The sequence below is a fragment of the Nostoc sp. genome, assembly GCF_036917275.1.
Lineage (GTDB): Bacteria > Cyanobacteriota > Cyanobacteriia > Cyanobacteriales > Nostocaceae > Nostoc.
This window is the reverse complement of the sequence record NZ_JBALDF010000070.1, coordinates 230,686-288,356: the sequence shown is the minus strand read 5'-3', so window position 1 is coordinate 288,356 and position 57,671 is coordinate 230,686. Positions and strand designations below refer to the sequence as shown.

The following is a 57,671-nucleotide window of genomic DNA, read 5'->3' as shown; positions in this document are numbered from 1 at the left end:
AAATTCGCTCTTGTCATGACGATTCCGATTGGATAGGATTCCAAACTCTGATTCAAAGCATCTACCCGGATCACCCTTACGGACGTTCGATACTGGGTACTGAGCAAGAACTGATGCAGCAGTCACCAGAAGCAATGCGCTGTTTTCACCGCGCCCACTATCAGCCGGAAAACATGACAGTGGTAATTGCCGGGGGTATAGCCCAGCAACCAGCTTGGGAAATGGTAAATCGTTCATTTGCTGATTTTGCCGAACGCTCTAATTGTCCGCAGTTTGAGAAAGTGGCAAAGCCAGTGATTACAGGAATTCACCGTCAAGAACTGTGTTTACCACGCATAGAGCAAGGACGATTGTTAATGGCGTGGCTGGTACCTGGAGTAGAGGAAATCCGCACTAGTTATGGTTTAGATTTGTTGTCGGTGTTATTGGCAGAAGGGCGGACTTCGCGTTTAGTACGCGATTTGCGAGAAGATTTACAATTAGTACAAGGAATTTGCAGTAGTTTTTCTCTACAACGGGAATCAAGTTTATTTACAATTACTGCCTGGTTAGAACCAGAAAATCTGGAGGAAGTTGAGTCTTTAATTTGCGCTCATTTAGATGATTTGCAGATTAGAGGAATTAGTGAACAGGAACTTGCCCGCACCCGCAGGCTGCTGTGTAATGAGTATGCGTTTTCTACCGAAACGCCAAATCAGCTTACGGGGCTTTATGGGTATTACAATACCATTGCCCAAGCTGAATTAGCTGTGACATATCCCCAGCAGATTCAGTCTTTTGATGCCCAAGAATTGCAAAAATTAGCCAAACAATATCTCTCGCCGCAGAATTATGCGGTTACTGTACTTAAACCCTGTTAGTTAATATTTATTCATTAGTCATTTGCGAATGAGTAATAAATATTAACTATTGACAAATGATAAAGGACAAAGGACAAATGACAACCTTGCTGCAAAAATCGCCTATTCATCGCACCACATTGAACAATGGCATTGTCGTGCTGGTGGCAGAAAACCCTGCTGCGGACATCATTGCGGCGCGAATCTTTGTGCGGGCCGGTAGTTGTCACGAAAATCGGGAGCAAGCAGGGTTGGCACATTTACTGTCAGCAGTGATGACAAAGGGATGCGATGGACTTTCTAGTTTGGAAATTGCCGAAATTGTCGAGTCTGTAGGGGCGAGTCTGAGTGCAGATGCCAGCACTGATTATTTTTTGCTATCTTTCAAAACGGTAACATCCGATTTTGGGGAAATTTTAACATTGGCAGGGCGGATTTTGCGATCGCCTACTTTTCCCGAAACTCAAGTGGAACTAGAACGGCGTTTAGCACTCCAGGATATTCGTTCGCAAAAAGAGCAACCGTTCAATGTCGCCTTTGAACAAATGCGGCAGGTAATGTACCAAAATCATCCCTATGCTATGTCAGTGCTGGGAGATGAAACCACCATGAGCCACTTAACTCGTGCGGATTTAGTGGAGTATCACCAGACTTATTTCCGTCCAGATAATCTAGTAATTAGTATTGCTGGTAGAGTCACACCCACAGATGCAGTGGCATTGGTAGAAGAAGTCTTTGGTGATTGGCAAGCGCCAGCCCAAGCACCGCCAATACTGAATTTACCTGAGATTAAGGTGGAACCACAGGTAAAGCTGAAGCCAGTACAAACACAACAATCAATCGTGATGCTTGGTTATTTGGGAACATCAGTGAGTTCTGTTGACTACGCCCCACTGAAGTTGCTGTGTACCTACCTGGGAAATGGGCTTTCTAGTCGCTTGTTTGTCGAATTGCGGGAAAAACGCGGTTTAGCTTACGAAGTATCCGCCTTTTACTCCACAAGGCTATTTCCAGCATCGTTCGTGGTTTACATGGGTACAGCACCGGAAAATACCAGTATTGCCTTAGAGGGACTGCGGACAGAAGTAGATTTATTGTCTACCGAGGAAGTATCTGAAAGCGCACTCCAGGCTGCTAAAAACAAGATTCTGGGACAGTACGCCTTGGGTAAACAAACGAACGGGCAAATTGCTCAAATATACGGCTGGTATGAAACTTTGGGCTTAGGAATTGATTTTGACACAAAGTTCCAAGAATTGATTGCGGCTGTGAGTGCCAAGGATGCGATCGCCGCAGCTTCTAAATATTTAAAATCACCTTACTTGTCTTTAGTTGGTCAAGAAGAAGCAATTAATCGAGCGATGTCTACGACGGGCGGAGCCTACGCATAGGCTTATTCTAATTCCCTACTTTTTGAGAAGGGTTAGAAAGGAGCCAGTCTGAAGCAAAGCATATTTGATGTGCCGCAGCTACGCCCGTCAAAGACATCGTAAATGCAGCTGTTTTTTAGACCAAGCGGCTGTACTATTAGCATGAGAATATTCTGGGAGTAAATTCCATGCAAAGCAGCCTGACAGCAAGTATTTTGAGTTACTTAAAATTACTAGACCCAACTGTAAATTGCTGTAGAATGGAAAAACGGCAAAAGGGTTGGTGGCCAAAGAGGTCTAAATCTTTATCAGCCATTGAAATACTCTTGTTCTCCACTACGCCTCTGCTTATTGCCTCAACGGCTGTAGTATCAATAGCCGCACCACAAAAAATTGCCCAAGTAAATCCTGGAGATAGCATCAACCGCCCTACCCTTAAAGTTGGTAGCCAAGGCGAACGTGTGTCTGAACTTCAGGCAGCTCTAAAACTTTTGGGTTTTTATTCTGGTGCAGTAGATGGTACATATAGTGAGAATACCGCCAGTGCTGTTTCCCGGTTTAAACAAGCAGCTGGCTTGAATCCAGATGGTGTTGTTGACGCCAGCACTTGGCAACGACTTTTCCCTAAGGAATCGGTAGCATCAACCGTCCCTTCATCCCAGCCAAGATTTAACTCAGCGACAAATTTTCCTGTTCCAACCCAGGCTAGCAACCTTACCAACGTTGCAAATCCTAGCCCCAATCCCCCAAGACCAGCTGTAACACAAGTTGCAACTAGCCCTACAAGACCTACTACCCCAAAAAAAGCTGCAACACAACCTGTGACCAACCCTGAGCCAAGACCTGCTACCCCAAAAAAAGCTACAACTTCAAGGACACAGAAAACGCCGAATCGCACGACATCAACTACTCCAACTCAGTCAAACACAACTACTAACCGAACCCCTGGTATTCAATATACCTCAGAAGGATTGCCAATTTTGCGTATAGGGTTACGTGGTTCTGAAGTTGTTAAGTTACAACAACAACTGAAAAAGCTTGGTTTCTTGAAAGGCGATGCCGATGGAGACTTTGGCGTGACAACTGAAGTAGCTGTGAAAGCAGCACAAAAGCGCTATGGATTAGAAGCTGACGGTGTAGTTGGTGGCTCTACGTGGGAGGTTCTTTTGCGGCGATCGCCTTAACAACGTTAGGCTGAGATTAAAGTTGCCACCCACTAGAGGACAATTTTGCAAGTTCCCTTAATGAATTTGGAACTTGCTAGTGCTACATACCCTCTTTTAGGTACAGAGGTTTCTCTCAGTCGAGAAACCTCTGTAGGAATTTTGCCACTCATATTATTTTTGATGAATTTAATTCGTGGTACATCCTGCAATACGATAAAGATATCTTGATTGAAAGTATCTCTCTATGCGATCGCTGAAAAATTACATTGCTTTTGAGCGGATAAGAGAAGTACAGCATAGGAGCTAGATACAACTACGCTTGATGGTGTTATAGATTACAACTGGCAATAGTCAAATTAATTAAACTTACTGCTAATTCCTCTAAAAAAACTTATGCAACACTTTTTATTAACTTGGCTCGGTAGTGCGGTGGCGTTATTTCTTACTGCTAATATCGTTCCGGGATTCTTTATCAAGAATTTTGTGACTGCCTTGATTGCTGCCCTTGTGATTGGTCTGGTTAATGCATTTATTAGGCCAATTTTGCAGATTTTGACGTTTCCGATTACCTTACTCACCTTTGGTTTATTTACATTAGTGATCAACGCCTTAACCCTTTGGCTGGCAAGTGCCCTAACTCCTGGTTATGGTTTTGAGATTCAGGGCTTTTTACCTGCTTTGTTAGGTTCAATTGTGCTAGCAATTGTTTCTAGCATAATTAACTATTTATTGAGAGTTGTTGACTAGAAAAATTAGTAAATTGTAATACTCATATTTAAAGCTTGGGCAACAGCTAGGGTTACTGCTCCTGGTTGCCCTTGTAGCTGGAAAATTCGTTTAGGAACTAAGAACCTCACCCGCAATTCCTCTATGCTTGTAAAGGAAAAAACAGTCAACGATGTGAGTTGAGTAGCTGCAAGAATAGCAGCTGCCTCTGCTACGCTAGGTGTACCTACTTTGTGGTCGGTAATTGTGGTAGGGTTGGGGACACAGACAGAGCGAAGGATTTGGGCAGAAAAGGTTTTTAGGGGCAAATTGCGTAGGCGACAAAGTTGTAGTAAACCAACTTCTGAAGCTTTAGTGTCAATAGTAGCAATTCCTGCGATCGCACTTTGAAAAAGTTGGTTTTCTTGAAAGACTTGCTCAATTGCCCGATCAATCAATTGCCATGAGGTTCCCCGTTTACAACCGATTCCTACCCAGAAAATCTGTTGCACTTGGTCTATTTTCTCATTCTGTTCGTCAGGATTTGACATGCTTGGATTTACTCTAACAGCCAACCCAACAAATCTCCTACTGTCAGCCTCAACTCACTTGCAAAATCTGGCACAGGGAGTAAAGCTTCTAGTTCATCCAACATAATTGGCTGTTGATTGCGGATGTACACAAACACCGTTTGTTCTTCTGGATTAATCAGCCAACCCATTTGTGTTTCATAATTCAGGCAATGTAAAATATTTTTTGTAACTTTCGTTTGTCTTTGGTCAGGCGATAGAATCTCAATAGTCCAATCGGGAGCTGCTGAAAATAAATTTGCTACCCTGCCATTTTCTTTGCGAGGTATTCTATCCCAAGTAAATAGCGCTACATCCGGGGCAATTGATCTGCCACCAAATGTACACCGCAGTTCTGGATATGCTCGTGCAACTTTTTGGGGTTTCAAGACAGCATTAATAAAAATAATCAGTTCACCTTGAATAGTGCTATGTTCTCCCTGTGCCATAGGTTTTTGAATAATTTGACCATCAATGTATTCACTAGCGGGCTTCGTTTCTGGTAAAATTAGAAACTCTGCCAAAGTTATATTTTTTGATGGTGTCCGTACCATTTGCGATCGCCTCCAAGTCCAGCAATTCTAATTAACCAACCGCAAGTACACAAAGAAAAAATCAGCTTTAACTTAACTCTTACTCTGCGTACCTTTGCGTTACCTTAGCGTACCTTTGCGTTAAAAAAATTACATCCTCTCCAATACCTGAATTCCCAACAATAATAATCCCAACTTCAGAGTTCTAGCAGTCAAATCACATAAAACCAAGCGAGATGTTCGCTGCGGTTCCTGTGCATCCAACACCTGAACTCCCTGATTGCGGTCATAAAACTGATTAAACTTCTTACTCAGTTCGTACAAATACTCACATAAACGATTGGGTAGCAAGTCTTGCTCTACACTACTAATAACTTCATCCAGTTGAAGTAAATATTTTGCTAGCGCTAATTCTGTTTCATGCTGCAACAGAACAGCATTGTTTCCCAACTCCTCAAAGTTAATATCACCCTTGCGGCTAATCCCCTGAATCCGCGCATAAACATACAGCATATAGGGCGCCGTATTGCCTTTGAGATCCAGCATTTTGTCGTAGCTGAAAATGTAGTTACTGGTGCGGTTTTGGCTTAAGTCTGCATACTTAACTGCACTGATCCCAACTACTCTAGCAACTTCATTAATAAATTCTTCAGTTTCTTGGCGTTCTTCTTCTTGTAATCTAGTTTTTAAGTCAGCATGGGAACGCGAAACAGCTTCATCTAATAAATCCCGTAACCGCACAGTATCCCCAGAACGAGTTTTGAATTTCTTCCCATCTTCTCCTAACACCAGCCCAAAGGGCACATGCACTAATTCCACATCATCGGGAATCCAGCCAGCTTTGCGCGCAACTTGGAAAAATTGGGCAAAGTGATTTCCTTGTCCAGCATCTGTTACATAAATTATCCGCTTTGCTTCATCCTGCTGAATCCGGTAGCGGAGGGATGCTAAATCTGTTGTGGCGTAGTTATAACCGCCATCTGATTTCTGCACAATTAAGGGCAAAGGTTCACCTTCTCTATTTGTAAATCCTTCCAGAAAAACGCATTTTGCTCCTTGATTTTCTACGAGTAACCCAGATTTTTCTAAATCTTCCACAACGCCATATAGTAAGGAGTTGTAGAAAGATTCACCCCGTTCAATTATCTCGACATTTAGCAAGTCATAAACTATTTGAAACTCCAGCCGCGACTGTTCGCACAGCAATTTCCAAGCATGGAGTGTATCTTCTGCACCTGCTTGTAATCTTACAACTTCTTGCCGTGCTGTTTCTTGAAAAGCTGCATCTGTATCAAACCGCAGTTTGGCTTTGCGGTAAAAAGAGACTAAATCACCAATATCTAAAGCATTAGCGGTGGTAAGCGCGTCTGGGTAAACTTCCCGGAGATAGGCGATTAACATTCCAAACTGTGTACCCCAATCACCCACATGATTTAACCGCAAGACATCATGTCCTTGAAATTCTAAAATTCGGGCGATGGAATCACCAATAATTGTCGAACGCAAGTGTCCAACGTGCATTTCTTTGGCAATGTTTGGACTAGAAAAATCGACAATTTCTTTTCTTGGCGTTTTTGCAGCTAGAACTCCCAACCGGGGATCAGTTTGAATCGCATTGAGTTGGGCTTCTAAATATACCGTTTTTAGTTTTAGATTGATAAATCCTGGCCCAGCGATTTCTGGCGGTTCGCAGATTTCGGATACATCTAGTTTCTCAACGATCGCTTGTGCGATCGCTCTTGGTTGCAATCCTTTCTTTTTACTCAGGGATAAAGCCACATTCGCCTGATAATCACCAAATTTAGGATTGCTAGCAGAAACCAAAATTGGATCTACTCCAGCGAAGTCAGCGCCAAAAGCCGCAACTATTGCCTGTTCAAGCTGAACTTTTAGTTTTTCTTGTGTAGCGTTCATATATAAATTTTATCTGTGAGAGAGGGAATGTAGCTCTGGAAAAGCTTGATTATTAACTTTAGCATTTCATTTTGAGCCACTCGATTCATGAAGCGATTTTGACTATATTGAGTGATTGCTTTAATAATTGTCAATAAGATACTCTATCTGTAATATAAATTTCACCTTACAGATAAGCGCTAGCATGAAAGTACGCGAAGTTATCAAATGACTAAAAGCTAATGGTTGGTATCTTGTTAGAACTAAAGGTAGTCATCGACAGTTCAAACATCCAGATAAACCCAGTACTGTAATAGTGTCTGGTAAGCCAAATGTGCATGTGCCAATTGGTACTCTTAAAAATATCTGGAGACAAGCTCAATTAGAGGAAGACTGATGCGTTATACAGTTGTGATTGAAAAGGGAGAAACTAGCTACAGCGCTTATGTCCCTGTTTGCCAGGTTGTGTCGCAGTGGGTGAAACTTTAGAAGAAGTCAAGCAAATGATTGCAGAAGCTATTGAATTTCATCTAGAAGGAATGCTAGAAGATGGTTTACCTATTCCTAAACCTACAAGCATTGCTCATGAGGTTGAAGTTGTAAAATAATTATTTCCTACCAATACAAAAATTGTTAATAGTTTTACACAATTCACTCACTGCGTAACTGCAAGCCACACAGGGAATGAATTATAGGGAAGAAAGAATCAAGTTGTATTGAATCCCTCCTCCCGCCCAATCAAGGCACAACTGACGGAAACGATCGCCCCGCACTTCAAAATTCGGGTACTGGTCAAAACTCGCACAAGCCGGAGATAGCAACACCACAGGCGCTTGATACTCCTTAGCTAATTCTGCTGCTTTCGGAACTGCTATTTCCATAGTTTCCACAATATGGTAAGAATAATACCCCACCTCTTGGAGGCGTTGGGCAAATACGGGTGCAGCAGAGCCAATCAATAACACAGCAGCAGCTTTTGAGTGAATTTTTGCTAGCCAGCCAGTATCATCACCTGCTTTGGCTTCTCCACCAGCAATTAAAATCGCTGGACTGTTAACGGATGCTAAACCAACTTCTGCAGCATCGTAGTTAGTGGCTTTGCTATCGTTAATGAAATCAATACCTTCCCAAGTGCAGATATGCTCCAAACGATGAGCAACACCAGGAAATTCAACAATAGCACGTGCGATCGCATCACGATTAATTCCCGCTAATCTTGCCGTTGCTACTGCCATCAAGAGATTTTGTTGGTTATGTTCTCCTACCATCCGCAAAGTGGATACTTTCACAATTGGTTCTGGTGCAGAGGTTGCACTCAACTTTTCTACAACCCAGTCGTCTTCGATGTAAAAGCCTTTTTCGCTAATCAGGAAATCTTTTCCTCTCACACTTGTCCAATAAGCATCAGGCCAAGCACTTAAACCTTGCTGCCTCAAGTAGGTATCATCACCATTGAATACTTGCAACTCTGACTGGCGTAATAATTTGGCTTTGATATTGTAATAGTTCTCTAAAGTCTGATGGCGACTAAGATGATCCGGCGTGAAAGTCGTCCAAACACCGATACGGGGTGCAAGAGAACTGGAAGATTCTACTTGATAGCTGCTAATTTCCGCAATTACCCAATCAATACAATTTTGGATTGGAGTTTCTGTCCCTGTGCTGCAAGATAGGGCAACTTCACAAGCGGCGTAGCCAATATTACCGCAGGCGGGCGCATCTAATTCTGCTGCTTGGAAAATGGCAGCAATTAAAGCTGTGGTAGTAGTTTTGCCGTTAGTGCCAGTAATTCCTACCCAAGGTAGCGATGCCTGCGGCTGGCTGCGCCAACGCAAATTTCGCCAAGCGAGTTCCATTTCCCCAATGGTTTCAATACCTAATTGGCGTGCCTTAACTAATACGGGAATATCCCAAGGCACGCCAGGACTAACGACTATTAATTGAGGTAAATTAGCACTATTCAATTCTAGGGATTGGCCTAGTTTAACGGTTATTTGCTCGGCAGCGAGTTGTTGTTGTTGTTGTAGGAGGGTTTCGGAGGTGTTGCCATCACTTAGCTCTACCTCCCAACCTTCCCGTTTCAACAATCTTGCCGCAGCAACACCGGACTTTCCTAATCCAATTACAGTAGCTCTAGGCATAGATTGCAGCAGAGTCCCTGGTTAAGCACTCCCTATAGTAGCGTCTATTGGCAAAAATTACACAACTTTTTGTTGACCTACGCTACAGATTTTTGACGATCGCACCAAAATCAGCTAGAACACGGGCATGATTGCGAACTAATCCCAGCAGATATAATCGATTCCGCTTAACTTCTGGATCGGAGTCCATAACTAAAACGCTATCTGGGCCATCAAAGAAGTTACTAACTGTTGGAGCAATTTTTGTTAGTGCTGCTACTAACAGTTGATAATTTCGTGTCTGCTGTGCTGCTTGAGTTTGGGGTACTGATTCGATTAAAGCATTATACAAAGCTGTCTCAGAGGGTTTTTGAAATAATTCTTGACGAACTACGGCTGTCGGTTCTAACTGTTTTGTATCCAAATCACCTTGGGCGGCTAATCGTGTGGAACGGTTAACGGTTTCGTAGATGGTATCTAAGGTACTATCGTTGCGAATTTGTTGTAAATATAAAGCGCGATCGCGTACATCCAATAAATCTTTTAACGTCCGTTCTGTGTATTCTGGGTCATTTTCTCCCAAAACTGCATTTATTAAGTCGTAATCAATTTGTTTTTCTTCTTGTAGTAAAGTACGGATGCGTTGTAAGAAAAACTCTTGTAATGCTGCGGTTAATGATGCCTGGTCTTTGTGATATTTAGCTGCAAAATCAGTTGCTATCTGCTCCAATAAACTCTCTAAATTTATCGGCAAATTATAAAACCAAGTAATTTTAACTACAGCATTGCCAGCCCGGCGCAAGGCAAAGGGATCAGACGAGCCAGAGGGAATTAAACCTAAACCAAAGATACTCACTAAAGTATCTAATCTATCTGCCAAACCGACAATTTGACCTGTGAGTGTTTCTGGTAAAATATCACCGGCTCCCGTTGGCAAATAATGTTGAAAAATTGCCTTTGCTACTTCGGCATCTTCACCACTAGCTAAGGCATATTTTTCTCCCATTATCCCTTGTAATTCCGGGAATTCATACACCATTTGGGTAACTAAATCGGCTTTACATAATAAAGCAGCACGTTGGATTCTTTGGCTTTGGTCTTCTTCTAATTTTAATTGGCTGGTTATTCGCTCGGCAATCTTGACTACTCTATCTACCTTGGCACGCAATGAACCCAATTCTTCTTGAAAAGTGACTTTTTCTAACTGGGGTAGAAAGCTTTCTATTGGCTTAGTTAAATCAGCTTCATAGAAAAATCTTCCATCAGCTAATCTGGCACGAATTACCCGTTCATTCCCTACAGCAACAATATCTGATTTATGGGGATCACCGTTAGAAATGGTGATAAAATTAGGCAATAATTCTTGCTCAAAACTACCTGGTTTGAATACAGGAAAATAACGCTGATGAGTAACCATGACTTCAGTAACTACCTCAGTCGGTAATTTCAAAAATTCTGGCTCAAATTTACCGACAACTGCGGAAGGATGTTCGACAAGGTTGGTTACTTCTTCTAATAAATCGGGGTAAATTACTGTATACCCGCCTAAATTTTGTACTACTGCCTCTACTTGCTTTCTAATAACATTTGCTCGTTCTTCTGAGTCAACTGTGACATAGGCAGATTTCAGGGTGGTAACATAATCAGTCGCTTGGGCAATTGTCACAGGTTCAGGATGCAAGACACGATGACCTTGAGAAATGCGATCGCTCTGAATCGTTTTAGAGCCATTCACTAATTCTAAAGGCAGCACCGTCTCATCTAACAAAGCTACTAACCAGCGAATTGGTCGGGAAAACCTCGCATCCCCATTCCCCCAACGCATCAACCGCTTACCTTCCAAACCCCAAATCCACTGGGGTACAAGTTCTGTCAAAATTTCTGCCACAGGACGGCCGGGAAATCTTTTTTGCACAAAGACAAATTCCCCTTTGTCAGTGGGACGAACAAACAGCGCATCCATTCCCACACCTTGCTTTTTGGCAAAGCCTGCTGCTGCTGCTGTTGGTTGACCATCTTTAAAGGCGGCTTGGGCGGGGGGCCCTTTAATTTCTTCTTCTCGGTCTGGTTGCTGAGATGGTAGACCTTTAATCAATACTGCCAGACGGCGCGGAGTACCGTACACCTGGACACTTTCGCCCTTGAGGCTGTTTGCTTGCAGGCTTTGGGGAATGCGCTCCCGCCATTGCACTAAAGCATCACTGACAAAACTTGCAGGTAGTTCTTCTGTACCAACTTCTAATAGAAACCCAGGCATAGGACACTGTTTTCAACTTTGCGTAGCTCAACTTTATCAGTTATTATCAAGCGATCGCTCGTGATTTTTACGGTAATTAGAGTTTGGATGATTCTTGTGAATCTATAACTATGTATCATCTTTGCTCAACATCCAGAAATAACCGTAAACAGTTGACCAAGCGGGAAAATCACTTAGTAAACCTTGCCATATACATCCTTAAAATGGATAAAGTCGAGCTTAGATTTGTTAGATGACTTGGCATTTTCTCCAAAACTTCACAAAAAAAGTATTTCTCTTCATTGATTTATTACATTCGCTACCGTAATTTAATGCAGTATTTAATTATACATATTTCTTTCGTAAAGTTAGTGTTGTTTATAAATTGATATCTGCATGATGTCAATTAATTTTGGAGTTCTGACAATGAAAAAGATTTTCGCCTATGAAGCTACGCAGGACGCTAGTGTTCAAAAGTTAGTGCTTTTGAACTACTCAAAAAAGTGAGATGCTAACTAATAAATTCAATACTGATGACTTAGTTAGAAATACTTCATGTGCCACTTTACAAGCTGGAATGTGGGTTTCATGCACGAGATTAAATATAATGCTACAATCCCCTAAGTGTAAATTTAAGCATTAGATTCACTTTTAACAAAACAGAATTCAGGAGTCATTAGCCAGAATTCTCCAATTTAATTTTGTGTGACTGGCGTCTGAATAAACGGCTTTAAGTTCCTCACAAAATTTAAAATTTGGTGTCTACAATTAGCGCAAAGTCAGAACGGAGGCTTCCCCCGTAGACATTTTACGGTTTGCCGCAAAACGTCTAAACTTTGTAAGAGAGTGGTGGGTCTGAATCCCTCACTATATTGATTCTGTATTCTGTATCCTTCTTAAAATTAGTGAAAACTTATCATGCGTATGGTAAGAAAATTAAATCAGTCAACAATTATCAGTGAACAGTGGTAATTGGTAACTGATAACTAATAATTAATAATTGATAACGTTTAAAATTCACTATAAAAAGTTTTAAATAGTCTTGATTGCAATTGTGATTACAAAAACTCATAATCTGCTCATAACTGAAATTAAGTAATGAAAGTAGCAGCGCCTACTGAAATTAGCAATAAATCCGCTCATCTCAGGCTGTCTTCACGAAATTCACAAATAGCTCATGCACATTCTGATCTATTCCTACAATTATCATCCAGAGCCGATTGGAATTGCTCCCTTAATGACTGAATTGGCAGAAGGACTAGTAAAGCGAGGTCACCAAGTGCGGGTGATTACCGGAATGCCTAACTATCCTCAGCGGGAAATTTACGATGAGTATCGGGGTAAATGGTACGTTACTGAACAAAAAAATGGTGTCACAATTCAACGAAGTTACCTCCGAATTAAGTCTAAACCTAACCTCATAGATCGGCTGTTACTGGAGTTGAGCTTTGTTTTTACGAGTTTACCCCAAGCCTTTAAAGGTGGACGCCCCGATGTGATTATCTTAACAGTTCCGCCTCTACTAGCTACGTTACCAGCAACAATATTTGGTTGGTTATACGACTGCCCCGTAGTTCTGAATGTGCAGGATATTTTACCAGAAGCTGCCGTGCGGATTGGGCTATTAAAAAATAAGTGGATGATCCGAACTCTTGCAGCCCTAGAGAAATTTGCATATCGGACTGCACACACTATTAGTGTCATTGCCGATGGATTTCGTGAGAATTTAGTGAATAAAGGAGTACCTGTTAATAAAATTGTTTGTATTCCCAATTGGGTGAATGTAAATTTCATCCGCCCTTTACCGAAAGAGAACAACTCCTGGATATCTAGCCATCAACTTGATGGTAAATTCGTAGTACTTTATTCGGGCAATATTGCTCTAACGCAAGGTTTAGAAACAGTAATAGAAGCAGCACTTTGCTTACGTCATATCAGAGAGATTGTCTTTGTCATCGTTGGCGAATCAATAGCATTGCAAAGGTTGCAGGAATATTGTCTATTAAATGGAGCAGATAATGTTTTGCTGCTACCGTTGCAGTCACGAGAAAAACTACCCGAAATGCTAGCAGCATCTGATGTAGGGCTGATTGTGCAAAAGCGCAATGTGATTTCGTTCAATATGCCTTCAAAAATACCACTATTGCTGGCGAGTGGTCGGCCGATTGTGGGTTCAGTTCCTGCCACTGGTACTGCTGCTAAAGCAATCCAACTCAGTGGTGGTGGGATAATTGTTGAGCCAGAATCACCCGATGCAATGGCTGCTGCGGTGCATGATTTATATGCTAATCCTGCTCTAGGGGCGAGGCTAGGTCACACAGGAAGACAGTTTGCCGAAGAAAACTATTCCTTGGAGCAAGCACTTGATCGGTATGAAGGGCTGCTTTCTCATATTCTTGCTAACCGAAAATCAACTGTGGGGATCTTGCCGAAATTGGATTCTAAAAAATCAGTTGTGGATGGTTGAAGAGCATGGGGCATTGGGCATTGCTGGCTCGGCTATACATACAAAACCCTAATTAGGGAAAATTAAATCACCCATTTGGGTGAGTTAAAAATCAACCGATCGGGTGACCTAAGTGTAGGAAGTTAAGATTACTCAAAAAGAGGAATCTATATTATAGAACACTGATTGCACCTGTTTCTTGGTGAGGATAACTTGATGAAACTCCTAAACTCCAGTTAATAAAGCTGAATTAATCAGCGATCGCTCTATACTCTTCTCTTCCCTAAGATCAATATTCACTACTACTAAAGAGAGATAAACTCATGTTTATCTTATACCAATCTCGTCTACCATGTGGTTATAATGCAAGCAAGCACTTACATGTGCAAGCAAACGCTTACAAATGCTCATGGAAAACTTAGCATCAAGGACGGCACAAACTCATGCACACTTGATAAAGTCAGCAACTAAATGTTTGCAACAGCAGATTTAATCGAAGCCACAGCGCGAAAAATTGCTCGTGTTGCTCCGGTCAATCAGGTAACTTGATATCGTCATTTTTAGAACAAAGAGCAACTACTAGCTGCTGTGATTGCCGAAGCGATCGCTTTACAGTCCTTGAAGAAGACAGGAGGTTCTGTTAATTTGCCTCAAACAAGATGAACCGGACATTGAACGGTGCTTTCTCTCGGAGCTACTAAATACAGGGTTTATACTGCCTAAAATAGTTTGATAAATCACCCGTATAAACAAATTATCGGAGTTATAAAATGTATAAATTAATTAGAATGTGCTGAAGATGTTTGTTCGTTTTAGGTGCTAGACATCGTGAGCGATCGCCAAATACCCAAATATATATTTGTTACCAGCATCAAAAAAAAGAGCTAAAAACTATTTAAACAATGCTTTTTTAGCGAAAAGTATGATTGCTTAAGTCTAAATCCACAAGAGAAGAAACCGAAGATGCCCCATTCTGAGTTCCCTGAGTCTCCCCTTCCCGTTGAAATAGAACAGCCTGCTGTTACTGATTCTAGTCAAGAGTTAGAACCATTGCCAGAGCGATCGCCTAAGCCACCTCGAAAGCGGCGTTGGCCTCTAATCTTGGGAATTATCCTGTTAATTGCAGGTGTTGGTTTTGGTTGGCGCTGGTGGCAAACTCGTAATGCTAGCAATGCACTAGAGGGTGCTGGAGCAGCTCCTCAACCAGCAGTTTCCGTTAAGCTAGCAACAGTGGAAACTGAAACTGTGCAGGATAGTTCGGAATTTATTGGCTCCTTAGAGGCACCACTCTCAGTACCAATCAAACCACAGGTTGGAGGGCGAATTAGCCAGATTTTCATCAAAGAGGGCAACCGTGTTCAACAAGGGCAAGTAATTATTAGCTTAGAAATTGATGATGCCTTAGCCCTGCTACGACAAAAACAAGCAGCACTACAACAAACACAGGCGAATCTTGCCGAACTCAAAGCAGGGACTCGAACAGAAGTAGTTTCCCAAGCCAAAGCCCAGCTAGATCAGGCCCAAGCAAAATATCAAGATGCCGTATCTGGATCGCTACCACAGCAAATTCAGCAGGCTGAAGCTCAAGTTAATTCCGCTAAATCCGATCAAGTACTAGCACAAGCACGAGCAAAGCGATACGAAGAATTAACAAAACAAGGGGCAACTTCCCAAGATACCCTAGATGAATACGTGAAAAACAAAGCTAGTACTGAAGCAGCGGTGGTTGCAGCCCAAAAAAACTTAGAGCAACTCCGCAAAAACAGAACTGCTAATATCCAGCAGCTAGGTGCTGCCTTAGAACAACAGAAACAATTCTATAAGCAACAGTTGAACGGCAACCGCCCAGAAGATATTGCTCAGGGGCGATCGCAAGTAAACCAAGCAGCGGCTGAAGTCCAGTCGGCTCAAGTCCAAGTGCAATATACAAAAGTTCTAGCTCCTTTCACAGGTATTGTTGGTAATATCCCAGTCAAGCCAGGACAGTATGTAGCACAAGGGGATCAACTTACCACATTGACCAAAAACGACTCTTTAGACCTGAATATATCCATTCCGCTAAATCAAGCCAAAAAGTTGCGCTTGGGTTTACCTGTGCAAATGCTGAACGCCCAAGGACTACCCACAGTAACGGGTAAGATCAGTTTTATTTCTCCAAATGCTAGTTTAGATTCGCAGACAGTTTTGGTGAAAGCCAACTTTGGCAATTTGAGAAATCGACTGCTTAATCTTCAGTCAGTGCAAACCAGAGTGATCTGGAACAAACATCCAGGAATTTTAATTCCAGTTACAGCAGTATCTCGCTTGGGTGGGGAGACTTTTGTATTTGTGGCTGAAGCGCCAGAACAAAAGCCTAAAGCTGAAGCATCGGCACAAAAGCCTAAAGCTGAAGCAGCATCTTTAGTAGCTCAACAAAAGCCCGTGAAATTAGGAGTTATTGAGGGGAATAGTTATCAAGTTATCCAAGGACTAAAAGCTGGGGACAAAATTGTTGTTTCCGGTATTCTCAGCCTAACCAATGGCGCTCCCATCAACCCTGCACCGCAAGAAGTGGGTAGTCGGAGTTTTTAATATTTGTACCTATCGATAACTACGTAATGCTCAATCTCTATCTACCCATTTTTTAATGATGTTTACGATCAAGTTGATTTAGTAAGTAGCTGGGCGAAATTAAATATAAAATGTCATTGCGTTGGCGTAAGCCTTCGCGTAGGCTAGGGAATGCACTGGAGTGTTCGCCTTGGTCTTGTAGAGTTGCAATCTCAGTCTTTGCGATCGCAACTTTTGGAAACCAAGGCGCGAACACTTCATACCCTTCTCTTGGCAAAGACCAAGGACAACGGGTTATCCTTTGGGGTACGCAATGACAAACTATCTTATATTTATTTAGATCCATCTACCTAATATTGATTGGTTTGGCTAATAAGAATGCTATATTGCTAAACTCAATGTTAGAGACATCGCCGTTTTATTCCGGTTGGAATATAGACGATATATCTACCTTTGTGATTTTTAAGGATCAGTCCTCAAACATTAAATCCCTATTTTGAAAGGGGAAAGCGTGAACAGTCATGAAAATCGCTATTGGCAGTGATGAACGCACCAACCTTACCGATAGGATAGTGGAAGAACTTAAGCAGCGTGGGCATGAAGTTATACCCTTCGGTTCCCTAACCGAGAATGATCCTGAAGTTGATTGGCCTCTCAACTGTAGTAAAGTTGCTTTGGCAGTGGCAACCCAGAAAGCAGATGAAGGGATTGTCTTTTGTTGGACTGGTACAGGTGCATCTATTGCCGCCAACAAAGTCTCAGGGATACGTGCAGCTTTGTGTCATGATGCTGAGACGGCACGCGGGGCCCGCATCTGGAATCATGCGAATGTCCTTGTACTAAGTTTACGTGCTACTACAGAAGCGATCGCTAAAGAAATATTAGATGTCTGGTTTAGTACACCCTATTCTGAGGATGAGTGGAACCTCTTGCAAATAGAGCGGATTAGACAGTTAGAGAAAAGTGCAACGGCATCAAAAATTTAAAATTTACATCTACTCTTCGCGTTACCCCACCCCGGTTTTGTCTAAAGCCAAAACCGCCCCTCCCCTTGGTAAGGGGAGGGGTAAAATATATGTTGTGTAAGCGTTTGAGCTTAATTTGACACCAATGGCCGCAGGCTACCGCTCCAGGCGCAGAGGACTCAGACAAAAGAGAGAAAAGTGCTTTATTTCAACAATCTCAAACCACTGAGAGTAACTAATACTGTGGAACCTTCATGGCCAATGACGCCGATAGGTAAGTTAATATTTCCCAGAAAGTTGCCCACCAAAAGCAACATAATGAAACTCAACGCTACGAATATATTCTGTTTGACTATGGATTGCGATCGCCTACCCAAATGCATCGCCACGGCAATTTTTTCTAACCTGTCTGCCATCAGTACTATATCTGCGGTTTCTAATGCCACATCGCTACCAGATATTCCCATCGCTATACCCACAGATGCTTGCGCTAGGGCTGGTGCATCATTGATCCCATCGCCTACCATTGCCACAGTTTGATATTGTTGCTGTAGACGACGGATAACATTCAACTTATCTTCTGGCAGAAGTTGAGCATATACCCGATCAATTCCTACTGCTTTGGCGATACTGTAAGCAGTTTCTTGATTATCCCCAGTTAACATGACAATTTGCTCAATTCCCAGTTTCTTTAAGCGGGTAATAGTTACGGCTGCTTCCACTCTCACCTCATCTGCGATCGCAATTATACCTATCACCTCTACCCCTCTGTTTCCCTGTGCTACCCAAACCACAGTTTTACCTTCTTGCTCCAAAGATTGAGCCATTTCTCGCAATTCTTCAGGTAAATTTGTCACATACTGTTGCACAAAAATGGCATTGCCCACAATTACCTGTTGCTCTTGAGCGATTCCCACAATTCCCTGTCCAGGTATAGCTTGCACTTGAACTGCACCAACCCAATCCAAATTACCCTTCGGGTTCAACAGTTTCGACTCGACGGGAACCGCCAAGACTCGAACTGTTTCACCAGCCGCCTGCACAATTGCCTTACCAATGGGATGTTCTGAATAAAATTCTACACTAGCAGCAGTTTTTAATACATCACATTGAGTGTATTCACTAACTGAAATTACCTGAAATACCTGCACCTGTCCTGTTGTCAGAGTACCAGTTTTATCAAATGCGATCGCTTGGACTTTGCCAATCTTCTCTAACTGTGCCCCATTCTTAAACAAAATTCCTTGTCTTGCACCATTGGCGATTCCCGAAAGCAGCGTGGGCATAATTGCAGCCATTAACGCACAGGGAGAAGCTACTACTAGGAAGGTAAGCGCCCGGTAAATCGTGGTTTCCCAATCCCAACCCCAGAGAAATGGCGGTAAAGTTGCGAGTAATATCCCAGCTACTACAATGACTTTGGCATATCCCTTCTCAAAGCGAAGGGTAAACTCTTGCGAAGGAGGGGCTTGAGTCTTTGCCTGTTCTACCAAACGAATCACACGCACAATCAAACTACTTTGGGCTGGTTTGTGTACTTTAATCTGCAATCCACCATAGCCGTTGAGTGTGCCGGCAAATACTTCTGCGCCCACTGTTTTCTCTACAGGTAAAGACTCGCCTGTAATTGCAGCTTGATTGAGGGTGCTGTAACCAGATAAAATTATCCCATCAGTAGGAATTAGCTCTCCAGGTTTGACGACAATCTCATCACCCACCTTTAGCTGACTGATCGGAATTTCCTCTTCCCTTCCCTGATGCAAAACTCTTGCTGTATCTGGTGTCAAACTCATCAAACTGCGGATACTCCGCTCAGTTCGCTGCATTGCGTAGCCTTCTAATGCGCCACTGATGGCAAAAATCAGAATCAAAATTGCCCCATCAATAATTAGATGATATTCTCTTCGCCATAAGCCGAGGCTAGCAGCACCAATCGCCGCCACAATCATCAGCAAATCTACATCGAGTTCCTTTTCTTTGAAAAGGGTAGTCAATCCTTCCCGCGCACTTTCGTAACCACCAATTACATAAGCAGCTGGCAGTAGCAGCAGTGCTAATCCCAAAGCGCCGAGATGTAAGGCGAACCATCCGAGAAATAGTAGCAACCCACATAAAAGGGCTGCTACGGTATCTGCGTGTTCTCTGGTGAATTGGCTAAAACGTTGGGGGTAGAGCATGAGAGGTGAATTAACAGGGACTCTCTTACGCTAAACCTTGACATTGGTGTTAATGTCAAGGTTTATAATGATTTTAAAACGCAGAGGGGCGCTGAGGGAAGCGCAGAGGTACGCAAAGTTAAATCTTTATCTGTGTTCTTGAAGGGTTTTTCAAAAGCGGGATGTGGGTAAATGAGACGATTTAACTGTTAGCTTTAAAATTGCACTAGTAGGAAAAATCTATGTTAAAGCGAATATATATTGATAACTTTCGCGGGTTGGTAAATTTTGAGATGAATTTTGACTCGATTAACCTGTTTCTTGGTGAGAATGGGACAGGTAAATCAACTGTTTTTGAAGCCTTGCGGAGAATTCAACTTTTTATAAGTGGCGTTGCTAAGGTAGAAGGAATTTTCCCATTTTTTGACTGCACTCGCTGGCAAACTTTACCAATTCAGCGTTTTGAAATAGAAATTGATAGAAATGATGGCAACTATAAATATGAGCTTGCTATTGAACACAATCGAGAAAATAGCCAGGTACAATATGAGCGTTTGTGGTTTAATAACCAACCTTTATTAAAGTTCGAGATGGGCGAAGTTCAAATTTTTTATGACAATCATTTACTCAGTCCGACGAAATATCCTCCTTTTAATTGGTTTCAGTCCATACTACCTTTATTACTGGAAAATAATGACATTACAAAGCTGACCTGGTTCAAACAGCGTATGGAACGATTTATTATTGTACAAATTACTCCTCATTTGATAATTAATAGTAGTGAAAAAGAAGAAGCACAATTAACTCCTAAAATGGAGAATTTTGTTTCTTGGTATCGCTATATTTCACAGGATCAAGGCAAGGTAGCTGAACTGATGAATGTTTTGAAAGATGTCTTAGACGGTTTTGTAAGTTTTAAGTTTGATCAGTTTAGAGAAGGCTATCGAACTTTAAAATTACGATTTACAACAGATGCAGATAGGACAAATATTATTGATTATTACTTTAATGAATTATCTGATGGACAAAAAGTGCTAATTGCTCTGTACACCCTTGTCTATTGCACTCATTCTGAAGATTATACACTGTGTATAGATGAACCAGAGAATTTCTTAGCCCTGCCGGAAATCCAGCCTTGGCTAGTTCAGCTTTATGATCTTTGCAGTGAGGGAAAAATGCAGGCTTTGCTAATTTCTCATCATCCTGAATTAATTAATTATCTTTTAGCATCACCTATAGGTTATTGGTTTGAGCGTCAGAGTAATGCTCCTGTACGAGTCAAAAAAATTAGCAATGAGGTTGCTGAAAGTACTGGATTACCCGTTTCAGAACTGATTGCGCGGGGATGGCTTTATGAACCGGCGTAGAGTACAGATTGTAATTTTGTGTGAGGATAAACAACAAGAGGTTTTTGCTCGGCATTTTCTGAAAAAACGAGGTTTTATTTTAGATAGAAATCTGAGAATTGAAATTTGCCCAAAAGGTGCAGGAGAGCAGTTTGTTAGAAAACGTTATCCCGCAGAGGTAAAAGCATACCGCAGCAAAAACTATCTTTCAGGAATACTTGTGGTTTTGATTGATGCGGATAAAAAAACAATGGAGGAAAGGCTAAATCAATTAGATGAAGCACTAAGCGAAAATTCTCAACTAGTTCGTCAGCCTAAAGAAGCGATCGCAATATTTATTCCCAAAAGAAATATTGAAACTTGGATACATTATTTACAAGATGAAACTGTTGATCAAGAAACAGAATATTCAAAATTAAACAATGAGTCAGGTTGCAAGCCCTATGTAGAAAACTTGGTAAATCAGTGTTACCAAGGTTTAAATGACAATGCACCGCCATCTCTTCAGGCGGCTTGTGAAGAGTTACAAAGAATTTTACCATTATTAAATACTTATGAACGCTAGTTGTTTAACCATTAAAGAACTCACTGATGCAGTAGGCGGCGGTTTAACTCCGCGCATGGTACGGCATTATCATCAATTGGGACTATTACCGCAACCAGTGCGATCGCCTAGCAATTATCGTCTCTACACCAAAAAAGATGTTCTGCGGTTGCAACGGATTGTCGCACTCAAGCAGCAAGGGTTTCAGCTAAACCATATCCGCAATATTTTGGAGGTGGAACCAGAAGCTGACACAACCGTTAACCTCATGGGACAACTTCAGCAGCAATATCGAGCGGTGATGCAACAAATTTCTCAACTGCGGCAAACTGCATCAGCATTAGAAGGATTATTGGGGCGCGATCGCCATTGTCAAATTATCCAAGCGGAAGTTTTGGCACAACTCAAGTTACTCGATGTCGAAACTCAAGCTGGATTGGGGGGATTGGAAAACCTGTGGAGTGGCTTGGATGCTGAAATTCATACACACTCGGAAGCTTTTACAGAATCGCTACAACGCTTACTACCTGATTTGTCTCACCGTTCGGAAATTGAACAACACTTAATTTCTCAGTTGGTTTTGGCTTGTGGTGATGTCAGTTTGGTATCCTTTGTCAAGTTAAGCCGAGATGCGATCGCAGCTAGTCGAGGAGCTTTATCTTCAGGCTGTCAAATTGTTGTCGATACCCAAACGGTTGCTGCTGCTTTGGATCAAACCCGATTATCTCACTTGGGATGCCAGATCGAAACCTTGATTGATAATCCCCATATTACCACCGCCACAGAGGCAGAACTTGCCTTTTGGCAGCATCGGGAATGGCGAGAAAAATTGCAGCAAGTAAATCAGGGTTGTATCCTGGTAGTTGGTTATGCTCCCTCAGTCCTTGTAGAAATTTGTGAAGCGATGTCTACGACGGGCTACGCCAACGCCAACCAGAAAATTCAGCCTGCATTAGTAATTGGAATGCCCATTGGCTTTAGCCATGCTCCCGCAGCCAAGCGACAACTGATGCAACAAGGGATACCTTTTATTACAGTTGAAGGAACTTTGGGAGGTGGCGCTTTAGCTGCTACTGCCCTAAATGCCTTGGTTGAGTCACTGATTGATAAGCCAGATTGTCATTGTTATCTCAAAAATATAGTAGATTCTGCTGAATGCTGAACATTGAGTACTCAGTTCAGACACAAAGATACTCAGTACTCAGCAATACTGAAAATAATATTGTTAAATAATATTGAATTTGGTACACTTTACCAGTTTTAGTAATTCAATAATTCATAATTGTGGCCAAAAACTACCAACTTGGTATAAGTTGCAATATAAATTAGAAAAATTTATAGTAAACAGACTCTGGCAATTAGAGTATAAATTATCATCCTATACAATCTAATACGGAGTATAAATCAATATAAGTGCGTTAAAGGAATTAGAGGTAAAGATAACTCAGATGTATAATTAGCGCGTCTCCTCCATAATCCTTAAACAGATCGCGATTTAGGACTGGCAGGCTTTCTATTTTTTACTTTAATTAAGGGCTTATGTGGCAACAAGAAAAAAAAGATAGTTCAATAGTGAATCTGGTATTATGGGTTGCCTTAGCTACAACCCCTATGGCAGCAAGTTTGCTGGTGTCAGCACCCATGCTGGCCCAATCTAAACCTAATTCTCCCGCTTTTTCACTGCCGCAAACAGTGCAGAACGGGACAACAGTGCGGATTGACGGTTCAAGTAGTTTAGGTGCAATTAACCAAAGCCTGAAAGAGAATTTTGAAAAACAGTTTTCCGGCACAAAGGTTGAAGTTGCTGCTAACGGCACTAGTACGGCACTGAAAGATTTGCTAGCTGGCAAAATCGACATAGCAGCAATGGGGCGTGGGTTGACGCCAGCAGAAAAAGCCCAAGGACTAGAGCAAGTTCGCTTGCGCCGTGAGAAGATTGCGATCGTAGTAGGTGCTAATAATCCTTTCAAGCAAAGCTTGACTAGTAAGCAATTTGCCCGAATTTTCCGGGGAGAAGTTACAAATTGGTCACAACTGGGAGGGCCTTCAGGGAAGATTCGGTTAATTGATCACCCTAATACCAGTGAGACTCGCAATACTTTTCGTACTTATCCAGCCTTCAAGACTGCTAACTTTGCTACAGGGGCCAATGCTACCCAAGTAAGTGAAGATAATACCGCAGAAATCATCAAACAACTGGGCAAAGACGGCATCAGCTATGTGTTAGCTAATCAGGTGTCGAAGCTGAAAGGTGTGCGAGTTCTGGAATTACATCAAGCCTTGCCAGATGATGCGAAATATCCATTCTCGCAACCTTTAGTTTACGTTTACAAAAAAAATCCCAGCTTAACCACAGTAGATTTTCTCGGCTTTACCCTTGCACCCCCAGGACAGAAGGCTATAGAACAAGGTAGAACTGCTGAAGCAGTGGCGATCGCAGCAAACGGATCACAACCTGCTGTCAACCCTTCTCCCAGTGCTAAAACGATACCTGCTGCTACACCTTCCTCTAGTGCCACTACTTCTGCATTTGGCGAACAGCCCTTTGTGGCTCCTGCCAAATCACAAGTTAGTCCAATTGTCAACAGGGAAACACCATTTTGGTTGCTGTTACCTGTCTTTTTTATTGCCGCAGGTGGAGCGTTACTATGGTGGATTCTGGGAAAACGCCCATTGCCGACTGAGAAAACAGACAACTTACCAGAATCAGATCCTTATCTAACCAGCACAGAAGGCGCAGAAATGGCGGTGCTTAATGCCAGCACATCCCTGCCCGTTAACGGAGCGATGCTTGAGGAGGATTCACTGCCGCACTTCCAAGAGCAAGAAAGCCCCGCTCGCACTCCTTTCAACATCTATGCTCAAACACAATCTGACCTGACGGAAAATGGTACTCACGGGACATCAAATTTAGTCCAAGAGGCAACTAATGGTAAGTCTAAGCTCCATGAAGGCACAATCTCTGGAGTAGCTAATGGATCAGGTAATAACAACTTGGGAGCCGCAGCTTTAACCGGTGGTACGGCTTTAGCAACAGGAATCGGGGCGGCTACCTGGTCTACTTTTAACAACAAAGAAACAGAAATAGACACCACTGATGAGACAGTCCATCTAGAGCATTATCCAGAGACAAACATTCCTGATTCTGATCAAGTTGCATGGGACATAGAAGCCCCGGCGGCTGTAGTAAATACTTCATATCCTCACCTGGGTAATATTCCAGAAGAGGCATCTGAAGTGACAGCCTCACTCCCAGAATTACCAGATGTGCCAGAAGTAACATCTGGATTTGACTATTGGGACACAGAAGTTAGTGAAGATCAGATAGATGAGGAACTTCAGGCAGAATTGAACTGGCTAGATAGTATCACCTCAACTGAAGATCCAGCCTCAGTAGATGAATTGCCCTTACCAGAGTCTGGCGAAGTAGCAACGGATATAGAACCCTCAGCGGCACAAACATCCTCACTGCTCGATTTTCCAGAATTTCCAGAAGATATATTGAATCTGGTAGCGGACGCATCTGAACCCACTACCGATTTGCTAGAGTCAGAATTTGAAGCAGAGCCGACTGTAGCTGAAGTTGACTCCACAGATTCTGCCGCCGCAGCGGCTTTGGCAGGTGTAGGGATTGGAGCCTGGACTACCATCGGATCAGATGCCCAAGGACAAACCGATACTACGGTTGACAATGAGCCAATTGCAGCCGAAACAGCTATTGGTTTGGTTGATGCAGATGAAGAGAGCAGTATTGTCCTCACGCCGCATACTTCTACATCGGCTCATGTCTCTTGGGAGATTTCCGAAGTCAAGAAAGCAGCGCTACAACAACAGGGCGGCTCTCATTTGGTAGTGCGGCTCTATGATACAACTGGGATAGACCTAAGTTATCAAAGTCCCCACCTTGTACAGCAGTATGCATGTGAAGAGACAGCACACGATCGCCTGGTAGATATTCCCGTCAGCGATCGCGATTACATAGCTGAAATTGGCTATATCGCTGATGGCAATCGCTGGTTATTCATCGCCCGTTCAGCAGTTATTCGTGTCTTCAGTCCTGTCCTTCCAGATCCCATAGTTGATAATTTGGCAATCGGGGATAAAACAGATATTAACTTAGTAGATGTCCATGTCCCACAAGAGAGCAGTATTGTCCTCACATCGCACACTTTGCAATGGGCTGATGTCTCTTGGGAAATTTCCGAAACCAAGAAAGCAGAACTACAACAACAGGGCGGCTCTGATTTAGTAGTGCGGCTCTATGATGTAACTGGGATAGACCTAAGTTATCAAAGTCCCCACCTTGTACAGCAGTATGCATGTGAAGAGACAGCAAACGATCGCTTTGTAGAAATTCCCATCAGCGATCGCGATTACATAGCTGAAATTGGCTATGTCGCTGATGACGATCATTGGTTCTTTATAGCCCGTTCAGCGATCGTTCGTGTCTTCAATCCGGTGCATACAGATCCCACCGTTGAAAATGTAGCGTTAGCAAGCCAAACACCTATTGACTTGATAGAAGCCCAAGAACAGAGCAGTGAAGAAGAGAGCAATGTTGCGCTCACACCCCGCACTCCCAAGTGGGCTTATGTCTCTTGGTACATTTCCAAGACTCAGAAACAAGCACTGCAACAACAAGGCGGCTCCCAATTGCTAGTGCGGCTCTATGATGTGACTGGGATTGACTTGAGTTATCAAAATCCCCAGCTTGTACAGCAGTATGAATCTGAAGAGGTAGTACAGGGACGCTTTGTGGCTATTCCCGTGAGCGATCGCGACTACATGGTTGAAATTGGCTATATCGCTGATAGCGATGCCTACGGCGGTGAACTACGTTGGTTACTCATAGCCCGTTCGCCCAATATTCGCGTTTTCAGTCGTTCCCACGAAGATTTCTGGTTTGTGGCAGACGCTGAGTTGATTATTCACGGAGCAACCCAACCAAATACAAGTGTAAACATTGGTGGTCATACCATCAAAATTAAACCGGATGGTACTTTCCACTTACGTCTCCCCTTTTCAGATGGTTTAATGGACTATCTGATAACGGTAGGTGCTGATGGGGAATCCACTAGAACTATCCATAAGAAGTTCTCCCAGGAAACTTCTGAAAGCTAGCAATTTTCTGAATTACCCCTTTAACCCGATTTTCCCCATTTAGGCTACGGTGTACATCTTTTACACAGGATGCAAATTCACCTCGTTCCCAGTCGGAGACTGGGAATGCCTCTTTTGGGGCTGCCGCCTAGAGTGTTGATCAGAATGGAACCATTGAGAGAATTAGAAGAAGATTAAATCAATTCCTGGTGACTTTTATTATGATGCAACTGCATTAGTTGGGCAATATCTAAAAGAAGCTATAGAGAAGGAGTTTGTGTGACTTAAAGCATAACATTGCCGCCGTTTCAAGCATAACTTTGCCACGACTATGATTAGAACAGTGATTCTTGCGTAACCGTGTTCACACAGAAAATTCCACTTTTAAAGCATAACTTTGCCGTAATTATATTTTTAAAGTTTTAGCTTGCCGTAATTTCCTAATTTATCATTAATCCAGTAGGTATTTTGAAAACTCACCTCACGTAATTAAGCAACCTGTAATTGACATTACGCTCTGATCGGGTTTATACCAAGCTAAGTAGCAGTAGTAATAATAATACCTAAGTTGAACTTGCTACCCTGAAAACATAAATGGCTCAAAAATTCAAGTGGAAGACTTAAAAATACAGGATTGATAAAAAGCTGCGATCGTTAAACCCTAGCTGGACAATCCGCAGATATAGCAAAAGTTTAAATACTACGCGGTTGCTACATCATACAGTTGAAGAATATCCACATGAATCAGCTTCAATAAAATTCCAAGCAACAACTTGGTTATTGATAGCTGTAACCGCAAGTATAATTAATTATTTATATAAGATAGCGCTAAATTATAATTTAATAATCAGTTATAATTTTTATATATAAATATTGATAAAATAATTAATTATTTTGAACTGTTAAATCCTCAAATATTTAGATCAAAACAGTTAATTAAATATTTATAGATATTTGATAGACCATCCGAATTATTGGGAAGACTAAAATTACCCTTCTCCCACCATTGATATATTTAATGGGCGTGCCTAGATAATGAATAGTCTTTTGAAAATCCCGTCCTTACTGTTAGGACTGATAAAGCCAAAATCTAATAAGTTTGAAATCGAATGCTATGGTCAAGGTGATAGTGGGCTTGAAACGCAACAAATTTAGCAGATTATGGAGTGGCTGTTTGCTAGTCTAATGAATGCAGGATACCTTGGGAGATCACATCTGATTTGGGATCTAGGCGAACAGGACTGGAAACAAGTGGTACTGGCAGGACTTCTGAGAGATGAGCCAGTATTTTTATATCGTTGTAATGACAGACCTTCTTTACCACCAGAACACTGCTGCTGGCGATTAATGACAGAATATCCATCTTTGAGAATTTATCAGTTGGAAGTATTGGAGCGGTAAATTCTCATTTGATTATTTAGTTGTTATTTTAGTGACGGCGCAAACTTGAGAGAAACGGCAAAGAAATAAAAAGGGAAGCTTTTGCACCTGTTATTTCTATTGATTCGTCTCCACTAATTATCATGGAGACGATTTGTGGATTTCAGTTTATCGAGTAAGTTGATAAATTTTCATTAATTTGCCTTCACATAATTATTGGAGACGGCACAGTACCAGCCGACGTTCAGACTGCGGTTGACAAGTTTCCATTAATTCACCTCCACATAGTTAGTGGAGACAAGGCACACAGAAGCTTCACAAGGATAAGAGCAATGGTTTCCATTAATTTGCCTCCACATAATTAGTGGAGACATAAACACTACTTTGCAGCAAGCTGTTCAACGTAGTTTCCATTAATTCGCCTCCACATAATTAGTGGAGACTTGTACTCTTTAATGGTGGTTGTCAAGGCTTGAAAAATTTCCATTAATTCGCCTCCACATAATTAGTGGAGACAGCTGGAGGCTATAAGCCATAGAATAGAGGACTTACAGCGCCCATTTTCGCGAACCTGATCCAAAATTACTGTTTCAACCATTGCCTGTCAAGTTTCCTTTTGAACAAAAATACTTTAAAGATGGTCAGCATAAGCTTTTCAGCTTTTTCGCGAATCTCCTTTGGGTTTGTAATCGCTCAACAGTAGTTGCAGTAGGGGTTTGAGCCTCTAAAATTGGCCCCTTTAAAAAAACAGCTAGGGATTCGCGAATTTTCCTACGGTTATATAGCTATGGTCAGATAGGAGATGGGACTACATTGTTTCCATTAATTCCACTTCTCATTGGAGAAGCGACCCTATTAAATAAGAGAGTCTGCTACTTCTTGAAGTTTCTTATTCAATTTCTCTCTTTTATAAGGAAGTTTAAAATAGTTTATCGCCTCTAAAAATGGTTGTTTAACATAATTTATATAGGTAGTCATTACATCAGATTGTTGATAGTTTTTAGACCCCAATAAGTAATCAATTACTTCCTTTTCTTCAACCCCGCACAAATTATGCATTAATTGGTTACGGAGGTCATCTTCTGTATTTCTATAAGAGTCACAATACCATAATAATAACGGCCACTTGGTAAAAGTGTTATCTATATTGTTTAACCAGGCAATTAGAGCAAAGTTTTTATTGGTAATATCAAAATCTTTTTCTGTATTAAATCTAAATCTATCTACGGGAAACTTTAGTTTTTGTAAAACTTCTCTTTTATCATTAACACTTTGATAATTAACAGATGCTTTGAGAAATAAACCACGGGGAATCCACTCTAATAAATCGCAGAATTTATGATAGCTACCATTTAAAATCACAGTTCCATTAATCATCGCTACTTGTGATAGAATAGCTACTTTTAAAAAGGTTTCTTGAGCAGCAGCAAGGAGAGTAATCCCTTGGAGATAATTTTTTTGATTGAAGAAAAAGCCTATGAGATCAAGAGCATCAACAATGCGCTGGGTAGCTTGCGTAATTTCAAAATCTTGTCCGCTATTTATTAGAGTACTATGGAGATTAAAGAAATCAACGATCTTCTCTAAGCTAGCTATAGCAGCTTTGTCTATTCTATCTATATCTTCTAAAATTTTGAGCGCAGCGCCAGGGAAACCTCCTATAATCAACTGCTTTGCTTTTTGAATCTGTATTCCCCGCCAATAATTAGAGCTTTCAATAGCTTCTGATTTGGATTTTTGCTGATAATTTTCATCAAAATATTCATTACTAACTAAAAAGTTAACCTTTTTGAATCTACCTAAGCTAACAAATTGTATAGCAGAAGATATGGCTGGTGTTCCAGCTTGATGACTAACATAAATAGGTTTTAGTGGATTAGAGTCTAACTTACGGAATTCTTTTTCTACCAAAGAAAGGGTTTCATTCCAATTATCTATACCTTTATTGCCATTTTTTGGTACAAGATATAAAAATTCTAATTGACAGTCAAATTTTCCTTGCAAATACCGCTCTAATAGAGGCTTAAGTGTACAAGTGTCTTGCCAGTAGGGACATTTTTCATAAATTATTTTGTCTTGATTGAATATTTGAGATTGGTCTGTGAGCAGAATTATAATTCTTTCCAGCTTAATACTTTGCTCTACAAAATATTGATAATAAGTATCAAGCAGTGGAAACTTTAAATCTGACTCGTAATAATCAGGTTGATTTTCATATACTAGACCTAAAACTCTAGCAGGTATAGTATGTCCAGCATCTTTATCTTTAGGATCTAGTGGAAGAGGTGAAGAAAACTCTGTACATTCTAAATCATATCTGACTTCACCGTATAAATTTCCCCAACTTTTGCTATGTTTAAGGAGGACATCGCTATTACCCGTTGTGACAATCCAAATACTCATATTTACTCTCCCCAAAGTTTGATAAACTCGCTGGTTGCTAAGAAAGCTAAAAATTCTTCTGTTCTCTCATCTTTTTTATCAGGGAAAACGGTGAGTAACTCTACATACCTTCTTCCCTGACGCTTCATTTCTCCGTCTTTGATTTTATAGTGCGGGTACATGCGATGCCAAATTCTACCAATTTGACTCATTTTCCCTGTGAGAGTTGAGCCTTTAATTGATTTGCTTCCTTGGTAATTACCGTGAAACCATCTTACAGCTAAACTATCATCCTCATCTTCTGCAAGACGTCCCCAAACTTGAACTTTTTGCGGATGGAACGATTCACGCCAAGAACTTAATTTATTAGTTGGGGTTTTATCTTTTAATTTCAGCCAGTTATTTACAGCCTTATGAATATCATTCAGGATATTATTGATATGACTGAGGCTATTTACTGGGAAGTAGTATTGATTTGATTGCTTGGGAAATTCCCAATGACAACCTATCATTGGTTTACCATTTAAATATTCTGGAAAGAATAAACGATGGTCAATGCGTCGCCACGATTTACCAAAGCCACCAAGCAGCATAGCAAATCTTAAAATTTGTGTTACTAATGTTTTTAATTCTTTTTTGTATTCTTTTGAGGTATCACCCATGCTAAGAATATTTAAAGTTCCTGCATTTAATTCATAGATAGGCATGGTTACATTGCCATACCGATATACATCCATTTCTAAATCAACAGTATTAAAAGCAATTCCTAGCTGCCCGACAACAGCACCATTTCTCCCTGCAAATCCTCCCCAAAGTTCTCTAGTTAATTCTTCGGCTGTATTTTCATCAGTAACGCCACTAAATAACCGCAGGGTGTGACCACGTAAAGCAGCTTTAAAAATATTGGGACGAAACTCGCCTGTTTTATCAATTAATTGTGAGGCTAATCCTTGTCCACGCAGATTAACAGAGACTAATTTTGTTTCTGGGTGATTTATCGGTTGACCATAACCAGCACTAACTCTAGAACCAATACCTCGTTCTATAGCTTTATCCCAAATACTCCAGATAGTCTCCCATTCACTGGCTTCTAGTGCTTCGGTGCTGGAGATACCGAATATTAAGGTAGGTTGATAGAGGGATATCTGAATAAATGCTGAGTGGCTACCATTATTTTTAATTTGCCAATCTTGTTGAGGATGAACTACATCAATTAATGGTTGGTCAGCCCACGTTGCATCTTTAGGATAACCCCCATGAAAGCGAAGTATTCCCGGTATGGCATCGTTGCCAGTCAGTTGACCACCGCAATATCTTGCACCCTGTTCTGAGGTACAAGCACGTAAAAAAGCTCCTTTCATGCTTGCGCCTGGGTAAAATGGAAATCCCTTAGCGGCGATGACTGGCCGAATTATATCTTCGTCTTGGCCACTGTTAGAAACAAAGCGCCAAGTTATTTTATATTCTTTTGTTTTAACATTGGTGTTAAATGTGGGAGGGTCGATTGCAGAAGCTTCTACCCATTCATCAACCCATCTCTCAGACTGTTCGGGATTTCTGATATATTGAATCTGCCCGCGCCCTGAGACTTGCGCTTGAAACATTAACGGAACTTCATTACTATTATTCATCTACAAATCCTGATTTCTTATAGCGCTGAGTCCACCAAACTAAACTGTCGCAGAATTGAGTAAGAACAGCTAAACAAATTCTTTGGTCTTCAATGGGAAGTTCCCATAATTTGGCGGCGAATTGCTGAATTTTTGGGGTGTCATTATTGTTGACATCTTCTTGGGGAAGCTTAATTCCAGCCAGTTGCATGATTTTGACAAAGCTTTTCCATGTATCGCGCCAATATTCGCCTTTGGCTTTTTCTTTGTCTAAAAGTCGCAATTGTTCTCCCCAAAACCTCTCTAAGCCGTAAGCTACAGTTATTCGCATTTTGTGAGATTGACCAATAACACCTTTTTGGTCGCGGTGTTTGAGGACTAGGCGTTGTGCTTCTTGGTCTAAGTCGTAAGATTTCCAAGTCATATATTCACACCCCATTTAAAGTTAAACTACAGTGACCAAAACCAATGGATTCTAAACCACCAAGATAAATATCTGTGCTTTGAGTACCATTTAAGGGTTGCCATTGCTTCCCTGATTTATCATCTTTGATGGCGATAGGAAAGACTAAAATAGTTCCTTCTGGCAAGGCTTCAGTGTTAAAGAAGCCACCACCATCGACAACCTTTTGGTCAGGTTTTAAGCGCACGCGACTTTGACGATATAAAGCCATGTCATGAATCATAGAAATATCGCTATCGTCTACTATCACTGCTGGCTTTTCTTTTCCTGATGGAAACCAAGGGGATAAGTCTATGGTTTTGTTAATGGTCAAAAAACCTAAATTGAAAAACAGGGTCTTTTTACCTTGAGATTCCCGCGCTTTTAAGTTCTTTGAGCCTGTATAGGGGTCTGGTATATCTATTTCTTTGAGAGATTTACCATTAAATTTGACAGTATCGCCAGCAATTCTTTGGTAGCGTTGGAGTAAACGTGGGCTACTTACCCAAACTATTGGTTGACCAGGGCAAAAAACTGGTAGCCAGAGAATAGAAGCGTATTCAAATTTGATAATAGACTCGTTATTAATTTCTGATTGTTCTGAACCTGCTTCATTGCCATACCAATAATTTGCTGCTTGTTCTCCATCTAGCAGGCGCATTTCTGAACGCAGGCGACCGCGAATCGAACTACCGGGAAGAATACCAGTTTGAGTAAATTGGTCGCGGAAGATGAGGTTTAAATTACCGCTTTCTTCTCCAGCAGTTGCACCGACATGCAGAGGTGCTAAAGTTTCAATAATTCCATAAGCTTTTTTGTACATTTTAGGCGACTCCTTTAATTTCTGTTGGCAAACATAAACCGCATCCTACACGTTTAAGGCTGTAACCTTCTTTGGGAAACCATGCTTCATCCCATAACCACCAAGGTTTATTTAAAGGTTCTGCAAGCACATAGACACTACCAGCCGGAACCGCGTAACGTCCCCTTCCTAAATTCCCTTTGGCGCGGTAACGGTAGGGTAGTGGTTTATCTGTTAGCATTTCTACGGTTTCAGGAAAGCTTTCATGTTGAGGATGGCGGTGAGAGAAACGGTTAGAACCCCATGTAGCTGGTGTAATTAAGGCAAAGGTGCGTTCTATTGGCTGATTTAATAGATTTAAAAATTTCTTATTTTTGATTGGCTCACATTCTATTTCGACAACGTGATTTTCACCACCAAAACGATACCAGCCGTTTTCTATAGGATAGGTTGATAGATAAACTAAACAGGTATCGTCCGCCATTTGAACAGAATTTTCTAGAAAAAGTCCGTCGGAGTTTTCTACACACCGTTCAGTTGCTTTAATTTTCGGATGCAAAAAAGAAACGTATTTCCAAGGATTATCAGCAACAGATTTATAGTCATTAGTCCTAATTGCTTTAGCTGGAGTCCCCCAAGAATCTATCGTTTGCCAACGATAATCTGGTTCTAGTTTCTCGCTTTTATTTTCTAGCTCCCATTTACCATCCTTTAGTTGCCACTCATCAACAGCTTTTTTGGCAATTATTTTATGCCAAGGAATGGGAACATAAAAACTTTGTCTTTCGTTGTATTTCGCCCAAAATGGGCCTGCAACACATAGGTTAGCACTCAACTCACTTTGAGTAAACTTTCCTATTGTCTTGTTAACGCTAAACATTAAACCTGAGAGAGTCGCAGCTTCTGGCGGGAATTTAGCACCAGAGCGACCCACTAGGTTTTCTGGTGATAGAAATGCACCCGCACTTCCATACATTAATCCCAAGGGACGAATAGTGATTAGGTATTTGAACATAAATGCCAGCCTACTTTAATTAAATTGCTAATCCAATCAATTGTGGCTTTTGCTCTGTCATAAGGAGCATCTTCATCATCAAAACCCACGAGATGTTTAGCACGTTCATAATTTAGTAATTCTTTGCCTTCGCCTGGAAAGTAAATATCAAAGAATTCAATAGCGAATTTTTCGACAAAGCTCTTTTTATCAAGATTAAAAGCACGCCGGGATTCTAATATTGATAAATCTTGATAAATGTGACTCCAGTTGGCTTTTTTCTCTCTGTCTTGATACTTGGTCAAAATATTTAAATAATCCCAAGGACAAGTCCACTGAACATATTGACCACTGTTAAAGACAATTCGGATGGTGACTCGCCCACGCCCTGAAGATTTAGCTAGCTTTTCTGCCTCACGACAATGTTGTAAAATATCTCTTTGAGGGACGCTAGAACCTGCCCAAACAAATCCGACGCTTAAGCCTATCTTTTGGTCATGTCTTTCCCAAATTTTGGGTAATGTAATTAACCATGCAAAAGCTTGCTGGGCTGTAATCGGTTCTTGATCCTTGTCTCGATAAATTACGCCTAAAAAATCGTCTCCACCTGCATAAACTACCCGACCGATTTCTTGGGGGAAGTCCCTGCTAAAGTCTTTGCCCCACAGACGCATCGCTTGACTAAACTTTTTCAGTTCATCATCACCATTTTCTAAGTCTGCTAATTCCTTTAGGTGTTTCCCAACTTCATCACCATCACCCATAAACCAACCTGTCCAGCGTCCTTTACCTTGCTCATTTTTGGCTTCGGGGCCTCGATAAATTTCGCTGAACCTTTCTAGTTTAGACATCCCTAAATTGCTGGCGATTTCTGGTAGGGTGACTAAACGTTTTACTAATTCAGGAATACTTAATTTTTCATTGAGGGCGAAAAACTTACCCTCTGGTTCTGCATCTTGAGAACGATTTTCTAATACACAAGCAAGGCGTTTATAGAAAGTTTTAATATCGTCTTTTTCTTTAGTCCACTGGCGATTTTTCGGATTTCTCGCTTCTCCACCTAATCCCGGAAATGCAATTCCATCCGTACCTGTTAAACTAGAACTCTCCCCAATCCAGTTTACGGCAGTCCACCCACGGCAAAGTTTGTGGGTTTCTAAATCATCCATCGCCGCTTGAATACTGTCGCCTTCTCCCCAAAAAATTTCCCAGGCATGGTTTCCCCAGTTTGTCCACTCCCTTTCCCATTGGTATTTATAATCAGGTAATTTCTCCTCTATCCAGCACCGACATTCCTGCAACATTCCCTTCCAAACTGACAATAAGGTTTTTTCCACCTCTGATTTTGAAAATTCTCCCTTAATAAGAATGCGATTTGGCATTCCTTTTTGGAGGTTAGGGATTGCAGGAGAAATGACTGTTGTAGTTTTTTCAGCTTCTTTTACTAGCTGTTGGCTGAGATAGGAGAGAATCAGAGATGCACCATATAAGTCTCGGAGTTTACGGGATTTCTCGATAAAACCTTGCACCGGAGCAAAGGTTATTGCAGTATATTTGGCCACGTTTACCATAGTTACTGGATGCGGTCTTGTCTAAATTACAGTAAGAAATTGAACTTGTACTCAGTAGTTATACTTTGTAATAATTCTTGGCTTATCAATTAACCGCTTAGTTTTCAGAGGTAAGCTAGTAATAAAATAAGCCAAATAAGCACATATATTACTCAAGCGCTTTGTAAAAGCTTGGAGTTATGTAGCACTGGGGAATTAGTGTGACATTTACATCTTCTCCGAAAAATCAAGAATGTAAATACCTTTTCATGCGAATGACGAAATATCTTTTGGATGTCTGAGCAAGATTAATTGTGTACCCTGTTAAAACGTTGCATTTTTGTGAGATGATTTATGTCACGCAGAGGTGTAGAAACAGAGAGAGTATGAGGAGTTTTAGATTTCATTACATCAATTCCATTGCTTGTTTGTGCAACACCATTGTTAACTGCTGACTGTTAACGGGAAATTTGACACGTTCATCGACACCACTCATTAAATCGCCAAAACCCTATATTTTTCGTTGAGTGGTGTCGATTGCTTACTGGGTAAGGATTTGAGGTATGCGTGTTTTTAAATTTTATACAACATATATAATGTTTTTTAGAGTGGTGTCGATTTGGTGGCTGAAAGCCTTACGGGGCAAAGCCTCCTAGACGAACTCCCTACCGATTGGGTTAAATCGGAATTAATGGAAACAACATACGATACTTAGACCAGCCAAAAGACCAAAAGCCCTACCGATTGGGTTAAATCGGAATTAATGGAAACAATGTCCCTCCACTTTTGCCTTTTGGCTTTGCAACGCCCTACCGATTGGGTTAAATCGGAATTAATGGAAACTTTTCAACGCCAATTTTGCCTCTAACTGTTATAACCCCTACCGATTGGGTTAAATCAGAATTAATGGAAAAACAATGCCATTAGTTCGCTTCTCTAAAAGAGAAGCAAAATTAATTCAACCCTTCATTAATACCGTCGTCATTCGCTTGAAAAGCCTAGACAACAAACAAATAACAGTTAAAAGTTAAAGTAGAAAAACTTTTATCCTTGAACTCCTAATGATCTGTCACTTCGTCATCGGTATCCCCGGTAGTGGGAAAACCACTTTCGCGGTCGAGTTAGCAAAACTGGGGAATTATCGCATTGTCTCCACTGATGCAATTCGCCAACAACTCTATGGCGATGCAAGTATTCAGGGTGAGTGGAGTCAGATAGAAGAAAAAGTAATTTCTGAGATTGCTGATGCAATTGCTCAAGGTGATTCCGTAATCTATGACGCTACCAACGCCAAGCGTGTATGGCGGATGGATTTGTTGATGAAGCTAAATTCATCTGTTGCTTGCCTTGGACAACATGGGGAAGAGATTCTGTGGATGGGGTTGTATTTGCAAACTCCTTTGGCAACTTGTAAGAAATGGAATCAACAGCGCACCCGACAAGTTCCAGATATGATAATTGAGAATATGCACAAATCTCTGCAAGACTTTCCGCCAGTAGCAGCAGAGGGATTTGCATCTGTCAGAGAAATTGATGTCACCTCTCCCAAGTTCGACATTCATAAAATTCCAACCCAAATCCAACAGCTTTCTCGTACTCTTACCAACCGCGCTAATCGTAATCACCACATTACTTTACACGGTTACAGTAAGCTGCTGGATTTTGAGCGCTTGATGCATTTAATTTCTCTAATTATTCGCTATCCAGGAATTGGGAATCTGCAAACCACTCACCCTAGTTTGCTGGAAAGCATTTTGGGTAATGCTCCTCTGTTTGCAAGTTCCTTAGAGGAAGTTACCGCTTTCATGAATAAATTATACGGTACTATTTACGCTAATAAAAATGCCATCGGATCTGATTTACACTGGTTACAACAAAATTCCCTCATTGGAGCCAATAGTATTGCCCCTTCTTCTGGCATTACCGTACCACCCGATTACTCCATTACTCTATCAACTTTTGTAACTCATGCTTATTCTGACTTCGACAGCTTTCGGAGGTTGATACAAATAATTCGCTTGATTCTCCACCACCCATTTTTGCAAGATACAGGGAAGGGAAGCTTACAAACGCTCGTGTCTAGACTCAAGGAAAAGGGGATTATCGATGGCGATGGTTTAGATACTGTCCGCAAGGACATTGAAAAGGTTCTCAAGCCTTATAAAATATTGCCAGAATTTCCCTTGAGAGATGGCTACTTTGTAGGGACAGCGATTTTCTCAACACATGAATTAACCAGAGTGTTTGATGTTCTCCAGTCTCAGGCTAAAAGCCTTGATGATCCTGTAGCACTGGAGATTTATGAAATATTTGCCACACGGATGGCAAAAAGTAAGTTAGGGGTAAATCGTGTGTATCCTGTGAGGGCGATTGCTAATCGTAGTATGATTGACCCAAAGTTTTTACCAACCGATGCTCTGTCTAAGAATTTAGAGCAATTGGAAGAGGCAATAGTTAAAGGACAATTACTGGAATTAAATCGCTTTTCTGGCGGCGGTAAGTTTGTTCTTGATGAAGAAAGTTTTTTCTTAGCATTTCCCTTGCAAATCGTTTTTTGTAACCAAGCGTGGTATTTAGGTTTTGAGTGTGAAGCCGGAAAGTATGCAGGACTGTTTCGGTTTGAGCGTTTGGATAGATTATTCATAGGTCAATTTCAAGGAAGATTCCGTTCTAAACAGGAACAAGAAAAATCATTACAGAAATTACAGAACCTCTCTGCTGCTAGCGCGGGGATTTTTTTGGGGTATAGTGCCAGTGACCAACGTCAGTTTCTCAGCCACGATAAACAAGAACGTTCTCAGGTTTGTGTAGCAGTGGAACTGTGGTTTAACGATGCTATGTTCCGGTTTATTACGGAAGGAACTAAAAGATTCCCTGCAAAACAAATGAAGATGTCTCCACCTGTAGAGGGCGGAAGATTAATGTTACCTAAGTCAATTTTCTGCCTCAAGAAAACCACAAATAAACAGTTTCCCAATCGCTTTCGGGTGGTACTGCCTACATGGTACTTGGATGATGTGGAGTTTCTGCGGTGGATTGTTGGTTTTGGCGGTAATGTTAAGGTAGTACAACCAGAGGAATTGGTAGCTAAGGTTAAGGGAATTGGTGAGGCGATTTTTAAAGTTTATCAGCAGTAATAAATAAAAACATATATTCCAAAATACTTTTAAAGGTCGGGATATTTACATCTCGACCTTTTTATTTAGAGAAATTCCACTCTCATTGGAGAAGCGACCTTCCTCCTTCGGTGCGCCCAAGTAGGCAGTGATTGGTTTCCATTAATTCCACTTCTCCGAAGAGAAGCGACAGGTACGCTTCTACGTAATTGGGCGCGATACGGATAAGTTTCCATTAATTCCACTTCTCCGAAGAGAAGCGACACAAATCCCTAGGTTAGTAAACAGATGGCTGTTTTGGCGCAGGTTTGGACTCTTGATGAGTTATATGACTATTTTATTAATGGCTATTGCTATGGTGCTTATGACCGAAAAGAACATCCAGCATTAGAAGGATTTTCTCCGTATGATCGATTTCATGCTGGACTTGCACATAGTGGCTCTCGCGCTCATCAAAAAATAATTTATGATGAGCAGTTCCGAATTTTAACTCTACCTTCAACGCTTAAAGGGACAGCGAAAGTCCAACCAAGTACAGGGGTAAGAATTAATCAGCAAGACTACTGGTCTATAGATGATTCATTTCTAAGACCCGATATTGAAGGTCAACAAGTACCTGTACGCTACGATCCATTTGACTATGGGACAGCCTATGCCTATATTCATGGGCATTGGGTTCGCTGTATTTCCAACCACTACAATAAATTTCAGGGTCACTCAGAGCGTGAAATAATGGTTGCTACTGAAATATTAAGACAAAAAAAATACCTTTTTAGTAAAAAAACTAGTTCTAAACCGGGAGAAATTGCCCAACTTCTAAAAGATGCAGAGCAGTAGGAGGAATTAAGGCTTCAAAGCCAGCGAGATTTAGCAGTTAAGGATGTTCGTGGCCTAATTGAAAATAAGCCAATTACTCAAACTTTTTCACCTGAAGAAATTAAATTGAAAAATTCAGATGACTTACTATGTGAGGAGCCTAATCATATAGAAAGCAATTTAAAAACAGATACTGAATTAAATAAAATTAATCCCTATCCTAATGAGGATTTATGGTAATGGTAGAACAACGTTTCTTTGATTTGGAACTTTTAAAAAAACCATCATTAGAAAAATTAGCATACTTCAAAGGCATAACTGTTCCTCATAGAAACCTCAAGGAAGTATTAAACGAACTTAAGGCAAATATCCTTGAACCTGCTGACACATCAGTATTTTTTGTGTTTGGCGTAACAGGTATTGGGAAGTCTACTCTAATAAAGCGGCTTCAAAAAATATTATTGGAGGATTTCTTAGAAGATTTACTGTCCAATCCTGGTCAAATTGGTGTTGCAAGTGTAGAGGCAAGTTCACCATCACAAGGGAAATTTAACCACTCAGACTACTATATACGAGCTTTGGAATCACTAAATGAGGTATTGATTAACTACAAAGTTGACTATGGTATTTTTGAGACTGAAAGAAGTTATGATTCAAAATCGATTGTTCCAACTGTAATTAAGAACACTTCTACTTTACGCCGTGCTATGGAAAAGGTATTTATCAACCGCCAGTTGAGAGTTTTCATAGTAGATGAAGCACAACACTTATTTGCAACGGCAGGCGGACACCAGTTACTTAACCAAATGAATTGGATTAAATCGATTGCTAACTTTACAAAAACGATACACATTTTGGTTGGCACTTATGAACTACTAAACTGTTCTACTATAAGTGGACAGATAGGTAGGCGTAGTCAGGACATCCATATTGCTCGTTACCACGAACTTCTTCAGGAAGACGTTATCGAATATAGCACGGTAATACAGACTTTGCAGCGTCATTTACCATTGCTAGAAGAGCCACAGCTTGAAACGCAGTGCGAGTATCTTCTTCAGTACTCTATTGGCTGTGTGGGAATGCTTAAAAGTTGGTTGGTTCGTGCCTTACGTATTTCTATTGAAGAGAATGCTACAACTCTGACATTAAAGCATCTTAAAAAGGCTGAATTCTCTGCTTCACGACGAAAACAAATCCTTGAGGAAGCAGAAGCAGGCGAAAAGCGTTTACAAAGTGATGATAAGTCAGATTCTGCTGCTAGCTTGCAAAGACAGCAGAATACTAATCCGAATTTACAAAGTCAAGGTGTAGGGAACCGAAGGCCAAAACGAGATTTAGTAGGGGGAAATTAGTATGGCTCTTGATAAGAATGATACTTATGAATTGTGGAATTTAGAACCGCCCTTTGTTTCAAAGCACAGCCATTTGTTTCACTTGAAACCAATTGGTGTGGGAACAGCTAATGTTGAGAGTTTGACTAGTTATATTGCTAGGCTTGCTGAAGCTCATAGCATCACAGTAGGACGTTTAGTTTGTGCTGAAATTGCTCCCAGCTTAAAAGAAAGCTACATTTTCAATCCTAAATACAGTGATATGAGTAGAGTATGCAGCTCTGCGTTTACTAAATCGCTGAATGGACAATGTTTAACAGCTGCTACCGTAGTTGAGGTTCTTGAAAACCTAACACAACGTAATGACCTACACTTTCTGACAATGCTCACATGGACTGATGTTATTTCTCAAAAGTACTTGCTTCATCCCAAAAAGGCTTGGTGTCCCTTTTGTTACCAGGAGCGGTTTGAAGCAAAACAGGTAGTATACGAACCATTGATTTGGGCATTAAATGTAGTAGAAATTTGTCCACATCACCATTGTCGTTTGCATACTCAATGTCCTTATTGCTACAAACAACTTCCTTTATTGTCAGGCAATTACCGTTCAGGTTACTGCTCAAGATGTCAAAGTTGGCTAGGACTTTCCTCAGAACTTAAAACATTTAAGAATAGTCAGTTTCTTTCAGAAGAAGAACTTGAGTTGCAATTAAAGGTATTAGACAACGTTGGAGAATTACTTGCTATTGCGCCAGATATATTATTTTACCCACCCTCAGATAATATCAAAAATGTTATTTCTGTTTATATAAATCAGTTAACTAAAGGAGATTTATCAGAATTCGCTCAATTACTTGGTCTTTCTCCACATTCTTTAAATAAATGGTATAGAGGAAAGGCAATACCCGAGCTAAATAAACTATTGGAGATATGCTTTTATTTACAAACGCCATTAGTTGACTTTCTCATGGCAATTGAAGTCAGTGCTGCAAGTAATGACATACCAATACAGCCTCAAACTCCTAAAAAACGTAGTACACAGACCCTTTGCAGTAATCCTTCTTTGTTGGAGGAGGTAGAACAAGTATTACTTGCAGCCCTTGAAGAATCTCCACCACGTTCTTTATATCAAGTAGTTAAAAATTTAAAAAATATAACACGTAGTTCTGTTAGGAGGTATTTCCCTAATTTATGCTGCCAGATATCAGAGCGATACTCCGCTTCTCGAAAACCTAATCACCAAAAAATACGACAAGTACTTTTATCTGTAGTGAATAATGGTGAATATCCACCGCCATCTGTAGTAGTTATTGCTAAACGAATAGGAATTTGGAGGAAGACTTTATACAAGGAATTTCCAGATTTATGTGAAAAAATTTCGGAGCAACACTCTTGTTATATTAAATTGCGTCAGCTTGAACGAATTGAAAAAATTAAACAAGAGGTGCGCCAAGCCGTATTGAAACTCCACAATAAAGGGATAAAACCTCATTCCAGATATGTTAGCGAACTTTTAATTAAGCCAGGATTAATGCACGATAAAAACGCTATTGCTGCATTCCATGAAGTACGACGCGAACTGGGATATGAGTAAGATGGCAACGTTAATTAATAAAACAAAATCAACAATAGCAGTTATCATTTATAAATAATTTTTTTTATCAGCAAAATTTAGCTTATGCAAAATAAGAATTTGTTTAAAGGAACTTAAACATTTTTGAAGGATAAACAAGCCTCAAACCCATGCAGGGTAAGGATAATACACGAGTGATCAAAAATAGCTGAAACCTAGACATATCAATAAACTAAGCAAAATGATGTCAAAGTCCTTCTGTACAAAGATTGAGGATATTTTTTGTCTAAGTCCCATTCAGAGCATCAACTATGTTAAGTGATTCCTCAAGTATTCATGAATTATGGGATTTAGAGAAACCAATAATTCCAGAACGTAGTTGCCTTCATCATCTAAATCCAGTAGGTGTTGGGTCTCCATTGGTGGAAAGTTTAACAAGCTATGTTGCTCGTCTGGCAAAATCTCACAATGTATTTCTGGGGGTGTTAATTTCCAGAGAGCTTGCGCCGTTAATAGAAAAAGTATATGTCAAAACCAGCGCTGGCATGGGTTTACGTGCTTTGTTTAACCGTGCTACAGCTTTAAACGGCACAGGAATTATGGCTAAGGATTTTGTACAAGCACTTGAAAAACTAACTTTGCAAAAAAACTTACAGTTTCTTACCTTGCTTTTTTGGGCAGATGTTATTCTACCAAAAGAGTTGTTTCGAGATAATAAAAGCTGGTGTCCAGTTTGTTATCAAGAGTGGAATTTCTCGCAAAAAGAAATTTATGACCCTTTGCTTTGGACAATAAGTATAGTTAAATTTTGTCCTCAGCATAATAAATTCCTTTGTGAGCGGTGTCCTAACTGTCAGCAAAAAATATCACTCCTAACTTGGAAAACTCAACCAGGGTACTGCTCAAATTGTGGTGGATGGTTGGGTAAAAATTCATCTACCACTTCATATATTGAATCTCTTGACAGCAAATATTTGTCTAAAAAGGAGTTGCAGTGGGAAACTTGGGTAGCACAGGTCATTGGAGAATTAATTGCTAGTACCCCATATTTGGCATCTCCACCACTAAAAGAAAACATTTCCAAATCTCTTGGTAGAGCTATAGAGATAGTCACAGATGGTAATATAGCTGCTTTTGCTAGTCTAATTGAACTACCAAAGAACACAGTATGGATGTGGCAAAGGGGGAAAGCTTTACCGCAAGTTGATCTCCTTCTAAAAATCTGCCACTTTCTCGGAGTAAGCTTATTAGATTTTCTAACATCAGAAGATATTGGTAATTTGGTTAAGACAATCTTAAACCCATCTCAACAGCGATCGCGTGGGACAAGAATATCCCCGAAATCATTTGACTCCGAGCAAGTGCAAGATGCTTTACTAGCCGTGCTTGCAAATGACGAGATCCCCCCATTAACAATGAAAGAAGCTGCTCAACGTCTTGGATACGATAGAAGAACCATTTTTCAACATTTTCCGGAATTATGCCGCGATATTTCCGCCAAATACCTTAATTACCGCAAAGCATTACGTCTGAAAAATATAGAACTGTCTTGCAAAGAAGTTCAAGAAATTGCAGTCATACTGTGCAACAAGGGAGTATATCCTACAGAAAAACTTGTATCTAAGTCTATGACTAAGCCTGGATACTTAAGATACAAAGGAGTCCGTGCTACATTGCAGCAAGCACAAAGTAATTTTCCAGGATAGGCAGATTTAGAACTCAATCGGGTGAAAACGTGGTTTAATTCAATATCCACTTTTTCAACCATAAGTTTGCCGCAGGTGTTTTCAAGCATAATGTTGCCGTTGCGGCAACATTATGCTTGAAATCACAACATGAGCCTAAAGCTTTGCTATATATTAAGTGGGCGATACTGGATTTGAACCAGTGACCCCATCCGTGTGAAGGATGTGCGCTACCCCTGTGCTAATCGCCCAAGACTTTTTATATTATAACTTACTCAGATTTACGGTTGTAAAAATACATTTAAACAAGCTGTAAGCTCAATGCTAGCTGTTGCTCTTTGCATAGCCAGGTTTTATGAATAGTTTTGTAAGACAGACATCTTGTCCGTCCAAATTATACCAGATAAAGTGTTTCAGTGCGATCGCCTGATTGTCGCAGATGGTAAAAATCCTTTTAATAGTAGGGAATCTTGGCCTTGCGCCCTGGAGATGCGATGTTTTTTTAACTGGAAGTCCCTTATGTCTTAGACAAATTACTACGTATCTAAGCTCTGAGTGCAGGGGTCACTGAAGATTGATTTCTTTAGTTTATCTAAAGTCGTATCTAAGTTCTCAAATTACCTTTCTAAGATAGAAGCAGCAACTATGAGTTGCCATACACGATACCCAATTAACAGCTAGTAGCTGCGGAGAACATAAAAATGGCTAAAGCGCCAGAATCTTTAGACTTATCTACCTACGACGCTACAGACAAATCCCTCGATCGTGATTGTACAACCTTATCCCGTCACGTCCTCCAGCAACTTCAGAGTTTTTCGCCAGATGCACAGGATTTAAGTGCGCTGATGAATCGCATCGCCTTAGCAGGCAAACTGGTTGCTCGTCGCATGAGTCGCGCTGGTTTAATGGAAGGCGTTCTGGGATTTACTGGGGAAGTTAATGTGCAAGGAGAATCCGTCAAAAAGATGGATGTTTATGCCAATGATGTATTTATCTCGGTTTTCAAGCAAAGCGGCTTAGTCTGTCGCCTAGCTTCTGAAGAAATGGAAAATCCCTACTACATCCCGGAAAATTGCCCCATTGGTCGCTATACCCTGCTGTATGACCCAATTGATGGCTCATCCAACACTGATAATAATCTCAGCTTAGGTTCTATTTTCGCCATTCGCCAACAAGAAGGAACTGATAGCGATGGTAAGGCAACTGATCTCCTCAGCAACGGACGGAAGCAACTGGCTGCCGGATACATCCTGTATGGTCCCAGCACGATGCTGGTCTATACTATAGGTAAGGGCGTTCATTCTTTTGTCCTTGATCCCAGCTTAGGCGAATTTATTCTCACAGAAGAAAATATTCGGATTCCTACCCACGGGTCTGTTTACAGCGTGAATGAGGGTAACTTCTGGCAGTGGGAAGAATCAATTCGAGAATATATCCGCTACGTTCATCGCACAGAAGGTTACAGCGCTCGTTATAGCGGTGCAATGGTGAGCGATATCCACAGAATTTTGGTTCAAGGCGGCGTGTTTCTCTACCCAGGCACAATTCAGAACCCAGAAGGGAAATTGCGCTTGCTTTATGAAACCGCTCCTCTAGCCTTTTTGATTGAGCAAGCAGGCGGTCGTGCCACTACAGGACTGGTAAATATCTTGGATGTGGTACCAAAAAAACTGCATCAGCGCACACCTTTAATTATTGGTAGTAAAGAGGATGTAGCAAAGGTGGAGTCTTTTATTCAAAACGGCCACTAGAAGACAGTCACAAAAGCATCAAGGATGCATCTAGCATCTGCCATTAATTAAACGTTAATCATGGTGATTTAGGATTGGGAATACAGAATAGCACTTCTTGAAGATGTATTAAAGATTATCTCAGCTGGCGGATGCAATAAGTGATTGGCAACGCCACAATTCAAAAGTAACCATCAGTTGATGGGTTTTACCAACTTCACTACGAAACATCACTATACAGGACTGAAACAAATTAGAGCTATGGCTACCAATCATCTACTGGAAATTAAGCAATACGGTCAAAGTATCTGGATGGATAATCTGACCCGTGACATTATTCAATCAGGCGAACTCAAAGACATGGTTGAAAATCAAGGGATCTCTGGGATTACCTCTAACCCAGCAATCTTTGAAAAAGCGATCGCTGGTAACGTTATTTATGATGCCGATATCGAAGCCGGAGTTCGTGCTGGCTCACCGACATACAAAATTTACGAATCGCTGGTTTTTGCAGATATCCGTAATGCCTGTGATATTTTACGCCCTGTTTTTGAAGCCTCGAATAGACTAGATGGTTATGTGAGTATCGAAGTCCCACCAACCATCGCCCATGATACTGAAGCAACAATAAAGGAAGCGCGGCGTTATTTCCAAGAAGTTGGTCGGGAAAATTTGATGATTAAAATTCCCGGAACAGAGCCAGGCTTACCAGCAGCAGAACAGGTAATAGCCGAAGGGATGAATGTCAATATTACGCTGCTTTTTTCTATAGAAAGCTACAAAAACACAGCTTGGGCTTATATTGGTGGCTTAGAAAAACGGCTGGCTGAAGGTAAAGACATCAGTAAAGTTGCTTCAGTCGCCAGCTTCTTCCTCAGCCGGATCGATAGTAACGTTGACAGCAAAATTGATGCTAAGTTGAAAAAAGGCGTTGATGATATTACCGTGGAAGCAAAGCTAAGAGCTGTTAAAGGGAAAGTAGCGATCGCTAACGCTAAGATTGCGTACCAAGAATACAAGAAAATCATTGAGAGCGATCGTTGGAAAGCCTTGGCAGCAAAAGGGGCTACAGTACAGCGGCTACTTTGGGCTAGTACCAGCACCAAAGACCCCAACTACCGCGACGTGATGTATATCGAGGAGTTGGTTGGCCGGGATACCGTTAACACCGTACCACCAGCGACCATTAAAGCTTGTGCCGATCATTGTAACGTGAGCGATCGCTTAGAAACGGATGTAGATAATGCCTACAGGCTGATCGAAAACCTCAAAGATCCCGACATCAACATCGATCTCGATGCTGTAATGGATGAACTGTTAGATGAAGGTATTGACAAGTTCATTCAGCCCTTCCAGTCCTTGATGAACTCTTTAGAAGACAAAATCAAGGTATTGTCACCAGTGTAGGGGCTAGGGACTGGGGACTGGGGACTGGGGACTGGGTGACTGGTAAACAATTTTCCTAATACTAAACCCCCAATACCCAATACCCAATATCCAATACCCAGTCCCTAATACCCAGTCCCCAATCTCAAAATCCAAAATCCAAAATCCAAAATTGCTATGGTTAGTCTGCTAGAAAACCCCTTGCGCGTTGGTCTGCAACAACAAGGGATGCCCGAACCCCAGATTATAGTCATTTTTGGCGCTTCTGGTGATCTCACCTGGCGCAAACTAGTGCCAGCACTTTACAAATTGCGGCGAGAACGGCGTATTCCCCCAGAAACTACCATTGTCGGTGTGGCACGTCGAGAGTGGAGCCACGATTACTTCCGTGAACAGATGCAAAAAGGCATGGAAGAGGCACATCCTAATGTCGATTTAGGGGAACTTTGGCAAGACTTCTCTCAAGGTCTGTTCTACAGTCCTGGGGATATAGACAATCCCGAAGGCTACCAGAAACTGAAAACCTTATTGAGTGAATTAGACGAAAAACGGGGCACGCGAGGTAATCGCATGTTCTATCTCTCCGTTGCTCCCTCATTTTTTCCCGAAGCAATTAAGCAGCTAGGAAGCACCGGGATGCTAGAAGATCCCTACAAACACCGTCTAGTAATTGAAAAACCCTTTGGTCGGGATTTGGCTTCTGCCCAAAGTCTTAACCAAGTGGTACAGAAATATTGCAAAGAAAACCAAGTATACCGCATTGACCACTACTTAGGTAAAGAAACAGTCCAGAATTTGCTGGTATTTCGTTTTGCCAATGCGATTTTTGAACCGTTGTGGAATCGTCAATTTGTTGACCATGTGCAAATTACCGTGGCAGAAACCGTAGGCGTAGAAGACCGGGCTGGTTACTATGAAAGCGTCGGCGCACTAAGGGATATGTTGCAAAACCACTTAATGCAACTTTACTGCTTAACGGCGATGGAAGCACCGAACGCAATGGATGCCGACAGCATCCGCACAGAAAAAGTGAAGGTACTCCAAGCTACTCGTTTAGCTGATGTTCACAATCTGTCGCGGTCAGCAGTCCGTGGTCAGTACAGTGCTGGCTGGATGAAGGGTCAAGCAGCGCCAGGGTATCGGACAGAACCAGGCGTTAACGCCAACTCCACCACACCCACTTATGTAGCGATGAAGTTTTTGGTAGACAACTGGCGATGGAAAGGTGTTCCTTTCTACTTGCGTACCGGAAAGCGGATGCCGAAAAAAGTCAGTGAAATTTCGATTCACTTCCGCGAAGTTCCGTCTCGGATGTTCCAATCTGCCGCCCAACAGGTAAACGCCAATATTTTAACGATGCGGATTCAGCCAAATGAAGGTATTTCCCTGCGTTTTGATGTCAAAATGCCAGGGGCAGAATTCCGCACCCGTGCCGTTGATATGGACTTTAGTTATGGTTCCTTTGGCATCCAAGCAACATCCGATGCCTACGATCGCCTATTCCTTGATTGTATGATGGGCGATCAAACATTGTTCACACGGGCGGACGAAGTAGAAGCAGCTTGGCAGGTAGTAACGCCAGCCCTTTCTGTTTGGGATGCACCCGCCGATCCAAATACTATTCCCCAGTACGAAGCCGGTACTTGGGAACCAGCAGAAGCAGAATTCTTAATTAACCAGGATGGCCGTCGCTGGCGCAGACTTTAGCAAGTTACGAGTGATGAGTTAGGAGTGATAAATTATGAGTAATGAGTGATGAATTATAACTTATGAGTTTTTGAGTTAACAATTTCAGTTTTCTAACTCCTAACTTTCATCTCCTAACTCTTAACTCCTAACTCCTAACTACTAACTCCTAACTTATTCAACAAACAAAGCTGACAACTTAAAATTACTATGCCTCAAACTTCTACAATTTTTTCACTCCAGGCACCAAAAGATATTTCGCTTAACGAAATAGATACGGAACTGAATCAAATTTGGCAAAGCTACGGCATTACTGGCGATGGCAATGGACTTCCCAGTGCTACTAGGGCAACAACATTTACTTTAGTAGTCTACGAACCAGAAGAAACTCAATATTTGTTGGCTGCTTTGGGATTTTACAACGGCCCAATTGATGGGATTTTAGGGCCACAGATGGCAGCAGCATTGCGGGAAGTGCAAAAAAAACATAGTCTGCTACAAACTGGAACAGCAACACTAGAAACTCTAGCTGTATTACGAGAAGAATTTGCTAAAGTTCAGCGAAACGGATCTGGAGGAGAACATCCCGGTAGTGGGATCTTAAATAATAGCGCCAGCCCCAGAATTGCTGATGAAATTGCCCTCCGTAACCCCTGCCGCATCATTGCACTATTTCCCATTACTGGCGAAGATCAAGGGGTTAAAGCTCAAGTTTCTGCCTATTGCCCCATCCAAAAGCAATCGTCAAGGACACTTGTCTGCTGTGAATATATTACTCTCAGTGGTACTGCTGCTGCCTTAGAACGGATAGGGGGCATGATTCCAGCATTGTTGATTGGCGGTTTACCGAAGTTTCTCTGGTGGAAGGCAACACCAGACCCTAACAACGGTCTATTTAAGCGCCTAGCAGAAGTCTGCAATAATGTCATTGTAGATTCTTGCAACTTTAATACCCCAGAAAATGATTTACTCCACTTACAAGAGTTGGTAGAAACGGGTGTACCTTTAGCTGATTTGAACTGGCGTCGCCTCGCGTCATGGCAGGAATTGACAGCTGAGGCCTACGATTCTCCTCAGCGTCGCGTCGCCCTCAAAGAAATTGACCGCGTTACCATTGATTACGAAAAAGGCAATCCCGCCCAAGCTTTGCTATTTTTGGGCTGGTTGGCAAGTCGGCTGGAATGGCAGCCAGTTTCTTATGAAAAGGAAAGCGGTGATTATGACATCACTCGCATCCGTTTTATTGCTCAAGAGCAGCGACAAGTAGAAGCAGAGTTAGCAGGAGTTCCAGTTGCTGATGTGGGCGATATTATCGGCGACTTGATTGCCTTGCGCCTTAGCTCGACAAATCCTCAGGCAGACTGTGGTACAGTTATCTGCTCGGAAACTGGTGGTTGTATGCGAATGGAAACACACGGTGGTGCCCAATCCGCCGGTCTGTTTCAACAGGTGACTTCACTTTCGGAACAAAAGGCGGAAGCATTGCTAAGTCAGCAGGTGCAACGCTGGGGCCGCGAGTCATTGTTTGAAGAAAGTCTAGGAGTGACAGCGAATATTTTCAAATTGGCTAATTAAAAGTTAGGAATTAGGAAAGACGCGATTAATCGCCTCTGTACAGGAGTTAGGAGTTATAATTCATAACTTCTCACTCTCAACTCCTAACTTTTTTATGTCTGTAATTATTGCTGGAGAACGTAGTGGGGTGGGCAAGACAACAGTTACGCTCACCCTTTTAGCATCTTTACGTCGTCGCGATCGCCTGGTGCAATCTTTCAAGGTAGGCCCAGACTACATTGATCCGATGTTTCATCAACACGTAACCGGTCGTGCTTGTCGGAATTTAGACCCAGTACTGACTTCTGAAGCCTACGTTCAGCAATGTTTTGCCCTTCATAGTCAAGTGAGTGAATATGCCCTAGTGGAAGGGGTAATGGGATTATTTGATGGAATTGGACATGGGCAAGAAAAGCAAAAATCAACTGATTTTGCGAGTACAGCGCACATCGCACGGCTTTTAGATTTGCCTGTGGTATTGGTGATTGATTGTAGTCGTTTATCTGGTTCTGTAGCTGCGATCGCTCACGGCTACCAGTCTTTTGATCCCCGAATTAAAATAGCTGGGGTGGTACTAAATCGAGTCGGAAGCGATCGCCATCTCTCTTTACTAAAAGATTCCCTAGAACCCTTACAATTACCTGTTCTCGGCGTGCTGCGGCGTCAAGATAACATCACAATTCCCGATCGCCATTTGGGTTTAGTACCCACAGCAGAACTCCCAGAACTCAACGCTTTAATTGATCGCCTCGCTGATTTAGGAGACACCTGCTTCGATTGGCAACGCTTATTACCTTTGTTAAAATCAAAACCTCTCCTTCATCCCCCTCATCCCCCTTATCCCCCCTCCTCTATCAAGATTGCAGTAGCCCGCGATCGCGCTTTTAATTTCTACTACCAAGACAATCTCGATTTGCTGCAAAACCTTGGTGCAGAATTAGTTTTCTGGAGTCCTTTAGAAGATGCTGGCATCCCAAAAGATGTGCAAGGAATGTATTTTGGCGGTGGTTTCCCAGAAGTTTTTGCCCAGCAATTAGCAGAAAATACCAGCGTTCGTGATGCAGTGAAAACAGCAATTCTGAAAGGAATGCCTACAGTTGCCGAATGCGGAGGATTGATGTATTTATGTGAGCAAATTATCGATTTTGAGGGTAAATCTTGGTCGATGGCGGGAGTTTTACCCACATCTGCTGTGATGGGTGGGCGTTTAACTTTGGGCTATCGTCGTGCAGTAGCTTTGCAAGATAATCTTTTAGTGAAGACAGGTACAACTGTTTACGGACATGAGTTTCATCGTTCCCTTTTAACCTCAACTCCCACTCAGCCCCTATTTGAAACTTCTCGCTACGATTGTGAGGAAAATATGGGATGCGAGGGATGGGGTTTATCGGCAAATGTTTATGCTTCTTATGTTCATCTCCACTGGGGAGTAAGTGGAGAGATACCACAACGGTTTATTAAGCGATGTAAAAGTTAGTTAGTTAGTAAGTGAAGTCTTATATCAAGTTCGGATGATTATTTACAGCAGATTGCAAGTTAATGAAGTACAAAAATACCCCTCCCTAACCCTCCCCTTTCTAAGGGGAGGGAAGTAGATTGGGAATTTCCCCCCAATACATCGGGGAGCCACTGCGTTGCGGTGAGGCAGTCCAGTCTTGGGGGTTTCCCCCATGAGGAACTGCTGAACCCGAAGGGAGGTTCCCTCCGTTGTAGCAAGTGGCGTGGGATTAAGGGGGGTAAGGATGTACTTCATTTAGATGCAAAATGCTGTATCATAAAATCTGGCGTTGCTGAATCATGGGATAATTTTGCCCAATTTGGAACGGATTTTCAATGGTTTCAACCGCTAATTCATCTCGCATTTATGCAACGCCTAAATTTGCTATAGCAAGGGACTGGGGACTGGGTGAAAAGCCTTTTTGTGTTTAAGTTTTATCATCTGTTAATGTCCTAACCACCTTGACTGTTGCTATAACATTTGTAAACACTACCATTATTAATATCTATTTCAGTTTTAAAAAGGTTTTCAAAAGTATAAAGATTAAAAATTGTCTGATGTTCTCGATACTGATGATTGTCTCTACAACTTACCTGAATATCATCAATAGACCAGTTGGCAAAACCAATTCCCTTACAGCTCTTTAAAATTATCCGTATTCCAGGCATTTGGGTTGTTCCTGTTCTCCAACCTTTGGAAGTAATGTAATAGGAGAAAATTCCTTTAAATTGATTATCAGCGAATTTGATTAGTGTCAATTTCATGTCATCCAAAACAAAATGTTCTTGACCTCTATCAAGTATATTGCTAAAGATACATCTATCATTCCATTTATTAAATTTACTGAATGGGTCTGGAGTTTCTACAGGTTTAGAACGTTCTAACCTCTCATAACAAGAAGTTGTCGCTTGTTCTTGAATAGTATTCATCTTAATTTCACATCCATCTGCTAAAAGTGTTGAGATAAACGACTGTAATCGTACCCCAATGATGTGTTATGTCGATAATATTCTTAATAAGTTGCTATAAATTAACGTGAGTTCGACACATTCATATCGTCATTCAATCTGCGAATCAGACGGGATAACTCACGAATGATATTCACCGCAATTTCGGGAGTTTCTTCGATCGCATCATAAAGTTGCTCTTGCGTCAGTTCTAAAAATTCGCAAGGTTCCAAAGTCGTTGCGGTGGCGGAACGAGGTTGAGTATCAAATACTGCCATCTCACCAAAGTATTTTCCCTGTTCTACCTCTGCAAGTTGTTTATTGCCGATGTGAACTTTAACTCGACCTGATACGACAATGTAGAGCGATCGCCCTTCTTCTCCTTGGCGAAAAATTGTGTAATTAGCTGGAAATGACAGTTCGTTCATCACTGAAGTGAGCCGCACTATAAAATCATCCCGCAATTCCTTAAAAATTGGGACTCGCCGGACAAATAATAAACGGTCAACACTAGTTAGCATAATTACAAGTTAAACATCAAACATTACTGTACATTTTCAAACTGAAGCCACGAGATTAGTCATATTAACCGATGTTTAGCACTAGCTGCCAAGAATATCTTAAGGCTTTAGCGACAGAAATCCACTTAGTATGTCTTCAATAGGAGCGATCGCTCTTAAACTTTTCAGATCCAAACTCAGTATCAGGTGTGACCAACTGCTACTCTTTCCTATGCGGTTTAAGAGTGTTACAGCCCCTGTTAGACCTCCATCCCGCCAATTTCTATGTAATGACATTTTTAAAACGAAGATTTTTATCACATTTAATATGTCATACCGTTTCACTTTAATAAAGTAAGCACTTTCGCGATATTTACAACAAGCTGCCTTTTCTCTCACCCTCATAATAATAGGACTTACGCCCACTCTACAAATTCTTCTCTACCAGACGCTGCGCGTTGGTGTCAGCCTCTGGCAGAGATGGCGATAGCCTGCGACAAGCCACTACGTGTCTACGACAAATTAAGCTTCCTGTGATGGGTTGTTTTTTTAACTGGAAGTCCCTATGCCGATCGCTTTGGGGACGCTTCAAATCTGCGCCATGCCCCCATCAACGAAGAGTTCGATGCCGTTGACAAAGCTGCTGTCATCGGATGCAAGGAAGACGACAGCTTTAGCAATCTCGTCTGGCGTGCCCACCCGCCCAAGGGGGATATTCTCAGCCTGACTTGCTACAAATTCCTGCACCTGCTCCTCGCTCAGTCCCAGGAGATTGTAGCCAGGAGTAGGCACGACACCAGGGCTGATGGCATTGACACGAATCTTGCGCTCTTTGAGGTCGAGTGTCCAGTTCCGGGCAAATGATCGCACGGCGGCTTTGGTAGCGCTGTAAACGCTGAACGCTGGGGTGCCCTTGATAGAAGTAATCGAAGCATTGAGGACAATCGAAGCCCCCTCTGGCAACAAAGGTAATGCCTTCTGCACAGTGAAAAGCAGACCTTTGACGTTGGTGTTGAAGGTTTTGTCAAAGTGTTCTTCGGTAATCGATCCGAGCGGGGCAAGTTCCCCACTTCCAGCATTGGCGAAGATGATATCAAGGCGACCTTTCTCTTGCTCAATCGTGGTGTAAAGGCGATCAAGGTCTGCTAGATTTGAGGCATCGCTCTGAACGCCCGTGACGTTTTTACCGATCTCTTTGACGGCGGCATCAAGTTCACTTTGACGACGACCTGTGATGAAGACATATGCACCTTCGGCGACGAATTGCTTGGCAGTGGCAAGACCGATGCCGCTGGTGCCACCTGTAATCAGCGCGATTTTTTCTGAAAGCTTCTGTGACATAGTGATGTTTTTTTTGAATTAGGTTTAGGGATTAGCAAGTCTAGATTACATATCGTTCAAGCTGTAAAGCCACCATCAATCTTCAGGTTGGCACCAGTGACAAAGGCGGCTTCAGGACTGGCGAGATAGGAAACCAAGCCAGCAACCTCATCGCTCTGTCCGTAGCGACCGAGGGCAATTATCTTTTTCAGCCCATCGGCAAAGTTCCCTTCTGCCGGGTTCATATCGGTCTCAATCGGGCCAGGTTGAATGTTGTTGACGGTGATGCCGCGAGGTGCAAGATCGCGGGCGAGACCGCGAGTAAAGCTGGCGATCGCTCCCTTAGTCAACGCATAGACCGAAGTCCCAGCAAAAGCGGTGGAATCACTGCTGACGCTCCCAATCATGATGATCCGTCCACCCTCACCCATGTGGCGAATCGCCTCTTGAGTTGCCACGAAAACGCCCTTGATGTTCACCGCGACGAGTCGGTCAAACTCATCCATCGAGAACTGGTCGATTAAAGCAACAGCGAGAACTCCAGCGTTGTTTACGAGGATGTCGAGGCGACCTAAAGTGTTGACTGTCTCGGCGACGGCGTGTTTCACCGCTTCAACATCGGCACTGTCAGCGCGGATTGCCAAGGCTTTTCCACCTGCCGCTTCGATGGCAAGCACCACCTCGTCGGCTTTTTGGGGCGAACTAGTGTAGGTGAGGGCGACTGCTGCGCCATCGTGGGCGAGACGTTTAGCGATCGCTGCCCCTAAACCGCGTGAACCGCCCGTAACCAATGCAACTTTACCTGCGAGTGTTTTTCCCATAATTTGCTCCACTGAGCATAATAGTTGCCAATCAAGATTTATTTACCAATCGGTACAAAAAGTATCCCCTGATTAAATCTTGCTGTCAAGGAAGTTTTATACTTAAAGGTATGGAAACGAGAAAGTCTCATAGAGTACAGGGACGTCCTCGCGCTTTTGATATCGACGAAGCTTTAGAGCAAGCTTTGCAGATATTCTGGCGCAAGGGCTATCTGGGAACATCCCTTACGGATTTAACAGAGGCGATGGGTATTAACCGTCCGAGCCTCTATGCTACCTTTGGCAACAAAGAAACTTTATTCCGCAAGGTGCTTGATCGCTATAGTGAGAGGCAAACAGCCTACCTTCGTGAGGCACTTGAGGAGCCAACTGCACGTAGAGTCATCGAGCGGATGATGTATGGTGTTGTTGACTTACTGACTAATCCGTGCAATCCCTCAAAATGTCTCTTTGCACTGAGTATGCTTTCATGTCGAGATCAGAAAGATCCGCTCCATCAAGAATTGGCAGAACGCCGAGTCTTAGGCGAGATTGCAATACGCGATCGCTTCGAGCGTGCTTTATCAGAAGGTGACTTGCCGTCTGATATTGATCCTGCTACCCTTGCTCGTTTTGTCGTAACTGTCAACTTTGGAATGTCCGTCCAAGCAGCGAGTGGAGCCAGTCGCGCCCAACTTCTAGAGGTTGTTCAGACGGCATTGCGAGCCTGTCGAATTTAAGGGATTAGCAAAAAAATAAATGGTCAGAAAAAATCAAGGCAGTCTGTAAAAGATAAATCAATTCACGCTGGTCAAATTGCTTGCTTTTTGCACAGTCAGGAGTTGATTTAGGAAGGAAGCAGTCCCCTTGGAAACTACTTCCTCCACTTTTTCTTTGATTATCATTCTTATCTAGATTATGCAGCTTTATTTAATCATTTTTGGGTCATTTATTTTTTTTGTAGTCCCTAAAGTTATTAATCACTTTTATTTATCGTTTTAAAAAACAAGAGTATTTGCTCTTATTTGGTTGCAAGCCATAATATTGACTTCATGAGCTCCCAAGGTACCTTGCTGAGAAATAAAAATACCAATTTGATTGGAGGCGTAGTTTACCGCCGTAGGCATCGCCTCTAAAAACTGGGGAACTGGCTGATGACTAGCGAAGATCGGTTGTCGTTAGGTAAAACAGTCATAAAATCTCCTGAACTGCCCTCATTACCAGAAGCAGAGAAGGACTAAGACAAACAGCATTGAATTATCGTGAGCAAAAATTATGAGTTGGCTAATTAGTACATTTCTTATTGGAATCTCTACCGCTTTTGCAACCACCTTTGACGACAATTTATATTTGACAGCTTTCTTCGGAAAAGTCAATCGCAGCTTTCGTCCTAAGCATATTATTCTCGGTGAATTTCTGGGATTCACTACCTTAGTATGTGCTAGTCTCCCTGGTTTCTTCGGTGGTCTGATTATTCCAAGCAGCTGGATTGGTTTGCTAGGTTTGCTTCCCATCGCCATTGGTATCAGTAATCTCATCAGTCGAGATGATGAAACAGAGACAGTGCAAGCGGTGTCAGTTGACTTAACTCCTGCCAAATCTGGACGTCAGAAGAAATCACTATTAGCAACCATCCGCGATCCTCAAACTTACCGTGTTTCCGCAGTCACCGTTGCCAATGGAGGAAACAACATTGGGATCTATGTACCCTTGTTTGCCAGTACCAATCTTCCAAGTTTGGGGGTAATTCTGTGTGTTTGCTATTTCACTGTTGGGGTGTGGTGCTTACTCTCTTACTACCTGACTCGTAATCCTCTGCTGACTCCGGTTTTAACTCGCTATGGTCGAAAAATCTGCCCGTTTATCTTAATTTACTTGGGACTTTCTATCTTGATTAAAAGTGAATCATATCGACTTTTACCTAGTCTGGCAATGCTTTCCAATTAGGTATAAGGCGATGCCTACAGCGGTAAACTACGCCTACGGTGGGCGCTCCGTACCATCGCACCCGCTCTGAAAACTTGTTACCTG

General features: G+C 41.7%; 41 protein-coding genes, 1 tRNA gene and 2 pseudogenes (1 of these 44 running past the window's edge). 27 read left to right on the top strand and 17 right to left on the bottom strand.

The window, feature by feature from the left end; translation table 11 throughout:
- The 4 genes from V7K35_RS28140 to V7K35_RS28125 all read left to right on the top strand — a co-directional run.
- Positions 1 to 860, top strand: partial view of a M16 family metallopeptidase gene (locus V7K35_RS28140; RefSeq protein WP_335083578.1) — the 3' portion only. The gene continues 406 nt to the left of window position 1, outside the view; the window shows 860 of its 1,266 coding nt (coding positions 407-1,266); its start codon lies off the left edge, out of view; its stop codon occupies positions 858 to 860.
- A gap of 77 nt (positions 861 to 937) precedes the next feature.
- Complete coding sequence (locus V7K35_RS28135; protein ID WP_335083576.1) at positions 938 to 2,230, top strand: M16 family metallopeptidase; 1,293 nt, start codon at positions 938 to 940, stop codon at positions 2,228 to 2,230.
- A gap of 167 nt (positions 2,231 to 2,397) precedes the next feature.
- Complete coding sequence (locus V7K35_RS28130; RefSeq protein ID WP_335083574.1) at positions 2,398 to 3,393, top strand: peptidoglycan-binding domain-containing protein; 996 nt, start codon at positions 2,398 to 2,400, stop codon at positions 3,391 to 3,393.
- A 375-nt stretch (positions 3,394 to 3,768) separates the two neighbouring features.
- Entirely contained in the window at positions 3,769 to 4,122 is a 354-nt protein-coding gene (locus V7K35_RS28125) for a phage holin family protein (protein ID WP_334796563.1), read from the top strand.
- Between the two features lie 5 nt (positions 4,123 to 4,127).
- Here V7K35_RS28125 and V7K35_RS28120 read toward each other — a convergent pair whose 3' ends face one another.
- The 3 genes from V7K35_RS28120 to argS form a co-directional block, all read right to left on the bottom strand.
- Positions 4,128 to 4,631, bottom strand: coding sequence for a cobalamin biosynthesis protein (locus V7K35_RS28120; protein WP_335083572.1), 504 nt, complete (start codon positions 4,629 to 4,631; stop codon positions 4,128 to 4,130).
- Positions 4,632 to 4,639: 8 nt separating this feature from the next.
- A complete protein-coding gene (locus V7K35_RS28115; protein ID WP_335083571.1) occupies positions 4,640 to 5,203 on the bottom strand; it encodes a Uma2 family endonuclease in 564 nt (187 codons plus the stop codon).
- 129 nt (positions 5,204 to 5,332) lie between these two features.
- Positions 5,333 to 7,096, bottom strand: coding sequence for an arginine--tRNA ligase (argS, locus tag V7K35_RS28110; RefSeq protein WP_335083569.1), 1,764 nt, complete (start codon positions 7,094 to 7,096; stop codon positions 5,333 to 5,335).
- A 271-nt stretch (positions 7,097 to 7,367) separates the two neighbouring features.
- On the opposite strand from argS, the pseudogene V7K35_RS28105 reads away from it, so the two are divergent.
- Positions 7,368 to 7,472, top strand: a pseudogene (locus V7K35_RS28105) (type II toxin-antitoxin system HicA family toxin); the annotation flags it as partial.
- Positions 7,472 to 7,683: pseudogene (locus tag V7K35_RS28100) on the top strand (type II toxin-antitoxin system HicB family antitoxin). The pseudogenes V7K35_RS28105 and V7K35_RS28100, both read left to right, overlap by 1 nt.
- Before the next feature lie 81 nt (positions 7,684 to 7,764).
- Here the strand turns inward: V7K35_RS28100 and murD are convergent.
- Positions 7,765 to 9,216 (bottom strand): UDP-N-acetylmuramoyl-L-alanine--D-glutamate ligase, encoded by a 1,452-nt coding sequence (gene murD, locus V7K35_RS28095; protein ID WP_335083567.1) that lies wholly within the window; start codon positions 9,214 to 9,216, stop codon positions 7,765 to 7,767.
- Positions 9,217 to 9,298: 82 nt separating this feature from the next.
- Positions 9,299 to 11,452: a glycine--tRNA ligase subunit beta gene (gene glyS, locus V7K35_RS28090; RefSeq protein ID WP_335083565.1), complete on the bottom strand. Its 2,154-nt coding sequence runs from the start codon at positions 11,450 to 11,452 to the stop codon at positions 9,299 to 9,301.
- Positions 11,453 to 12,608: 1,156 nt separating this feature from the next.
- On the opposite strand from glyS, the gene V7K35_RS28085 reads away from it, so the two are divergent.
- The 4 genes from V7K35_RS28085 (at position 12,609) to V7K35_RS28070 (ending at position 17,413) form a co-directional block, all read left to right on the top strand.
- On the top strand, positions 12,609 to 13,898 hold the full coding sequence (locus tag V7K35_RS28085) for a glycosyltransferase family 4 protein (RefSeq protein ID WP_335083563.1): 1,290 nt from the start codon (positions 12,609 to 12,611) through the stop codon (positions 13,896 to 13,898).
- 942 nt (positions 13,899 to 14,840) lie between these two features.
- Positions 14,841 to 16,448, top strand: a complete 1,608-nt coding sequence (locus tag V7K35_RS28080; protein ID WP_335083561.1) for an efflux RND transporter periplasmic adaptor subunit — start codon at positions 14,841 to 14,843, stop codon at positions 16,446 to 16,448.
- A gap of 150 nt (positions 16,449 to 16,598) precedes the next feature.
- Entirely contained in the window at positions 16,599 to 16,781 is a 183-nt protein-coding gene (locus V7K35_RS28075) for a hypothetical protein (RefSeq protein ID WP_335083560.1), read from the top strand.
- Between the two features lie 167 nt (positions 16,782 to 16,948).
- Positions 16,949 to 17,413 (top strand): RpiB/LacA/LacB family sugar-phosphate isomerase, encoded by a 465-nt coding sequence (locus V7K35_RS28070; protein ID WP_335083558.1) that lies wholly within the window; start codon positions 16,949 to 16,951, stop codon positions 17,411 to 17,413.
- 182 nt (positions 17,414 to 17,595) lie between these two features.
- Here the strand turns inward: V7K35_RS28070 and V7K35_RS28065 are convergent, their stop codons facing one another.
- Positions 17,596 to 19,569, bottom strand: coding sequence for a heavy metal translocating P-type ATPase (locus tag V7K35_RS28065; RefSeq protein WP_335083556.1), 1,974 nt, complete (start codon positions 19,567 to 19,569; stop codon positions 17,596 to 17,598).
- A gap of 221 nt (positions 19,570 to 19,790) precedes the next feature.
- On the opposite strand from V7K35_RS28065, the gene V7K35_RS28060 reads away from it, so the two are divergent.
- The 5 genes from V7K35_RS28060 to V7K35_RS28040 all read left to right on the top strand — a co-directional run bounded on the left by V7K35_RS28060 (position 19,791) and on the right by V7K35_RS28040 (position 27,939).
- Entirely contained in the window at positions 19,791 to 20,915 is a 1,125-nt protein-coding gene (locus tag V7K35_RS28060) for an AAA family ATPase (protein WP_335083554.1), read from the top strand.
- Positions 20,902 to 21,459 carry a hypothetical protein gene (locus V7K35_RS28055; RefSeq protein WP_335083552.1) on the top strand — a complete coding sequence of 186 codons (558 nt, stop codon included), beginning with the start codon at positions 20,902 to 20,904 and terminating at the stop codon, positions 21,457 to 21,459. Before V7K35_RS28060 ends, V7K35_RS28055 begins: the two co-directional genes overlap by 14 nt.
- Positions 21,449 to 22,600 carry a precorrin-8X methylmutase gene (locus tag V7K35_RS28050; protein WP_335083550.1) on the top strand — a complete coding sequence of 384 codons (1,152 nt, stop codon included), beginning with the start codon at positions 21,449 to 21,451 and terminating at the stop codon, positions 22,598 to 22,600. Before V7K35_RS28055 ends, V7K35_RS28050 begins: the two co-directional genes overlap by 11 nt.
- Before the next feature lie 377 nt (positions 22,601 to 22,977).
- Positions 22,978 to 26,559 carry a DUF4912 domain-containing protein gene (locus V7K35_RS28045; RefSeq protein ID WP_335083548.1) on the top strand — a complete coding sequence of 1,194 codons (3,582 nt, stop codon included), beginning with the start codon at positions 22,978 to 22,980 and terminating at the stop codon, positions 26,557 to 26,559.
- A 1,140-nt stretch (positions 26,560 to 27,699) separates the two neighbouring features.
- Positions 27,700 to 27,939 carry a hypothetical protein gene (locus V7K35_RS28040; RefSeq protein WP_335083546.1) on the top strand — a complete coding sequence of 80 codons (240 nt, stop codon included), beginning with the start codon at positions 27,700 to 27,702 and terminating at the stop codon, positions 27,937 to 27,939.
- 834 nt (positions 27,940 to 28,773) lie between these two features.
- On the opposite strand, the gene V7K35_RS28035 is transcribed toward V7K35_RS28040, so the two are convergent.
- Genes V7K35_RS28035 through V7K35_RS28010 form a run of 6 tightly spaced genes read right to left on the bottom strand, consistent with a single transcriptional unit; the run spans position 28,774 to position 35,719 of the window.
- A complete protein-coding gene (locus V7K35_RS28035; RefSeq protein ID WP_335083544.1) occupies positions 28,774 to 30,321 on the bottom strand; it encodes a hypothetical protein in 1,548 nt (515 codons plus the stop codon).
- A 2-nt stretch (positions 30,322 to 30,323) separates the two neighbouring features.
- On the bottom strand, positions 30,324 to 31,931 hold the full coding sequence (locus tag V7K35_RS28030; RefSeq protein WP_335083542.1) for a hypothetical protein: 1,608 nt from the start codon (positions 31,929 to 31,931) through the stop codon (positions 30,324 to 30,326).
- On the bottom strand, positions 31,924 to 32,334 hold the full coding sequence (locus tag V7K35_RS28025; RefSeq protein ID WP_335083540.1) for a hypothetical protein: 411 nt from the start codon (positions 32,332 to 32,334) through the stop codon (positions 31,924 to 31,926). The genes V7K35_RS28030 and V7K35_RS28025 overlap by 8 nt, the downstream gene beginning before the upstream one ends.
- Positions 32,335 to 32,338: 4 nt before the next feature.
- Complete coding sequence (locus V7K35_RS28020; RefSeq protein WP_335083538.1) at positions 32,339 to 33,175, bottom strand: RAMP superfamily CRISPR-associated protein; 837 nt, start codon at positions 33,173 to 33,175, stop codon at positions 32,339 to 32,341.
- A 1-nt stretch (position 33,176) separates the two neighbouring features.
- Positions 33,177 to 34,169 carry a CRISPR-associated protein gene (locus V7K35_RS28015; protein ID WP_335083536.1) on the bottom strand — a complete coding sequence of 331 codons (993 nt, stop codon included), beginning with the start codon at positions 34,167 to 34,169 and terminating at the stop codon, positions 33,177 to 33,179.
- Positions 34,154 to 35,719 carry a Cas10/Cmr2 second palm domain-containing protein gene (locus tag V7K35_RS28010; RefSeq protein WP_335083534.1) on the bottom strand — a complete coding sequence of 522 codons (1,566 nt, stop codon included), beginning with the start codon at positions 35,717 to 35,719 and terminating at the stop codon, positions 34,154 to 34,156. The genes V7K35_RS28015 and V7K35_RS28010 overlap by 16 nt, the downstream gene beginning before the upstream one ends.
- Before the next feature lie 1,040 nt (positions 35,720 to 36,759).
- Between V7K35_RS28010 and V7K35_RS28005 the strand changes: the two genes are divergently transcribed.
- The 5 genes from V7K35_RS28005 to V7K35_RS27985 all read left to right on the top strand — a co-directional run bounded on the left by V7K35_RS28005 (position 36,760) and on the right by V7K35_RS27985 (position 44,240).
- Positions 36,760 to 38,835, top strand: coding sequence for a WYL domain-containing protein (locus V7K35_RS28005; protein WP_335083532.1), 2,076 nt, complete (start codon positions 36,760 to 36,762; stop codon positions 38,833 to 38,835).
- Between the two features lie 267 nt (positions 38,836 to 39,102).
- Positions 39,103 to 39,651 carry a Mu transposase C-terminal domain-containing protein gene (locus V7K35_RS28000; protein ID WP_335083530.1) on the top strand — a complete coding sequence of 183 codons (549 nt, stop codon included), beginning with the start codon at positions 39,103 to 39,105 and terminating at the stop codon, positions 39,649 to 39,651.
- A gap of 218 nt (positions 39,652 to 39,869) precedes the next feature.
- The gene (locus V7K35_RS27995; protein WP_335083528.1) at positions 39,870 to 40,982 is read left to right on the top strand and encodes an ATP-binding protein; all 1,113 of its coding nucleotides are present in this window, start codon (positions 39,870 to 39,872) and stop codon (positions 40,980 to 40,982) included.
- Position 40,983: 1 nt separating this feature from the next.
- Positions 40,984 to 42,555 carry a TniQ family protein gene (locus tag V7K35_RS27990; protein ID WP_335083526.1) on the top strand — a complete coding sequence of 524 codons (1,572 nt, stop codon included), beginning with the start codon at positions 40,984 to 40,986 and terminating at the stop codon, positions 42,553 to 42,555.
- Between the two features lie 290 nt (positions 42,556 to 42,845).
- Complete coding sequence (locus tag V7K35_RS27985) at positions 42,846 to 44,240, top strand: TniQ family protein (RefSeq protein WP_335083525.1); 1,395 nt, start codon at positions 42,846 to 42,848, stop codon at positions 44,238 to 44,240.
- A gap of 158 nt (positions 44,241 to 44,398) precedes the next feature.
- On the opposite strand, the gene V7K35_RS27980 is transcribed toward V7K35_RS27985, so the two are convergent.
- Positions 44,399 to 44,470: transfer RNA gene (locus tag V7K35_RS27980), tRNA-Val, on the bottom strand.
- A 450-nt stretch (positions 44,471 to 44,920) separates the two neighbouring features.
- Between V7K35_RS27980 and fbp the strand changes: the two genes are divergently transcribed.
- From fbp to V7K35_RS27955, 5 genes are all read left to right on the top strand, one after another.
- Entirely contained in the window at positions 44,921 to 45,970 is a 1,050-nt protein-coding gene (fbp, locus tag V7K35_RS27975) for a class 1 fructose-bisphosphatase (protein ID WP_335083523.1), read from the top strand.
- 240 nt (positions 45,971 to 46,210) lie between these two features.
- Entirely contained in the window at positions 46,211 to 47,356 is a 1,146-nt protein-coding gene (gene tal, locus V7K35_RS27970; RefSeq protein WP_335083521.1) for a transaldolase, read from the top strand.
- 156 nt (positions 47,357 to 47,512) lie between these two features.
- The gene (gene zwf / locus V7K35_RS27965) at positions 47,513 to 49,042 is read left to right on the top strand and encodes a glucose-6-phosphate dehydrogenase (RefSeq protein WP_334796590.1); all 1,530 of its coding nucleotides are present in this window, start codon (positions 47,513 to 47,515) and stop codon (positions 49,040 to 49,042) included.
- Positions 49,043 to 49,231: 189 nt separating this feature from the next.
- Positions 49,232 to 50,596, top strand: a complete 1,365-nt coding sequence (gene opcA, locus V7K35_RS27960) for a glucose-6-phosphate dehydrogenase assembly protein OpcA (protein ID WP_335083519.1) — start codon at positions 49,232 to 49,234, stop codon at positions 50,594 to 50,596.
- Positions 50,597 to 50,690: 94 nt separating this feature from the next.
- Complete coding sequence (locus tag V7K35_RS27955; protein ID WP_335083517.1) at positions 50,691 to 52,052, top strand: cobyrinate a,c-diamide synthase; 1,362 nt, start codon at positions 50,691 to 50,693, stop codon at positions 52,050 to 52,052.
- A 473-nt stretch (positions 52,053 to 52,525) separates the two neighbouring features.
- Here the strand turns inward: V7K35_RS27955 and V7K35_RS27950 are convergent, their stop codons facing one another.
- From V7K35_RS27950 to V7K35_RS27935, 4 genes are all read right to left on the bottom strand, one after another.
- On the bottom strand, positions 52,526 to 53,002 hold the full coding sequence (locus V7K35_RS27950) for a hypothetical protein (protein WP_334796594.1): 477 nt from the start codon (positions 53,000 to 53,002) through the stop codon (positions 52,526 to 52,528).
- A gap of 101 nt (positions 53,003 to 53,103) precedes the next feature.
- Positions 53,104 to 53,541: a Crp/Fnr family transcriptional regulator gene (locus tag V7K35_RS27945; protein ID WP_335066960.1), complete on the bottom strand. Its 438-nt coding sequence runs from the start codon at positions 53,539 to 53,541 to the stop codon at positions 53,104 to 53,106.
- Positions 53,542 to 54,108: 567 nt separating this feature from the next.
- Positions 54,109 to 54,861, bottom strand: coding sequence for an SDR family oxidoreductase (locus tag V7K35_RS27940; RefSeq protein ID WP_335083515.1), 753 nt, complete (start codon positions 54,859 to 54,861; stop codon positions 54,109 to 54,111).
- 56 nt (positions 54,862 to 54,917) lie between these two features.
- Positions 54,918 to 55,661 carry a 3-oxoacyl-ACP reductase family protein gene (locus V7K35_RS27935; protein ID WP_335083513.1) on the bottom strand — a complete coding sequence of 248 codons (744 nt, stop codon included), beginning with the start codon at positions 55,659 to 55,661 and terminating at the stop codon, positions 54,918 to 54,920.
- Between the two features lie 110 nt (positions 55,662 to 55,771).
- Here V7K35_RS27935 and V7K35_RS27930 point away from each other — a divergent pair, with 110 nt between their 5' ends.
- Both V7K35_RS27930 and V7K35_RS27925 read left to right on the top strand, forming a co-directional pair.
- Entirely contained in the window at positions 55,772 to 56,380 is a 609-nt protein-coding gene (locus tag V7K35_RS27930; RefSeq protein ID WP_335083511.1) for a TetR/AcrR family transcriptional regulator, read from the top strand.
- 535 nt (positions 56,381 to 56,915) lie between these two features.
- Entirely contained in the window at positions 56,916 to 57,587 is a 672-nt protein-coding gene (locus V7K35_RS27925; RefSeq protein ID WP_335083509.1) for a cadmium resistance transporter, read from the top strand.
- The last annotated feature ends 84 nt before the right edge of the window (positions 57,588 to 57,671 follow it).

What these genes read in the sequence shown, in the direction of transcription:
- V7K35_RS28130 (WP_335083574.1), top strand. Translation starts at nt 2,398, where the DNA reads ATGCAAAGCAGCCTGACAGCAAGTATTTTGAGTTACTTAAAATTACTA.
- V7K35_RS28135 (WP_335083576.1), top strand. Translation starts at nt 938, where the DNA reads ATGACAACCTTGCTGCAAAAATCGCCTATTCATCGCACCACATTGAAC.
- V7K35_RS28050 (WP_335083550.1), top strand. Translation starts at nt 21,449, where the DNA reads ATGAACGCTAGTTGTTTAACCATTAAAGAACTCACTGATGCAGTAGGC.
- V7K35_RS28065 (WP_335083556.1), bottom strand. Translation starts at nt 19,569, where the DNA reads ATGCTCTACCCCCAACGTTTTAGCCAATTCACCAGAGAACACGCAGAT.
- zwf (WP_334796590.1), top strand. Translation starts at nt 47,513, where the DNA reads ATGGTTAGTCTGCTAGAAAACCCCTTGCGCGTTGGTCTGCAACAACAA.
- V7K35_RS28080 (WP_335083561.1), top strand. Translation starts at nt 14,841, where the DNA reads ATGCCCCATTCTGAGTTCCCTGAGTCTCCCCTTCCCGTTGAAATAGAA.
- V7K35_RS28000 (WP_335083530.1), top strand. Translation starts at nt 39,103, where the DNA reads ATGGCTGTTTTGGCGCAGGTTTGGACTCTTGATGAGTTATATGACTAT.
- V7K35_RS28085 (WP_335083563.1), top strand. Translation starts at nt 12,609, where the DNA reads ATGCACATTCTGATCTATTCCTACAATTATCATCCAGAGCCGATTGGA.
- V7K35_RS28115 (WP_335083571.1), bottom strand. Translation starts at nt 5,203, where the DNA reads ATGGTACGGACACCATCAAAAAATATAACTTTGGCAGAGTTTCTAATT.
- V7K35_RS28010 (WP_335083534.1), bottom strand. Translation starts at nt 35,719, where the DNA reads ATGGTAAACGTGGCCAAATATACTGCAATAACCTTTGCTCCGGTGCAA.
- V7K35_RS28015 (WP_335083536.1), bottom strand. Translation starts at nt 34,169, where the DNA reads ATGTTCAAATACCTAATCACTATTCGTCCCTTGGGATTAATGTATGGA.
- tal (WP_335083521.1), top strand. Translation starts at nt 46,211, where the DNA reads ATGGCTACCAATCATCTACTGGAAATTAAGCAATACGGTCAAAGTATC.
- V7K35_RS28045 (WP_335083548.1), top strand. Translation starts at nt 22,978, where the DNA reads ATGTGGCAACAAGAAAAAAAAGATAGTTCAATAGTGAATCTGGTATTA.
- V7K35_RS27995 (WP_335083528.1), top strand. Translation starts at nt 39,870, where the DNA reads ATGGTAGAACAACGTTTCTTTGATTTGGAACTTTTAAAAAAACCATCA.
- V7K35_RS28075 (WP_335083560.1), top strand. Translation starts at nt 16,599, where the DNA reads ATGCACTGGAGTGTTCGCCTTGGTCTTGTAGAGTTGCAATCTCAGTCT.
- fbp (WP_335083523.1), top strand. Translation starts at nt 44,921, where the DNA reads ATGGCTAAAGCGCCAGAATCTTTAGACTTATCTACCTACGACGCTACA.
- murD (WP_335083567.1), bottom strand. Translation starts at nt 9,216, where the DNA reads ATGCCTAGAGCTACTGTAATTGGATTAGGAAAGTCCGGTGTTGCTGCG.
- V7K35_RS28125 (WP_334796563.1), top strand. Translation starts at nt 3,769, where the DNA reads ATGCAACACTTTTTATTAACTTGGCTCGGTAGTGCGGTGGCGTTATTT.
- argS (WP_335083569.1), bottom strand. Translation starts at nt 7,096, where the DNA reads ATGAACGCTACACAAGAAAAACTAAAAGTTCAGCTTGAACAGGCAATA.
- V7K35_RS27985 (WP_335083525.1), top strand. Translation starts at nt 42,846, where the DNA reads ATGTTAAGTGATTCCTCAAGTATTCATGAATTATGGGATTTAGAGAAA.
- V7K35_RS28060 (WP_335083554.1), top strand. Translation starts at nt 19,791, where the DNA reads ATGTTAAAGCGAATATATATTGATAACTTTCGCGGGTTGGTAAATTTT.
- opcA (WP_335083519.1), top strand. Translation starts at nt 49,232, where the DNA reads ATGCCTCAAACTTCTACAATTTTTTCACTCCAGGCACCAAAAGATATT.
- V7K35_RS28120 (WP_335083572.1), bottom strand. Translation starts at nt 4,631, where the DNA reads ATGTCAAATCCTGACGAACAGAATGAGAAAATAGACCAAGTGCAACAG.
- V7K35_RS28030 (WP_335083542.1), bottom strand. Translation starts at nt 31,931, where the DNA reads ATGAATAATAGTAATGAAGTTCCGTTAATGTTTCAAGCGCAAGTCTCA.
- glyS (WP_335083565.1), bottom strand. Translation starts at nt 11,452, where the DNA reads ATGCCTGGGTTTCTATTAGAAGTTGGTACAGAAGAACTACCTGCAAGT.
- V7K35_RS28020 (WP_335083538.1), bottom strand. Translation starts at nt 33,175, where the DNA reads ATGTACAAAAAAGCTTATGGAATTATTGAAACTTTAGCACCTCTGCAT.
- V7K35_RS27930 (WP_335083511.1), top strand. Translation starts at nt 55,772, where the DNA reads ATGGAAACGAGAAAGTCTCATAGAGTACAGGGACGTCCTCGCGCTTTT.
- V7K35_RS28005 (WP_335083532.1), top strand. Translation starts at nt 36,760, where the DNA reads ATGATCTGTCACTTCGTCATCGGTATCCCCGGTAGTGGGAAAACCACT.
- V7K35_RS27945 (WP_335066960.1), bottom strand. Translation starts at nt 53,541, where the DNA reads ATGCTAACTAGTGTTGACCGTTTATTATTTGTCCGGCGAGTCCCAATT.
- V7K35_RS28025 (WP_335083540.1), bottom strand. Translation starts at nt 32,334, where the DNA reads ATGACTTGGAAATCTTACGACTTAGACCAAGAAGCACAACGCCTAGTC.
- V7K35_RS27925 (WP_335083509.1), top strand. Translation starts at nt 56,916, where the DNA reads ATGAGTTGGCTAATTAGTACATTTCTTATTGGAATCTCTACCGCTTTT.
- V7K35_RS28035 (WP_335083544.1), bottom strand. Translation starts at nt 30,321, where the DNA reads ATGAGTATTTGGATTGTCACAACGGGTAATAGCGATGTCCTCCTTAAA.
- V7K35_RS28070 (WP_335083558.1), top strand. Translation starts at nt 16,949, where the DNA reads ATGAAAATCGCTATTGGCAGTGATGAACGCACCAACCTTACCGATAGG.
- V7K35_RS27940 (WP_335083515.1), bottom strand. Translation starts at nt 54,861, where the DNA reads ATGTCACAGAAGCTTTCAGAAAAAATCGCGCTGATTACAGGTGGCACC.
- V7K35_RS28055 (WP_335083552.1), top strand. Translation starts at nt 20,902, where the DNA reads ATGAACCGGCGTAGAGTACAGATTGTAATTTTGTGTGAGGATAAACAA.
- V7K35_RS27950 (WP_334796594.1), bottom strand. Translation starts at nt 53,002, where the DNA reads ATGAATACTATTCAAGAACAAGCGACAACTTCTTGTTATGAGAGGTTA.
- V7K35_RS28040 (WP_335083546.1), top strand. Translation starts at nt 27,700, where the DNA reads ATGGAGTGGCTGTTTGCTAGTCTAATGAATGCAGGATACCTTGGGAGA.
- V7K35_RS27935 (WP_335083513.1), bottom strand. Translation starts at nt 55,661, where the DNA reads ATGGGAAAAACACTCGCAGGTAAAGTTGCATTGGTTACGGGCGGTTCA.
- V7K35_RS27955 (WP_335083517.1), top strand. Translation starts at nt 50,691, where the DNA reads ATGTCTGTAATTATTGCTGGAGAACGTAGTGGGGTGGGCAAGACAACA.
- V7K35_RS27990 (WP_335083526.1), top strand. Translation starts at nt 40,984, where the DNA reads ATGGCTCTTGATAAGAATGATACTTATGAATTGTGGAATTTAGAACCG.